The organism is Streptosporangium sp. NPDC050855, from assembly GCF_044456585.1.
Lineage (GTDB): Bacteria > Actinomycetota > Actinomycetes > Streptosporangiales > Streptosporangiaceae > Streptosporangium > Streptosporangium longisporum.
Map to the genome: position 1 here is coordinate 170968 of NZ_JBITFY010000006.1, position 55872 is coordinate 226839.

Below are 55872 nucleotides of genomic sequence, written 5' to 3' on the forward strand. Positions count from 1 at the left end.
TCGGCGACTCGGGGGAGGGCGGGACGGTCTCCTGGCACAAGATGGGCGAGGGCTGGTCCTGGATCCAGCGGCCCGGCAGCGAGGAGGACCACGCCGCCGACGCCCGCGAGGGCTGGGAGCAGATCAAGCGGGACCTCGCCGCCGAGACGTTCCGGCTGTACGTGCTCGACGAGTTCACCTACCCGATGAAGTGGGGCTGGATCGACGTCGACGAGGTCGTCGCCACCCTGCGCGGGCGGCCCGGGGGCCAGCACGTCGTGGTCACCGGCCGCGACGCCGACCCCCGCCTGCTGGAGGCCGCCGACCTGGTGACCGAGATGGGCAAGGTCAAGCACCCGATGGACGCCGGCCAGAAGGGTCAGAAGGGCATCGAATGGTAGCCCGCCTGGTCATCGCGGCCCCCTCCTCCGGGGCGGGCAAGACGACCGTGGCCACCGGGCTGATGGCCGCCTTCGCCCGGCGCGGCACGACGGTCTCCCCGCACAAGGTGGGGCCCGACTACATCGACCCCGGCTACCACTCCCTGGCCACCGGCCGTCCGGGCCGCAACCTCGACCCGTGGCTGGTGGGGGAGGAACTCGTCGCCCCGCTGTTCCTGCACGGCGCCGCCGGGGCCGACCTGGCGATCGTCGAGGGCGTCATGGGCCTGTACGACGGCGCGGGCTCGGGCGAGTTCGCCTCCACCGCGCACGTGGCCCGGCTGCTGGAGGCCCCGGTGGTCCTGGTGGTGGACGCGGCCAGGCAGAGCCGGTCGGTGGCGGCGCTGGTGCACGGGTTCGCCTCCTACGACACCCGGATCAGGCTCGGCGGGGTGATCCTCAACCGGATCGGCTCCGAGCGGCACGAACGCATCTGCCGGGAGGCGCTCGCCGAGAGCGGGGTACCGGTGCTCGGCGCGATCCGCCGCAGCGACGCGGTGGAGACCCCCTCCCGGCACCTGGGCCTGGTGCCCGCGGCCGAGCGCCGTACCCAGGCCGTCCGGGCCATGGACGCCGTCGCGGACCTCGTCGGGGCCTCCTGCGACCTGGAGGGGCTGCTGCGGCTGGCCCGTACCGCGCCGCCGGTGACGGCCGTGCCCTGGAGCCCGGGGCCGCCCGTCCCGGCCGTCACCAGGATCGCGGTCGCCGGTGGCCAGGCCTTCACGTTCGGGTACACCGAGCAGGCCGAGCTGCTGGCGGCGGCCGGGGCCGAGATCGTCCCCCTCGACCCGCTGGCCGACGAGACCCTTCCCGAGGGGACCCGCGGGATCGTCATCGGGGGCGGGTTCCCCGAGGTCTACGCGGCCGAGCTGTCGGCCAACGAACCGCTGCGCAGGGAGGTCGGCGCGTTCGACGGGCCGATCTCGGCCGAGTGCGCCGGCCTGCTCTACCTGGCCAGGCGGCTGGACGACCGGCCGATGTGCGGGGTCCTCGACGTCGAGGCCAGGATGACCGGCACCCTGACGCTCGGGTACCGGGACGCGGTGGCCGTGCGGGACTCGGCGCTCACCCGGGACGGTGAACGCTACCGGGGCCACGAGTTCCACCGCACCGCGGTCGCACCGGCCCCCGACCGGCCGCTGTTCCGCTGGAGGGGAGGGGCGGACGGCTTCGCCGACGACCGGGTCACCGCCTCGTACCTGCACCTGCACTGGGCCGGCAGCCCGGCCCTGGCCTCCCGGTTCGTCGCGGCCTGCCGCCGCGTCCCGGTCGGCTGACCGCACCGGACGCCCTCGACCGGCCGGGGCGCGGCCGGGCGGGCGTCAGGCTGCGGTGAAGCAGCGCACGTCCTCCAGCATCTTGGCCGCCCGCGCGGAGCTCAGCCGGGCCCGGGGGTCCTTGCGCAGCAGCCCGCGCAGCACCGGCTCCAGGGCCCCCGCCCGCTTGGGCGCGCGCGGAGGCTCCCGCAGCGCCGCCACCAGCGCGGCCATCGAGTTCACCGTACGGAACGGGGTCCTGCCCTCGACCGCCATGTACAGGGTGGCGCCGAACGACCACATGTCCGCCTCGCGGGTGCCGCCCCTGCCCTGGAGCGCCTCCGGCGCGATGAACGCCGGGGTGCCGCGCATCGAGCTCGTCGCGGCCCCCTCGGGCGCGGCGAAGCCGAAGTCGGCCAGCACCACCCGGTCGCCGGTCAGCATGATGTTGGCGGGCTTGATGTCGCGGTGGATCACCCCGCCGTCGTGCGCGTGCCGCAGCGCCTCCAGCAGGCGGCAGCCCATCGCCGCCACCAGGTCCACCGGGAGCGGGCCCGCCTGCACGAGCGTGTCGTGCAGCGTCAGCGCCTCCAGGAACTCCATGACGATCCAGAGACGGTCGGCCTCCTCGGTGAGGTTGTGCACCGTCACGATGCCCCGATGGCTCAGCCGGGCCGCCATCCGCGCCTCCCGGACCACGCGCCGCCGCTGTTCCGCGGCGGCGGGCCCTGGAGGCAGGGGTATCTCCTTGAGTGCCACCTCTCGCTCCAGAAGCAGGTCGTATGCGCGCCAGACGACGCCGGTCGCCCCCTGGCCGACGCGGGAGACGAGCTTGTACCTGCGCGCGATGATGGTGCTCACCCGTCAATGATCGCAGTTTTCCACCCCCCAGGCCTACCTGGAACGTTCCCAACACGCCCTCCGGCGGCCGTTCCCTGCTGATTCGGGGGGTGAGGGTGGTCACACCAGGCCGATGCCCAGCAGCAACGTACCCGCGCCCAGCGCGACCCCGCCCGCCGGGACCAGCCAGATCAGCCGGTTCGGCCTGGTGTCCGAAGGGCGGACCACCGACAGGAAGAAGCCGATCGGCATCAGGATCGGCGCGGCCACGATCAGGACCCGGGCCAGGTCCTTCAGGCCGCCGGACAGGTCCGCCCGGTCGATGTAGAGGAGCGCGACGAGCGCGAAGAGCACCAGGACGCCCGCGTGCGCGTGCCCCGCCCGCCACAGCCCGCGGCGGACGGGGTTGTCCATGTAGCCGGGGACCCCGCGCATGATGTGCGCGAGCAGGGAGACCCCGCCGAAGGCCACGGCGGGAACGGTGATCAGGAGCACTCCGGCGGTGCTCAGCGAAGACGGTGACACGGGGGTCCTCTCATTGGATAGCGGCGCTGACCAATTATTGGATAGGACGGCTATCCGGTCAAGGGGGCCGCGGATTTGCCATGAGGTCGGGTGAGAGGGTTCCCTGACGGGCAGGACCTCGGCACGGCCCGTGCGGGCCCCCGCAAAGATCGCGGGACCATCCGCGCGCAATGTCGCCCGGTTCGGGGAAGATATGAATCAGATGCGTCCCCCAGGTGGAGGTGCCACAGATGGCGAGCAATGACACGGGCGGCCAGAAGCAGACCGGCCGCACCGACAGGGAGGTCGAGGAGACCGCCCCGGCCGAGACCTCCGACGTCCAGGAGCGTCACGAGAAGCTCTCGGACGACGTCGACGCGATCCTCGACGAGATCGACGAGGTGCTCGAGGAGAACGCCGAGGAATTCGTCAGGTCGTATGTCCAGAAGGGCGGCCAGTAGGTCCCACATCGAGATCCGTCCCACCGAGGCCGGGTGAGGGCGGACCCGTCGTGATCCGCAGGCTCGCCCCGGCCGTGGGCCGAGTTCGGCGAGCGCCGGGCCCGGCGGGCGGGTGACGCGCGGCCGTCCCCGCCGGGAGCGTTCTTCACGGCGCTCCACCGCGGTGGCCACCGGTGCCTAGGCCGAGCGGTGAGCCGAGCGGTGAGGGGTCCCTCCGGGAACGGTTCCCGGAGGGAACGAGACCCCGTCCCGCCGCCCCGCCTTTCGCCTCCCGGTTCCCGCGCGGGGCACCCGCGGCCCCGGTTCCCGTACTCCCGCGTCCCGCGCCGCCGTCGCGCCGGACGGAGATATCCGCCCCGCGCCCCTGATCACCGCTCCCGCGCTCTCGCGTCGCCGTCGTACCGGACGGCCACCCCCGCCCCGGGCCCCGTTCGGGACCCCGCCGGCACCCCTGACCACCGCCGGTGCCGGATTCGTCGCGTCCGTCCGCACCCGTCCGCACCCGTCCGCGCCCGTCCGGCGGGCCGGTGGATCCCGCCGTGGCGAGGCCGGTCACCCGTGAGGATTCAAAAGCCGGGCACCGGTAGGTGGTTCGCGCTGAGCTGATCCAGGGAAGTGCAAGCAGCACGGCAAGATGAGTAAGGTCGGGCCTTAAAGGACTGCACCTTTGGAGGGAGTCGCGTGGGATCGCACAGGGACCTGCCCGCCGGCATGGTGAATCATATCTTTACCGACACCGGGAGCTCCTCGTTCACCGAGTTCGTCAGGTCCCACTCGCCGGACTTGTTGCCTGGCCGTAACGAGACCCTGGCGACCCCGGTCGGTGACCAGATTCCGCATGCCACCACGATCGTCGCGGCGATGTGCGCCGGCGGCGTGGTGATCGCCGGAGACCGCCGGGCGACCTCCGGCAACATCATCTCCCAGCGCGACATGGAGAAGGTGTTCCGTACCGACGACCACTCGGCCATGGGCATCGCCGGGGCGGCGAGCACCGGGATCGAGCTGGCCCGCCTCTACCGGGTGGAGCTGGAGCACTACGAGAAGCGCGAGGGCCGCACGCTCTCGGTGACGGGCAAGGCCAACCGCCTCGCCACGATGATCCGCGGCAACCTGCCGATGGCCATGCAGGGACTCGTCGTGGTGCCGCTGTTCGCCGCGTACGACCCCGACATCGACGGTGGCCGGATCTTCGGCTACGACGTGGGCGGCGGGCCGTACGAGCAGCACCACCACCACGCGATCGGATCCGGCTCGATCTTCGCGCGCGGGGCGCTGAAGAAGCTCTACCGGGAGGGCGCCTCGCCCGAGGACACCGTCCTGACCCTGGTCCACGCCCTCTACGACGCCGCCGACGACGACTCGGCCACCGGCGGCCCCGACGTGATCCGCAGGATCTGGCCCGTCATGGCGGTGATCACGGCCGACGGCTACCGCCGGCTCCCCGACGAGGAGGTCGCCGAGTACGTCCGGATCGTGGTGGACTCCCGGACGAACTCCCCCGACGGCCCCACCGCCCCGCTGCGCTAACACGAGAGGATCACCCCAGGTGTCCATGCCTTTTGGATATGTCTCGCCCGAGCAGCAGATGCGGGACAAGGCGGACTACGCGCGTAAGGGGATCGCGCGGGGCCGCAGCGTCGTCGTCCTGCAGTACGAGGACGGCATCCTGTTCGTCGCGCCCAACCCGTCCCGCGCCCTGCACAAGATCAGCGAGATCTACGACAAGATCGGTTTCGCCGCGGTCGGCCGCTACAACGAGTTCGAGGCGCTGCGCCTCGGCGGCATCCGCTACGCCGACATCAACGGCTACACCTACGCCCGCGACGACGTCACCGCCCGCGGCCTGGCCAACCTCTACGCGCAGAACCTCGGCCAGATCTTCACCGAGTCGCCGAAGCCGTTCGAGGTGGAGATCGTGGTCGCCGAGGTCGGCGACTCCGCCGACGAGGACCACATCTACCGGCTGACCTTCGACGGCTCGGTCTTCGACGAGGCGGGCCTGGTCGCCATGGGCGGTCAGGCCGAGGCGGTGGCGGGGCGGCTCAAGGAGCAGTACCGCGACGGCCTGTCGCTGGGCGAGGCGCTGGAGGCCGCGCTGTTCGCGCTGACCGAGCCGGGCGGCGAGCGTTTCCCGGCCGCCCAGCTCGAGGTGGCGGTGCTCGACCGCAACCGGCCGCACCGCAAGTTCCTGAGGCTCAACGGCCCGAGGCTGGAGCGCCTGCTGGCCGCCGGTGCCCCCGCCGCCGAGTCGGCCGCCCAGGCGGTCAGGGACGAGCAGGCACGAAACCCCCTCACCGCCCCCGAGACGCCCGGTACCCCGCCGACCGCCCCGGAGGGTGACATCGACACCGGATCGAGCGGCTGACCCCGACGCGGACGCACCGGCCGCCGGCCCCGTACGGGGCCGGCGGCCGGTTCTCGTACGCCCCGACGCCGACGATCCGGACACCAGGCACGTTCGCGCTTAGCAGGTCATCAGCCTGGGCATAAGCCGTACGACCGAAAACCCCATGATCCCTCCCACGAGAGGGGTTCGGCGAATAGTGTGAGGCAATGGATCGTCGCATCTTCGGGCTTGAGAACGAGTACGGCGTCACCTGCACGTTCAGGGGACAGCGGCGGCTGTCACCCGACGAGGTAGCGCGCTATCTATTCCGCCGTGTCGTCTCCTGGGGCCGATCGAGCAACGTCTTCCTCCGCAACGGTGCCCGCCTCTACCTCGACGTGGGGAGCCACCCCGAGTACGCCACCCCCGAGTGCGACAACGTCGTGGAGCTCGTCACCCACGACAAGGCGGGCGAGCGCATCCTGGAGGGCCTGCTCGTCGACGCCGAGAAGCGTCTCCGCGAGGAGGGCATCGCCGGCGACATCTACCTGTTCAAGAACAACACCGACTCCGCGGGCAACTCCTACGGCTGCCACGAGAACTACCTGGTCGGCAGGCACGGCGAGTTCGGCCGCCTGGCCGACGTGCTGATCCCGTTCCTGGTCACCCGGCAGATCGTCTGCGGCGCCGGCAAGGTGCTGCAGACGCCCAGGGGAGCGGTCTACTGCGTCTCCCAGCGGGCCGAGCACATCTGGGAGGGCGTCTCCAGCGCCACCACCCGGTCGCGCCCGATCATCAACACCCGTGACGAGCCGCACGCCGACGCCGAGCGGTTCCGCCGCCTGCACGTCATCGTCGGCGACTCCAACATGAGCGAGACGACCACGCTGCTCAAGGTCGGCGCGACCGACCTGGTGCTGCGCATGATCGAGGCGGGCACCGTGATGCGCGACCTCTCCCTGGAGAACCCGATCCGGGCCATCCGCGAGGTCTCCCACGACATGACCGGCAGGCGGCGGGTGCGGCTGGCCAACGGCAGGGAGGCGTCCTCGCTGGAGATCCAGGAGGAGTACCTCTCCAAGGCCCGCGACTTCGTGGACCGCCGCGGCGGTGACGAGCTCAGCCACCGGGTGCTGGAGTTGTGGGAGCGCACGCTCAACGCGGTCGAGACCGGTGACCTGGACAAGGTCGCCCGCGAGATCGACTGGGTCACCAAGTACCAGTTGATCGAGCGCTACCGCAGGAAGTACGACCTGCCGCTGTCCAGCCCCAGGGTCGCCCAGCTCGACCTGGCCTACCACGACGTGCACCGCCGTCGCGGCCTGTTCTACCTGCTGCAGAAGCGCGGCGCGGTGGAGCGGGTGGCCTCCGATCTGAAGATCTTCGAGGCCAAGTCGGTGCCGCCGCAGACCACCCGCGCGCGGCTGCGCGGGGAGTTCATCCGCAGGGCCCAGGAGAAGCGCCGCGACTTCACCGTCGACTGGGTGCACCTGAAGCTCAACGACCAGGCGCAGCGCACCGTGCTCTGCAAGGACCCCTTCCGCAGCGTCGACGAGAGGGTGGACAAGCTCATCGCCGGCATGTGACGGCCGGCCGGGCCACGGCCCCTTCACGCAGGGGCCGGGCCGCCGATCGTCCGTGCGTGACGGACACCGGGCCCGCCGCCCCTCCACGGGTGGCGGGCCCGCCGGTCGTCCGCGGGTGCCGGAGCGACGGATCCCGTGATCGTCCTCATGCGGCGGGGACCGGTCGCGATGAATCTTTCACGGGCGAGGGGCGGCATTGCGTCGATCGTCGGCATGTCATGGTCACGCTTCGGCAAGCTCGCCCCGGTCTTACCCTCTCCGTACACCGGGACGGGTAGTGTGGCGCAAACCTGACGTCTGCTTGAGGGATACCTATGCGCCGCCGCAGTATGGCCGTACTGGCCGCAGTGCCTCTGATGTTCGCCGCAGCATGCGGGTCCGGAGGGGACGCCGCCACCAGCACCACCGGTGCCTCCAGCTCCGCGAGCTCCGCGAGCAGCGGTGGGGTCGCCGAGCTGCAGGTCACCGGAGCGGCCGGGGCGAAGCCGACCGTCGCCTTCCCGTCCAAGGTCGTGGAGAGCTCCTCCTTCAAGGTGCTCACCCCCGGCACGGCCGGTGAGCCGGTGAAGCCCGGCGGCAGCGTCGTGGCCAACTTCACCGTCTTCACCTGGGACGGCAAGGAGAACAAGCTCGCGGGCTCGACCTACGACGAGGGTGGCCCGCAGGTCATCACGCTCAACGAGCAGGTCCCCGAGATCCTCCGCAAGGGCTTCGCCGAGACCAAGGGCGGCGGCAGGTTCCTGTCCGTCGTCGGCAAGGACGCCCTGCCCAAGGAGCAGCAGGCGCAGGCCCCGCCGGGACAGTCGCAGGTCTTCGTGGTCGACGTGGTCGGCGTTCCCGCCGAGAAGACCGCCAAGGGCACCGCGAGCGACCCCGGTCTCAAGGGCGTCAAGGTGGAGAACCCGGGCGGCGACGCCGCGCCGAAGCTCACCACCAAGACCAAGGAGAAGGCTCCCAAGGATCTCGTCGTCAAGACGGTGATCAAGGGCACCGGTCCCGAGGTCAAGTCCGGCCAGTCGATCCTGGTCCAGTACGCGGGCAAGATCTGGGGCTCGGACGTCGAGTTCGACAGCAGCTGGTCCCGCGGCGCCCAGCCGATCATGTTCCAGATCGGCACCGGCAAGGTCATCAAGGGCTGGGACCAGGGCCTGGTCGGCGTCCCGGTCGGCAGCCGGGTGCTGCTGAGCATCCCGCCGGACCTCGGCTACGGCAAGGCCGGCTCCGGCGAGAAGATCAAGGGCACCGACACCCTGGTCTTCCTGGTCGACGTGGTGGCCGCCTACTAGAGCCACAAGAGCCACAAGAGCCAAGAAGAGCCCCGGAGGGCCCGCAGGGGTCCTCCGCCCCTTCTCCGGCGTATCCCGCCGGATCCCTCCGCGACGTGTCCACCGTGACCGGGTCCCGATCGGGCCCGGTCACGCGGCCGTTGCCGCGCCTTTCACCCCGCGCCTTTCGCCCCGCGCCTTTCACCCCGCGCCGTTACCCCGGGCCCGTCGTCCCGCGCGGTCCCCGCGCGGTCTCGCGCCGCGGTACCTCCCGCCCGCCGGTCTCCCCGTCTCCCGGGCACGCCCTCGCGCGGAAGCGCGAACCGACGCGAACCGACGCGAACGGACGCGGACGGACGCGGACGTCCCGGCCGCCGTCCGGCCCCGCGGGCCTAGAATCCGGCTGTGAGCGGCGACGACCTCGACACGGTGGCGGTACTCCACGACCCGGTGCGCCGGGCCGTCTACGACTACGTGGCCTCCATGGGCCGGGACGTGGGACGGAACGAGGCGGCCGAGGCGGTGGGGGTGCAGCGGACCCTGGCCGCGTTCCACCTCGACAGGCTCGTCGAGGCGGGCCTGCTGGAGGCGGGGTTCCGGCGGCTGACCGAGCGGACCGGTCCTGGCAGCGGCCGGCCCGCGAAGGTCTACCGCAGGGCGCCGGGGGAGTGGCAGGTCAGCGTGCCGGCCCGGGACTACCGCGCGCTCGCCCTGGTGCTGGCCGAGGCGATCGAGGAGTTCGGCGAGGACGAGCGGGCCGAACGCGCCGCCCGCCGGGCCGGGGCCGGGCTCGCCCTGGAGGGGGAGGACCTGCCCGGGGTGCTGCGCCGGCGCGGTTACCAGCCCTACGAGGAGGACGGGCAGGTCCGGCTGCGCAACTGCCCGTTCCACCTGCTCGCCGAGGAGCACCCGCTGCTGGTCTGCTCGGTCAACCTGGAGCTCTGCCGGGGCCTGCTGGAGTCGCTCGGCCGGGACGTCTCCTCGGCCCGGCTGGACCCGCGCCCGGGGGAGTGCTGCGTCGCCTTTTCTAAAAATAATGAAGATTGACATAGAGGGATGGCGGGTGGTGTGCTGTGTCCATGCACCTTGCACAGCTCAACGTCGCCCACATGCGCGCGCCCAAGGACTCCCCGGAACTGGCCTCCTTCATGGCGGGCCTCGACCCGCTCAACCGGCTGGCCGAGGCCTCGCCCGGCTTCGTCTGGCGGCTCAAGGGCGGCGAAGGCCCCGAGGACACGGTCGAGCACCTCTACGGCGACCACCTGCTGATCAACTTCTCGGTCTGGGAGTCGCGCGACACGCTCTGGAACTACATCTACCGCACCGTCCACCTGGAGTTCCTGCAGCGGCGCAGGGAGTGGTTCCTGCACATGGCCCAGCCGTACTCGGTGATGTGGTGGGTCCCGGCCGGATACGAGCCGACCCTGGACGAGGGCATGGAGCGCCTGGCGCTCCTGAAGGCCGAGGGCCCCACGCCCTCGGCCTTCACGTTCAAGAACTTCTACGACCCCGAGGACAGCAGCGAGGCGGCCAGCCTCCCGGCCGCGGCCGAGGCCAGGAAGTAGGCCAGGTCCTCGTCCAGGCCACGGCCCATCGTCGACAGCCGGACCGGGGAGCCGCGCAGCGCCTCCGCCAGCCCGTCCACCGGCACCTCCACCAGCTCGTGCCGGGCGCCGAGCGGGCGTGACTGCTCGGCCACCCGCCTGCCGAAGTCGCCCGGCAGCACCGGGACGGCCACCTTGGCCGGTGCCAGCGCCACCCGGCCGTAGGCGGTCAGCGAGTGGTGCGAGACCCCGATGTGGCGCTCGCGCAGGTCGCCCTCGCTGACCCGCAGCGCCGCCACCGGCCGGCCGCCCAGCACGGCGGCGGCGTTGACCGCCTCACCGGCCGAGACGCCCGAGAAGCCCCAGCGGGTGCCGCCGCCCAGGTTGCCCGGCCCCTGGGTGACGATCGCGACCTCGGCCCCCAGCACGTGCCGGGCCGCCAGCAGGCCGGTGTGCGGCGTCACCGCCTCCACGTCGCCGCCGAAGGACTGGCCCGCCGTCACCACCCCGCACAGCCAGCCCGTCTGCCGCAGCCGCGCGGACGACATGGAGAACCAGGCGGGCAGCGCGCCCCCGTCCAGCATCACGTAGGCCACCCTGGGCGGCCGGTGGGACGGCCGCCGCCCGACCTCCCCTTCTTCTCCGCCCTCTCCGCCCTCTCCGCCGTCCCCGGCCTCGGCCGGCCGGTCCGGCGCGCCCGGAGGAGTGGTGCCGTACAGGCCGCAGAGGATCGCCGGCAGGGCCGAGTGCAGGTCGGCGACGATCACCGGCATGCCGTCCACGGAGTCGGCCTCGCGCAACACGTCGTGAAACGGCGAGTCCTGCTCGTCGGCGCCGAGCACGGTGGCCTGCAACGGGGTGTAACGTGCCTTTACCAGGTGTCCGGGACCGCGCGGATCTTGTGGCAAACGGTCGGGAACCGCCACCACCATGGCGTAGCCTCCCGTACCGAGCCCCATGGCGAGCGCGGTCGTGTTGAGCAGCACCGCGTCACCGGGTTCCGGACGTCCCACCAGGGCCGGATAGGCGAGAGCGCGCGCCTGGCCGTCCTCGGTGGTCACGTCGAGTTCCATCGCCCCCGGCCACTCGCGCCGGACCCGCACGACCTCGCCCCTGCGCCATCTGATCACGGGGGAAGGGTAGCGTCACCCCGAACAGGAAGGAGGCCGGATGTCGCGCCGGAAGACCGAGCGGCTGCTCAATCTCGTGATCTGCCTGCTGGCCACGCGGCGGCCGCTCAGCGCCGAGCACATCCGCCAGGCGGTGCCGGGCTACGACGCCGACAACGACGAGGCCTTCCAGCGGATGTTCGAGCGGGACAAGAACGAGCTGCGCGAGATCGGCATCCCCATCGAGGTCCACAAGGACCCCTGGGAGGAGGATCCGGGCTACCGGATCGTCCGGCAGGCCTACGAGCTGCCCGAGATCACCCTGGAGCCGGACGAGGCGGCCGTGGTCGGCCTGGCGGCCCAGGTCTGGCAGCGCGCCAGCCTGGCCGAGGCGGCCGGCGGGGCGCTGCTGAAGCTGCGCGCCGGGGGTGTGCAGACTGACGAGGCCCACGGCGTGCTGGGCGGGGCGCTGGAGCTGCGCGTCGACACCCGGGACCCGTCCTTCCCGGCCCTGTGGGAGGCCGTACGCGACCGGCGCGTGGTCCGCTTCGCCTACCGGGCGGCGGCCAGCCAGAACGTGCTGACCCGCACGGTCGAGCCGTGGGGCGTGGTCAGCCGCCGGGGCCGCTGGTACATGGTCGGCCACGACCGCGACCGCGACGCGCCCCGCGTCTTCCGGCTCAGCAGGATCAGCGGCACGGTCACCCCCGTCGGTCGCCCCGGCGCCGTGACGGTGCCCGAGGGCGTCGACATCACGTCCATGGTCGGCTACCGCGACGCCGCCGTGCAGGAGCGCACCGCCGTCGTCCGGGTCAGGCGCGACACCTGCCAGGGGCTGCGCCAGGTGGCCAAGAGCGTGCGGCCCGCCGGCGACGAGTGGGACGAGCTGGAGGTCGACTTCACCGACCCCGAGCGGCTGGCCGGCTGGATCGTGGGCTTCGCCGACGACGCCGAGGTGCTCGGCCCGCCGGACGCCCGCGACGCGGTGATCTGCCGCCTGAAGGGAGCACTCGCGTGAGCACCGCCGACCGCCTGCCCAGGCTGCTGGCCCTGGTGCCCTACCTGATGTCGCACCCCGGGGCCCAGGTGCCCGAGGTGGCGAAGATCTTCGGGCTGACCGAGAAGCAGCTCATCGACGACCTGCAGCTGGTCTGGATGTGCGGGCTGCCCGGCCACACCCCCGGCGACCTGATCGACGTGTCGTGGGACGGCGGGGAGATCGTCATCGACAACGCCGAGACCATCGCCCGGCCGCTCCGGCTGGGCGTGGACGAGGCCAGCGCCCTGCTGGTGGCGCTGCGGCTGCTCGCCGAGATGCCGGAGTTCGGGCAGCGGGACGCGCTGGCCCGGGTCATCGCCAAGTTCGAGCAGGCCTCGGGCGAGGGCGCGGCCGCGGTCAGCAGCCAGGTCGCGGTGGAGGTGGACGCCGCCCCGGACGCGCTGCCCGTCGTCAACGAGGCGCTGCGCCGCGGCAGGCGCCTGTCGCTGCGCTACTACGTGCCCGGACGCGACGAGATCACCCCGCGCGACGTCGACCCGATGCGCCTGGTCGTGGTGGACGGGCGGACCTACCTGTCGGGCTGGTGCTACCGGGTCGAGGCGGTCCGGCTGTTCCGGCTGGACCGGATGCTCTCGGTCGACCTCCTCGACGTGCCCGCCGACCCCCCCGAGGGGGTCGTGCCCGACGAGGTGACGCCGGGGGTGTTCCGGCCCTCGCCGACCGACGAGCTGGTGGAGCTGGAGCTGACCGCCGTCGGCCGCTGGGTGGCCGAGTACTACCCCTGCGAGAGCGTCGAGGAGCTCGGCGAGGGCCGCGTCCGGGTGACCCTGCGCGCCAGGGACCACGGCTGGCTGGTACGCCTCGCGCTGCGCCTGGGCGACAGCGGGAGGGTGGTCTCACCCGCCTCCCTGGACGAGAGCGTGCGCGCCGCCGCCAGGGCCGCGCTGAATCGTTATGAGTCGGTCTCCTGACATGCGGCGCCGGGATCTCCTGTCATGAGCTGGATCATCGTCTCCGTTCTCGTGGGGCTCGCCGGGTCGGCGGTGCTCGGCGTGCTCGCCCTGCGCGTGCTGCGTGCGGGCGCCGCGCTGAGACGGGAGGTCGACCGGACCCGGGGCAGGCTGGAACCGGTCAGGATCCTGTCCGGCGACCGCACCGGGGAGATCCGCCCGCCCCGCGGATGAGCCGGCGGGGGTGAGACCGCGCGCCGGGGAGCGTACGATCGGGGCAGAGACCGCACGTCGCTCGGCGTAAGGATGTTGCAATGCCCAACCTCGGACCCACTGAGCTGATCATCATCGGCCTGATCCTGGTGCTGCTCTTCGGTGCCAAGAAGCTGCCGGAGGCCGCCCGCGGGCTCGGCCGGTCGCTGCGCATCTTCAAGTCGGAGACCGCCAAGCTCCGCGACGAGGACGAGGCCGAGAACACGACCACGGTCGTCCAGGCCCAGCCCGTCGTCCCGGCCCCCCAGCCGATCCCCCCGGCCGCCTCGGTCCCCACGCCCCAGCCGGTCCCGGCCCCCCAGCCGGTCTCCGTGCCGGGCGCCGAGGAGGAGGCCCGCCGCCTGGAGGAGGAGGCGGCCAGGCTGCGCGCCCGGTCCGCCGCGCCCAAGGCGCAGTGATCGGCGGTAGCCTGAGGATCTCCCCGATCAACCGACTCGTCACCCCAGGATTCGCGAATGGCGCTGCTGAAGTGGCCCAAGCCGGGCCGGAACGGGGCGTCCCCGCCCGCTGAGGAGTCCGGCGACGGCCGGATGCCGCTCATGGAGCACCTGCGCGAGCTGCGCAACCGGCTGGTCATCGCCCTGCTCGGGCTCGTCGCGGGCATCGTGGTCGGGTTCATCTTCTTCGACCCGATCTGGAAGTTCGTCTCGGCCCCGTACTGCGGGCTGCCGCAGGCCCAGGAACTGCGGCCCGGGCAGTGCACGATGCTGATCCTCGGCGTCTTCGACTCCTTCTTCGTGAACCTCAAGGTCGCGGCGATGTTCGGCCTGGTCGTCTCCTCGCCGGTCTGGCTGTGGCAGATCTGGGGTTTCGTCACCCCGGGCCTGTACCGCAACGAGAAGCGCTACTCGATCCTGTTCATGCTGCTGGCCGTCCCGCTCTTCCTGGCGGGCGCGGCGCTGGCCTACTTCGTGATGGACACCGGGCTGTCGATCCTGCTCGGGTTCGCCCCGCCAGGGACGCTCACCGGCATCACGATCGACGAGTACCTCGGCTATGCCCTGATCATGCTCATCGTCTTCGGCATCTCCTTCGAGCTGCCGCTGCTGATGGTCTTCCTCAACCTCATCGGGGTGCTGCCGCACGCGCTGGTGGCCAAGCACCGGCGCATGGTCATCTTCGTCATGTTCGTCTTCGGCGCCGTGGCCACCCCCGGCGGCGACCCGTTCACGATGATCGCGCTGGCCCTGCCCATGGTGCTGCTGTTCGCCCTGGCCGAGGGCTTCATGTACCTGAGGGAGAGGCGCCGGCCCAAGGACGAGGACTTCTCCCACCTCTCCGACGACGAGGCCTCTCCCCTCGGCGACCCCTCCTCGGGCACCGCCCTGGACGACCCCTCGCCGCTGGACGAGGTGCAGCCCGTCCCCGCGCCCGCTCCTATCGATTCGAGAACGGCCGATGCCGACCGCACCCCCTAGCGGATAGATTCCGGTCCGTGCCCGCAGAGATCGCAGTCCTGGTCAACCCCGCCGCCCGGGGCGGCCGCTCGCGGGGCCTGCTCTCCCCGGTGCTCGACCGGCTGCGGCAGGGCGGGCGCGAGGTGTCGGTGATCCTCGGGGACTCCGCCTCCGACGCGCTGGAACGCGCCTGCACGGCCGTCGCCGAGCAGCCCGAGGCGCTGGTGGCCTTCGGCGGCGACGGCCTGGTCCACCTGGCCGTCCAGGCCGTCGCGGGCAGCGGCGTGCCGCTGGGCGTCATCCCGGTGGGCACCGGCAACGACATCGCCGCGGCGCTCGGCGTTCCGCTGAAGGCCCCGCTGGCCGCGGCCGACGTCGTGCTGCGCGGCCGGGCCCGCGCCGTCGACGCCGCCCGCGTGGGCCCCGACGAGTGGTTCGCCGGGGTGCTGGCCTGTGGCTTCGACTCCCGCGTCAACGAGCGGGCCAACACGATGACCTGGCCGCCCGGCATGGCCAGGTACCTGGTCGCGCTCGCCGAGGAGCTGCGCTCCTTCCGGCCCATCCCGTTCCGGATCGGCCTGGACGGGGAGATCGTCGAGCGCGAGGCCATGCTGGTCGCGGTCGGCAACACCCGCTCCTACGGCGCCGGCATGCGGGTCTGCCCCGGCGCCGTGCCCGACGACGGCCTGCTGGACGTGACCGTCCTCGGCGCCATCCCCAAGGGGGAGTTCCTGCGCACCTTCCCCCGCGTCTACCGGGGATCGCACGCCGCCCACCCGGCCGTCACCATGTACCGCGCCCGTACGGTCACCCTGGAGGCCTCCGGGGTGATCGCCTACGCCGACGGCGAGCGGATCGGGCCGACCCCCCTCACCTGCGAGATCGTCCCCGGCGCGCTGCAGGTCCTCCTCTAGGGACCCGCCCCCGCCCCCCGGGGGCCCGGACGCCCCGCGGGGCCGGGCCGCGAGCCCGACGGAGGACGGACCGGAATCCCGATATCGGTAGGCTGGGGGTATGACGACCCCAGCGGAACGATACGCTGCCTTCCGTCAGAGCCAGGCCGAGAGCGGGCCCGCGCTGACCTCGTTCCGCGGACTGTACGACTTCGAGCTGGACGATTTCCAGCTCGACGCCTGCCGGGCCCTGGAGGCCGGTGACGGGGTCCTGGTGGCGGCGCCCACCGGCTCCGGCAAGACCGTGGTGGGCGAGTTCGCGGTGCACCTGGCCCTGGCCGAGGGCCGCAAGTGCTTCTACACCACCCCCATCAAGGCGCTCTCCAACCAGAAGTACAACGACCTGGTCCGCCGGTACGGCGCGGCCAAGGTGGGCCTGCTGACCGGCGACAACAGCGTCAACGGCGACGCGCCGATCGTCATCATGACGACCGAGGTGCTGCGCAACATGCTCTACGCCGGGTCCGGCACCCTGGCCGGGCTCGGGTTCGTCGTGATGGACGAGGTGCACTACCTCGCCGACCGGTTCCGCGGCGCGGTCTGGGAGGAAGTGATCATCCACCTGCCCGAGTCGGTGCGGCTGGTCGCGCTCTCGGCCACGGTCAGCAACGCCGAGGAGTTCGGCGAGTGGATGGGCGAGGTCCGCGGCGACACCAGCGTGATCGTCGACGAGCACCGGCCGGTCCCGCTCTGGCAGCACATGCTCGTCGGCAACCGCATCTACGACCTGTTCGTCACCGGCGAGGACGACCGCCGCCCCCAGATCAACCCCAACCTGCTGCGCATCGCCAGGGACGAGGAGCGCCAGGCGTTCGGCAGGGGACGCCGCGGCTACTCGCGCCCCCGCAGGAGCGGCCCGCCCGACCGGGCGGCGGCCATCGAGCGCCTGGACGCCGACGCCCTGCTGCCCGCGATCACGTTCATCTTCTCCCGGGCCGGCTGCGACGCCGCCGTCATGCAGTGCCTGCACGACGGCATCCGGCTCACCACCGAGGCCGAACGCCACGAGATCCGGCAGATCGTCGACGAGCGCACCGCGCACCTGCCCGACGAGGACCTGGGCGTGCTCGGCTACCTGGAGTGGCGCGACGCCCTGGAGCGCGGGCTGGCCGCCCACCACGCGGGCATGCTCCCGGCCTTCAAGGAGGTCGTCGAGGAACTGTTCACCCGCGGCCTGGTCAAGGCCGTGTTCGCCACCGAGACCCTCGCGCTCGGCATCAACATGCCGGCCCGGTCCGTGGTGATCGAGAAGCTCGACAAGTGGAACGGCGAGACCCACGCCGACCTCACCCCCGGCGAGTACACCCAGCTCACCGGGCGGGCCGGGCGGCGCGGCATCGACGTGGAGGGCCACGCGGTCGTCCACTGGCAGCCCGGCACCGACCCGGTCCAGGTGGCCGGTCTGGCCAGCACCCGCACCTACCCGCTGCGCTCCAGCTTCCGCCCCTCGTACAACATGGCGGTCAACCTGGTCGGGCAGGTGGGCCGGGAACGCGCCAGGACGCTGCTGGAGTCCTCGTTCGCCCAGTTCCAGGCCGACCGGGCCGTGGTGGGCATCGCCAAGCAGGTGCGCCGCGCCGAGGAGGCGCTGGAGGGCTACCGCCAGGCGATGACCTGCCACCTGGGCGACTTCGAGGAGTACGCCGCCATGCGCAGGGCCCTGTCGGACCGGGAGGCCGAGCTGTCGCGCCGGCGGGGCGCGGCCCGGCGCACCCAGGCGCTGCGCTCCCTGGAGGCGCTCAAGCCGGGCGACATCATCCGCGTCCCGGGCGGGCGCCGCGCCGGGCTGGCCGTCGTGCTGGACCCCGGCCTCAACTCCCGGGGCGAGGGGCCCTCCCCGCTGGTGCTGACCATCGGCAAGCAGGTCAAGAAGCTCTCCCCGGCCGACTTCCCCGTCCCGGTCGAGCCGGTCGAGCACCTGCGCATTCCCAAGAACTTCAACGCCCGTTCCCCCAAGGAGCGGGCCAACCTGGTCTCCTCGGTGCACGCCAAGATCGGGGACCGGGACTTCGGCAAGCCGGTGCGGGCACGCGACCACGCCGCCGAGGACGACGAGATCATCCGGCTGCGCCAGGAGATCCGCCGACATCCCTGCCACGGGTGCGACGAGCGCGAGGACCACGCCCGCTGGGCCGAGCGCTACCACAAGCTGCTCCGCGAGACCGAGGGCCTGCGCCGCAGGGTCGAGGGCCGCTCCCACGTCATCGCCCGTACCTTCGACAAGGTCTGCGGGGTGCTCGACCAGCTCGGCTACCTCGACGGGGAGAGCGTCACCGCCGAGGGCCGCAGGCTGGCCCAGCTCTACACCGAGCTGGACCTGCTGACCGCCGAGTGCCTGCGCTCGGGGCTCTGGGACGACCTGGACCCGGCCGAGCTGGCCGCGTGCGTGTCGTCGCTGGTGTTCGAGTCGCGCCAGGCCGACGACGCCCGCCAGCCCAGGATCCCCGCGGGCGCCGCGCAGAGGACGCTGGCCGACATGGTCCGCCTCTGGGGCGAGCTGGAGGCCATCGAGAGCGACCACGGCCTGTCGTTCATCAGGGAGCCCGACTTCGGGTTCGCCTGGTCGGCGTTCCGCTGGGCCAAGGGCCACACCCTGGACGCGGTCCTGCGCGACGGCGTCGCCGGCGGCGAGCTGGCCGCCGGTGACTTCGTGCGCTGGACCAAGCAGCTGCTCGACCTGCTCGGCCAGATCTCGGACGCGGCCCCGGCCGGGAGCAAGGTCAAGCAGACCGCGGGGAAGGCGATGGACGCCCTGCGCCGGGGCGTGGTGGCGTACTCGTCCCTGTCCTGAGGTCCTCGCGGCGGGGCAGCAGCAGCGGGGTGGCCAGGAGCAGGACGCCGGCGGCCACGATCGCCGCGCGGGGGCCGACGGCGGCGGCCAGCAGCCCCCACGCGGCGGTCAGGGCCGCGATGCCGAGGGTGCCGCCGACCGACCACGCCGACAGCGTGCGGGCGACCCGGTCGGGGGCGGTGTGGTCGAGCCGGTAGGTGGCCAGCACCGGGTTGAACACGCCGCAGCAGGTCACCAGGCCGAGCTGGACGACGATGACCAGCACGATCCCGGGGACGCCTGGCTGGACGAGCGCCAGCCCGACGGGCCAGCACGCGCGCAGCGCCCCGGCGGTCAGCATCACCCCGTGCCGCCCGAACCGCGCCACGAGCCGGCGCGCCAGCCGCGCCCCGACGAGGCCGCCGACGCACGGCACCGCGAACATGAGGCCGTACTGCCAGGGGGCGAACCCCAGGTGGCCGAGCAGGAGCACGGCGAGCAGCGGCTCGGTCGCCATGATCAGGCCGTTGACCAGGACCGTGTTGAGGAACAGCCGGCGCAGCGTCCGGTGGGACAGGATGGCGCGCCATCCCCCGAGCAGGTCGCCGGTGCGCGAACCCGATGCGCCCGGCCGCGCGGGGCGCGGCTCGTCCCCGCCGATCGCGCGGATGCCCAGTGCCGACAGCAGGTGGCCGGCCGCGTCGGCCGCCACCGTCACCACCGGGCCGAGCACCCCGATCGCCGCCCCGCCGAGCGGCGGCCCGACCATGATCGCGGTCCAGGTCGTGGACTCGAACCGGCTGTTGGCGACGAGCAGGTCCTGTGGCGGCACGAGCTCCTTCAGGTACGCACCGCTCGCCGCGTTGAAGGTGATCCTGGCCGCGGCGACGACGACGGAGACCACGAGGAGCTGGGCGAAGCCGAGCAGGCCGAGCGCGTACGCCACCGGGACGCTCACCAGCGCCGCAAACCGGACCAGAGCCATCGCGATCATCACCGGCCGCTTGCGGCGGAACTCCACCCACGGCCCGAGCGGCACCGCGACCACGGCCCCCACCGTGAGCCCCACGGCGGACAGCGCCGACACCTGGGCCGGCCCGGCGTGCAGCACCAGGACCGCGACCAGGGGGAACGCCCCGAAGGCCAGGCTCGTGCCGTACGAGCTGACCGCGTACGACGCCCACAACCATCCGAACCGCCGCCCGAGCGCCCGCCCGTCCCTCATCCCGCCCCGCCTCCCGCCGGCCCGTACAACCATGTGGTGACCACTGGCATCCAAGCGGCCGGGGAAGGCGGAGATCAAACAACCGTCCGCCCCGTCGGCACAACCTCTCGTTGTGTCGCTACCCTCGCGACGTGGATCTCGAGGCCGTGCGCACCTTCGTGGCCTCCGTGGACGCGGGACGGTTCCAGGACGCGGCCGACGAGCTGTCGATCACCCAGCAGGCCGTCTCCGAGCGCATCGCCTCGCCGGAGAGGAACCTCGGGGTGCGGCTGTTCACGCGCACCACGCGCGGGGCACGCCTCACCATCGACGGGCAGGCGTTCCTGCCCCACGCCCGCGAGCTGCTGCGGGCCGAGGAGCGGGCGCTCGGGAAAGGCCCTAGAGCAGCGCGAAGCGGACCTCGCGGGTGGCCGGGTCGGCGCGGGTCAGCCGCACCCGGACGCTCTCGCCCAGCGGAAGGTTCTCGCCGTCGCAGCGCGCCACCACCGGCGGGTCGGTGACCTGCACCTGACCTCCGGGCCGGTCCTCGGCCACGTCGATCACCACGGCCTCGAACGTCTGGCCCACCCGGTCGCGGAGCACGAACGCCTCCACCAGGTCCACGCACGCCCGCTCGACGCTCCCGGCCCGCCGCCCGGTGGCGTGCATGATCTCCGGCAGCTCGTCCATGACCTGCTGGACCTCCTGCGGCACCGGCTCGCCCGCCGCGACGGCCAGGCAGATCTCGGTGGCGTAGCGGTCGATGAGACGCCGCAGCGGCGCGGTCACGTGCGCGTACGGCGCGGCCACCGCGGCGTGCTCGGCCTGCGCGGGCGGCTCCCCGTTGAAGGCCACGTACCCGGCGCCGCGCAGCAGCACCGTCGACTCCTGCAGGAACGCGGCCTGCTCGGGGACCTTCGGGTCGAGGGCGTGCACGACGTCGCCGTACCCGGCGCCCTCGGGCCAGGACACGCCGAGCGCCGCGGCCATCCGCCGGACCTGGGCCACCCGCTCGGCCGGGGCGGGCGGCAGCACCCGCAGCAGGCCGATCTCGGCGTCCAGCATCATCGAGGCCGCTGCCATGCCCGTCAGCAGCGAGATCTGCGCGTTCCACGCCTCGGCGTCCAGCGGCGCGCGCAGCTCCACCCGGTAGCCGTCCCCGTCCGGGACGACCTCCTGGTCGGGGGTGGGCAGCGTGACGCCGCCCCTGGCCCGCTCCAGGTCGAGCCTGAGCCGGCCTATCTCGGCCAGCAGCCGCAGCGTGCCGTCGGCGGTGCCGGTGTCGATCGCCGCCTGCGCGTAGTCGTAGTCGAGCCGCTCGCGGCTGCGCACCAGGGCCCTGGTCACGTCCGCGCCCACGATCCGTCCCTCGGCGTCCAGGTCCACGCACCACAGCGCGGCCGGACGGTCCACCCCGGGCAGCAGGCTGGCCGCGCCCTCCGACAGCACGGGCGGGTGCAGCGGCACCCGGCCGTCGGGCATGTAGACGGTCTCGCCGCGCAGGCGGGCCTCGGCGTCGATCGCGCCGCCGGGCCTGACGAACGCCCCGACGTCGGCGATGGCGTACCAGACGCGGTAGCCGCCGGGCCGCTCCTCCAGGTGCAGGGCCTGGTCGAGGTCCATCGCCCCTGGCGGGTCGATGGTGATCATCGGCAGGTCGGTACGGTCCAGCCGGGGCAGGGCGGGCGACTCGGCGACCCACTCGGCCTCGTCGACCACCGCCCGGGGGAACTCCTCGGGCAGCTTCATCTCACGACGGATCCGCTCGAAACCATCGTCGAGCCGCGGATGGGACTCTCCGGGCACCCGGATGCTCTTGTGAGGCACAGGCAGCAACCTACCGGCTCCCGGGGGACCGGCTCCACGGCCGGGTCCCCGGGGACCCGGCCCCCGAGGATTCAGGGGCCCGGGAGCGGGCCGTCACGACCGGGTCGTTCGGAGGGCGGTCAGAGCGCGGAGATCAGCCGCTCCACGGGGCTGCCCAGGCCGTAGCGTTCGCTCAGCCCGGCCAGGGCCTCGGCGTCGCGGGGCGCGGCCGGGAGCGCGAAACCGGTCTCGGGCACGGGGGCGTCACGGGCGACCCGGACCACCCCCGGCGCGACCCGCAGGTACTCGCGCGCCGCCGAGAGCCTGGCGCGCTGCCCCGCGGTCAGGACGGCCCCTGGACGCTCCGGGCCGCCCTGACCGGAGCCGTCCTCGTCGACGGCCCGCAGCAGCGCCTCCAGCGAGCCGAAGGCGGTGATCAACGCCGCCGCGGTCTTGTCGCCCACCCCGGGCACGCCCGGCAGGCCGTCGCTGGGGTCGCCGCGCAGGGTGGCGAAGTCGGCGTAGGCGCGGCCCGGGACGCCGTACTTCTCGGTCACCGCCGCCTCGTCGACGAGCTGGAGGTTCTTGACCCCCCTGGCGGTGTAGAGGACGCGGACCGGCCGGCTGTCGTCGACCAGCTGGAACAGGTCACGGTCGCCGGTGACCACGTCCACCTGGCCGCTCGCCCGCGCGGTGAGCGTCCCCATCACGTCGTCGGCCTCGTAGCCGGGCACGCCGACGCGGGCGATGCCGACCGCGTCGAGCACCCGCTCCAGCACCGGCACCTGCGGGGCGAGCGTGTCGGGGGTCTCCTCGGCGCCGTCGCCGGCGACCCGGTGGGTCTTGTACGTCGGGATCGCCGCCACCCGGAAGGCCGGGCGCCAGTCGGCGTCCATGCAGGCGACCATCTCCTCGGGGGAGTAGCGCCGGATCAGCATGGCGATCATGTCGATGACGCCGCGCACCGCGTTGACGGGCATGCCGTCGGGGGCGGTCATCGACTCGGGGATTCCGTAGAAGGCGCGGTAGTACAGCGACGGGGTGTCGAGGAGCATCAGACCGGGCATGCCGATCATTTAACCAATCAACCGAGGACGCCGACGGCCAGCACGCAGGTGTCGTCCTCGGGGTCGGGGCCGCCGACCACCTCGATGAGCCGGTCGAGCCCGTCCTCCAGGTCCCCGACCGGCAGGGTCGCCGCCGCGGCCATCGTCAGCGCCACGCCCTCGTCGATGTCGCGGGTGCGCCGCTCCACCAGCCCGTCGGTGAACAGGAGCAGCAGGTCGCCCGGATGCGACCGGAACGAGGCCAGGCCGTACGGCTCGTCCGAGGTGGCGCCCAGCAGCACCCCGGCGGGCGGCTCCAGCTGGGCGGCCGTCCCGTCGCGGACCAGGATCGGGGCGGGATGGCCGGCCTGCGCCCAGGTGAACGTCCCGGTGACCGGGTCGAGACGGCCCACGACCGCGGTCGCCGTGGTCTCCGGCATCCGCCGCAGCACCAGGTCGTTGAGCCAGGTCAGCAGCCGGTCGGGGGAGTGGCCGGTCATCGCCAGGCCGGCCAGGGCGTGCCGGAGCTGGGCCATCTGCGCCAGCGCGGGCATCCCGTGCCCGGCCACGTCGCCGATGGCGAGCTGCACCCCGCCGTCGGACAGGCGGACGGCGTCGTACCAGTCGCCGCCGAGGCCGCTCCCGACGCCCGCCGCCGCGTAGCGCACGGTGACGCGCGCGTACGGCAGGTCGATCGTGCCGTCCAGGCCCGGCATGATCGCCTCGCGCAGTGCCACGCTCATGTGGTGCTCCTCGGCGGCCTGTTCGCGCACCCGCAGCAGCATGTCCCGCGAGTCCGACATGATGCGCTCGGCGCGGCGGCGGACGGTGACGTCCTGCACGACGCCGTACACGGCGGCGCGCTCGCCGCTCACGACCGGGTCCAGCACGACCCGCAGGTGGCGGAGCTCGCCGTGACGGCGGACGCGGAACTCGGCCTCCCCGGGCACGGCCCGCCGCATGACGCACCTGAGCAGCCGGTCCACCCCGGGCCGGTCGACCGCCTCGGCGTGACCGGTGAGGTCGCACAGCGGGATCGGGCCGTCGCCGGGATCGCGGCCGAACATGGCGTACACCCCGTCGGACCAGGTGGACTCCCCGGTCCGGAGATCCCACTCGGCCCAGCCCATGTCGCCCAGCCGTTCCGCGTGCGCCAGGCGTGCGGTGAGGAGGTGTCGCTCCACGGCCATGTGCCCGTCCGGCGTGTCGTGCCGCCACCGCGTCTTCTCGGCGACGGCGGTCGGGGCCGGAAGGGTCACCTGGTCGTTTCGTGGGTGGAGGGGTGGCTGGTGGCCGCCCACTACGCCGACCATGTAGCTCGCTCTCGGAATGCGTGGCTTTACGGATATCGTGTCAACGAAATGTGATCGTACTTCAACAGATTGTAGTGGTGGGATCGCTCCCTCGCCTTCCTTTCCGTGACTTTCGGGCCCCCTGACCCTCCTGATGCGCCGTCGTCCCGGCCGGATTAGATTGGTCGGCGTGACAACGGAGTCCTCTGATCTCTATCCCGTGACCCGCCTGGCCGCCGCCCGCGAGGCCACGGCCGCCGCCGGGCTCGACGCGCTGCTGCTCACCCCGGGTCCCGACCTGCGCTACGTGACCGGCTACGAGGCGCTGCCGCTGGAGCGGCTGACCGGCCTGGTGCTCCCGGCCGAGGGCGAGGCGTTCATGATGGTGCCCCGCCTGGAGCTGCCCGCGGCCGAGCGCTCCCCGGCCTCGCGCCTGGGCCTGGAGTTCGTCCCCTGGGACGAGACCGACGACCCCTACGCGACCGTCGCCGCCAGGCTGGGCCGCCCCCGCAGGGTCGGCCTGGCCGACCGGATGTGGGCGATGCAGTCGCTGCGCCTGCGCGAGGCGATGCCCGGGGCCGAGCAGGTGCTCGCCGGGACGGTGCTGCGCGGGCTGCGCATGCGCAAGAGCCCGGCCGAGGTGGCCGCGCTGCGCGAGGCGGGCGCCGCGATCGACGCCGTCCACGCGCAGGTGCCCGGCTTCCTGAGGGCCGGCCGGACCGAGCGCGAGATCGGCAGGGACATCGCCGAGGCGATCATCGCGGCCGGGCACTCCACGGTCGACTTCGTCATCGTCGGCTCCGGACCCAACGGCGCCAGCCCGCACCACGAGCTGTCGGACCGGGTGGTCGCCGAGCGCGAGCCGATCGTGGTCGACATCGGCGGCCAGATGCCGGGCGGCTACTGCTCGGACTCCACCCGGGTCTACGCGATCGGCGAGCCCCCCGCGGGCTTCCTGGCCTACTACGAGGTGCTCCGGCGCGCCCAGCAGGCCGCCTGCGACGCGGTGCGTCCCGGCGTGCCGTGCGAGGCGATCGACGCGGCCGCGCGCGAGGTGATCGCCGCCGAGGGCTACGGCGAGTACTTCATCCACCGGACCGGCCACGGCATCGGCCTGGAGACCCACGAGGAGCCCTACATCGTCGCGGGCAACGCCGAGCCGCTGGCGCCCGGCTTCGCCTTCTCCGTCGAGCCGGGCATCTACCTGCCCGGCGCCCACGGCGCCCGCATCGAGGACATCCTCGTCTGCACCGAGGACGGCGGCGAGCGGGTCAACCACCGTACCCGCGAGCTCGTGGTCGTCTGAGACGGCGGCCCGCCCCCTCCGGCCGCGAGGGGGGTGCCAGAATCGGGGTGGCCGGTGATCCCGGCCGTCCCGCCGTCCGCGCCAGGACCTGGAGCACGCGGAAACCACCCCCTCCCGTCGGATCACGGGGCGGGGTCCTCACGCTGGAGGATTCAGATGACCGTTGAGCGCGTCCTGCCGACCGGCGACGCCCATGACCTGCTGGACCTGGTCCGCGACCTGATCGCCAAGGAGGTCGCGCCCCGGGCCGCGGCCGACGAGGCCACCGGCACCTTCCCCCGGGAGGTGTTCGGCACGCTCGGCCGCGCGGGCCTGCTCGGCCTGCCCTACCCCGAGGAGCACGGCGGGGCGGCGCAGCCGTACGAGGTCTACCTGCAGGTGATCGAGGAGCTCGCGGCCGGCTGGCTGGCCGTCGGCCTGGGGGTGTCGGTGCACACCCTGTCGTGCTTCCCGGTGGCCGCCTACGGCACCGACGAGCAGCGTGCCGCGCTGCTGCCGGACATGCTGGGCGGGGAGTGGCTGGGCGCCTACTGCCTGTCGGAGCCGCAGTCGGGCTCCGACGCCGCCGCGCTGACCACCAGGGCGGTCCCCGGCGCCGACGGCCACGACGGCTACACCGTCGACGGCGTCAAGGCCTGGATCACCCACGGCGGCGCCGCCGACTTCTACACGCTGATGGCCCGCACCTCGGCCGACGGCGCCCGCGGCATCTCCTGCCTCCACGTGCCCGCGGGCACCGAGGGGCTGTCGTTCGGCGCGCCCGAGCGGAAGATGGGCATGAGGTCCTCGCCCACCGCCCAGGTCCGCTTCGACGGGGTGCGCCTGCCGGCCGAGGCGCTGCTCGGAGCCGAGGGGGAGGGCTTCCGGATCGCCATGGCCGCCCTGGACGGCGGCAGGCTCGGCATCGCGGCCTGCGCCGTGGGCGTGGCCCAGGCCGCCTACGACGTCGCCGCCGCCTACGCGGCCGAGCGCCGCCAGTTCGGCTCGCGGATCATCGACTTCCAGGGCGTCGGCTTCATGCTCGCCGACATGGCCACCCAGATCGCCGCGGCCCGCGCCCTCTACCTGGACGCCGCCCGGCTGCGCGACGCCGGCCGGCCGTACGGCACGCGGGCGGCGATGGCCAAGCTGTTCGCCACCGACATGTGCATGAAGGTCACCACCGACGCCGTCCAGGTCCTCGGCGGGTACGGTTACGTGGAGGACTTCCCGGCCGAGCGCCACATGCGGGAGGCCAAGGTCCTGCAGATCGTCGAGGGCACCAACCAGGTCCAGCGCCTGGTGATCGGCCGCGCCCTGGCCAGGCAGGTCACGGACGCCGGACGCTGACCCCCGCGCCCCGCCCGTTCCCGCGTCCCGCCCGTCCCCGTGTCCTGCCCGTCCCCGTGTCCCGCCCGTCCGCGTCCGCCGGGGCCGGGCGGGGCGTGACGCCGGTGCCCGCGCGCCCGGGACGGTCCTCAGAGCCCGTAGCCCTCCAGCAGCCGCAGCCAGACCTCGCTGACCGTGGGGAAGGACGGCACGGCGTGCCAGAGCCGCTCCAGCGGCACCTCGGCGGTGACCGCGATCGTGGCGGCGTGCAGCAGCTCGCCCACGGCCGGTCCGGCGAACGTCACCCCCAGCAGCACGCGGCGCCGCTCGTCCACGACGGCCTTGGCCCTGCCCCGGTAGCCCTCGCCCTGCAGGTAGGCGCCCGTCACCTTGCCCATGTCGTACTCGACCACGCGCACCTCGAACCCGGCGTCGCGGGCCTCGGCCTCGGTCCGGCCGACCGCGCACACCTGCGGGTCGGTGAAGACCACCTGCGGGGCTCCGTACGCGTCCGCGGTGTCGCGCAGCGCCGGGAGGTCGTCGGGGCCGCCCTTGGCGCGCGCGGCGATGACGTCGCCGCACACCCGCGCCTGGTACTTGCCCATGTGGGTGAGCAGGGCCCGGCCGTTGACGTCGCCCACCGCGTACAGCCAGCCGTCGCCGACGGCGGTGGCGCGCATGCTGTCGTCGACCTCCACGATCCTCCCGGCCTCCAGGCCGACCGTCTCCAGGCCGAGGTCACCGGTGGCCGGGCGCCTGCCGGTGGCCACCAGCAGCTCGTCGGCCTCCACCGGCGCCCCCTCGGACAGGTGGACCGTCACCGGGCCGCCCGGCCGGGGCCGCTCCACCCCGGTCACCCGGACGCCGGTGCGGACCGTGATGCCCGCCTCGGCGAACGAGGCCGCGACCAGCTCCCCGGCGAACGGCTCCATCCTGCCCAGCAGCCCGCCGCGCGCCAGCACGGTCGTCTCGGAGGTGCCGAGGCCGTGCATGGCCTGGGCCATCTCGCAGGCCACCACGCCGCCGCCCAGCACGGCCAGCCGCGCCGGGACGCTCCCGGTCACCGTCACCTCGTGGCTCGTCCACGGGGACGCCTCGGCGAGGCCGGGGACCGGCGGGACGGCGGCCGCGCTCCCGGTGGCCAGCACGACCGCGTGACGGGCGGTCAGGGTGCGGACCGAGCCGTCCTGCGCGGTCACCGCGACCCGCTTCGGGCCGTCCAGCCGCCCGTGCCCCCGGACGAACTCCGCGGGCACCCCCTTGATCCACTCCACCTGGCCCGCGTCGTCAAGGTGGGACACGGCCTCGTCGCGCCGGGCGAGCACGGCGGCGGTGTCGATCGGCCCCATCGTCAGGCCCGGTACCCGGGAGACCTCGGCGACCAGGTCCACCGGGCGCAGCAGCGCCTTGCTGGGGACGCACGCCCAGTACGAGCACTCCCCGCCCGCCAGGCGGCCCTCGACGATCGCCACGGTCAGCCCGCCCTTGACCGCGCGGTCGGCGACGTTCTCGCCCGCCGGGCCCGCGCCCACCACCACCACGTCGAACTCGTCCGACACGACGTACCTCCATAGGAAACCAGGTCACCGGTCCCGCGGCGCGTCGGCGGCGCGGGGTCGTACCAGCTTCGCATCCCGGCGCAGGGCGGGGCCGCGGGCGGGGCCCGGCGCGCCCGGCAGGTCGTTCCCGGTCCTCCGCTCCCGGGTCCGGTCAGCGGCTCCGGGTCTGCGGGTCCGGCCCCGGGTGAGGGCCCCGGGCGGAGGGCGGGGTCAGCGGCGGCGGCCGCGGGCCTTGAGCGGGGTCAGCGGCAGCTCGGGCGCGGGCAGCGGGGCCGCGCCCGCGCCGGGCACCGTGCCGAACGCCTCGCCCTCCGCCCACTCGCGCCGGAACCGGACGATCTCCTCGTGGCTGCGGCCGACGAAGTTCCACCACATGACGATGCGCTCCTCGAACGGCTCGCCGCCGAGCAGCAGCAGCCGCCCGCCCCCCTCGGAGCGCAGCTCCAGCTCACCGCGGCCGCAGCCCAGGTGCAGCAGCGGCCCGGGGGAGAGATCGGTGCCGGCGGCCCGCACCGTGCCGGACAGGGCCAGCACGGCGTACTCGAAACCGGGACGCAGCCTCAGGCGCGTCCCGGCGCCCGCCTCCAGGGCCACCTCGGCGCCGACCAGCGGGGTGTGGACCGTCGCCGGGGACGCGACGCCGTCCAGCTCGCCCATGATCACGGTCGTGGTGACGCCCGGCGAGACCGGCCGGGGCAGGTCCGCGTGGTGCTCGAAGGCCGGGGCGGTGCCGCGGGCGTGCGAGGGGAGCGCCACCCAGAGCTGGACCCCGTGCAGCCGGTCGCCGGGGACCGACTCCTCGGAGTGGGAGATGCCGCGCCCGGCGGTCATCAGGTTGAGCCCCCCGGGGGTGATCGTCTGCTCGCTGCCGAGGCTGTCGCGGTGCAGGATCTCCCCCTCCAGGAGCCAGCTCACGGTCTGCAGGCCGGTGTGCGGGTGCGGGGGGACGCGCATCGTCGCCCGCTCGGGACCGTAGTGGTCGACGAAGCACCAGGCGCCGACCATCCGCACGTCCCGGTTCGGCAGGGTCCGGGTGACCCTCATCGCCCGGGGGCCGCCCAGCACCACGTCCCGGCCGTCCAGCAGCTCCTCGACCGGCCCGGCCGCCACGTCCGCAGGGCCGCCGCACGCCGACTCCCGCGGATCCGTCTCCAGATTGCTCACCCGGAGACCCTACGTCCCGATCCGCCCCCGCCGGGCGCCCGGGCCCGTGACCTTCTCAGGGACGGACCGCCTGCGTGTTCGCGGGCCGGTTCCGGTATCTTTCGTCCACCCCTCGGGCCTTCGGACGCCGAGGGCCGGAACACCGTGTGAAGTGAGAGGGCGATGACCACCGAGACAGCTGCTCCCCCCCGGTCTCGGCAGAGCCGCTGGAGCGCGCAGACATGGTTCAACGTCGTGCTGCTCGCCATGGCCGTTCTGCTGGCGATCTCCGCGGTCGTCGGCGCCACGGTCCTGAAGAACGCGGCGTCGGCCTCCAACCGCCTGATCGACCACATCTCCATCGGCCGGATCCAGGCCGAGCGCCTGCAGGCGACCCTGCTGGACCAGGAGACCGGCATGCGGGGCTTCGTCATCACCGGCAACGAGGAGTTCCTGCAGCCCTACGTCGACGGGCGCCGGGAGCAGACCACGGTGTCGGCCCAGATCAGGAGACTGCTTCCGGGGGCCGCGCCGCTGCGGGAGCTCGACACCGTGGAGAGGCTGGCCGCCGACTGGCGGGCCCGGTACGCCGAGCCGATGATCGCCACCGCCAGGGAGAAGGGTCCCGAGAGCGTGAGCGGGACGCTGATCGCGGAGAGCAAGCGCTCCTTCGACCTGGTCAGGAAGGCCCTCGACGTCCAGAACGCCGCCTGGACCCAGGCCAGGAACGAGGCCCGCGCCGAGCTGGACGCCGCCCGCACGCTCAGGGACATGACCTTCTTCGGCATCCTGGTCGCCTTCCTGATCACCATCATCACGGTGGCGGTGCTGCTGAGGATGGCGGTGTTCAACCCCCTGACCCGGCTGCGGGAGGCGTCCCGCAGGGTCACCATGGGCGACTTCGACCACCACGTCGACACCGGAGGCCCGGCCGACCTCGCCGAGCTGGCCGGGGACATGGAGGCCATGCGCCGGCGCATCGTCACCGAGCTGGAGGAGGCCAGGGCCTCGCGGGTCCAGGTCGCGGCCCAGGCCGAGGAGCTCAAGCGCTCCAACGCCGAGCTGGAGCAGTTCGCCTACGTGGCCAGCCACGACCTGCAGGAACCGCTGAGGAAGATCGCGTCCTTCTGCCAGATGCTGCAGCAGCGGTACGCCTCCCAGCTCGACGAGCGGGCCAACACCTACATCGACTTCGCCGTCGACGGGGCCAAGCGCATGCAGGTGCTCATCAACGAGCTGCTCACCTTCTCCCGGGTGGGCCGCATCACCAGGGAACCCGTCGAGATGGACCTGAACGACGTGGTCGACAGGGCCCTGGCCAACCTGTCGGCCGTGGTGGAGGAGTCCGGGGCCGAGGTGGAGGTCGGCGACCTGCCGGTGATCGTCGGCGACCGGACGCAGTTCGTGATGCTCTGGCAGAACCTCATCGGCAACTCCCTGAAGTTCCGCGTCCCCGACCGCGCGCCACGGGTGAGGATCGAGGCCGAACGCGTGGAGCGGGAGCCCGGCGGGGAGGGGGAGTGGCGGATGACCGTGACCGACAACGGCATCGGCATCTCCGCCAACTTCGCCGACAAGATCTTCGTGATCTTCCAGCGGCTGCACCAGCGGGACGCCTACGAGGGCACCGGCATCGGCCTGGCGCTCTGCAGGAAGATCGTGGAACAGCACGGCGGCACGATCCGGCTCGACACCGAGCACACCGGCGGGGCCCGCTTCATCATCACGCTGCCGGCCCCGCCGCTGCCGCCCGCCACCGAGGAGGAGCCCGCCGAGGAGAAGTCCGCCACCGAGGAGAGGTCCGCGGTCGAGGAGAAGCCCACGGCGAGCGGGGAGCCCGGGGCGGGCGAGGAGCCCGGGGCGGGCGGGCAGGACGCGGCGGGCCGGGAGGTGCCCGCCGGGACCGGGCCGTGAGGCCGTGACGGTGCGCGCGCTCCCCGGGGCCGTTACCGTGTAGCGGATGGAGGAGATCGACCGCCGTATCATCACGCTGCTGGCCCGAGACGGCCGGATGAGCTTCACCGATCTCGCCAGGGAGACCGGGCTGTCGGTGTCGGCGGTGCACCAGCGGGTGCGCCGCCTGGAGAAGCGCGGCGTGCTCCGCGGCTACGCCGCGCTCGTCGACTACGACGCCATCGGCCTGTCGCTCACCGCCTTCGTCTCCATCAAGCCGACCGACCCCGCCGCCGCCGACGACGCCCCGGAGCGGCTGGCCCACCTGAGCGCCATCGAGGCGTGTCACAGCGTGGCCGGGGACGAGAGCTACATCCTCAAGGTCCGGGTGGCCTCGCCGATCGCGCTGGAGGAGCTGCTGAACCAGATCCGCTCCGCCGCCAACGTGTCCACCCGCACGACGGTCGTGCTCAGCACGCCGTACGAGCACCGGGTCCCGGAGCCGGCCGGGCCCGAGGACGGCAGGCCCGACGAGCGCCCCTGACCCCCGCCACCCCGGCCGGAGATTTCCGACTTGCCGGACAGGGGGTAGGTGATTCAAGCTCGACGGGTGGCCGCCCAAAAGATCATCATTGACTGCGATCCCGGGATCGACGACGCGCTGGCTCTCGTCCTCGCCCACGGGAGCCCCGACCTGGAGATCCTGGCGATCACCACGGTCGGCGGCAACGTCGACCTGGCCAGGACCACCGACAACGCGCTGCGGCTCCGCGAGTTCCTGGGGTTCCGCGGCGTGCCGGTGACCCCGGGCAGCGCGGGCGCCCTGATGCGCCCCCGGGTGAACGCCGCCGAGGTGCACGGCGGCTCGGGCCTGGGAGGCGCGCTGCTGCCCGCGCCGACGCTGCCGCCCGCGGACGGGCACGCCGCCGACGTCATCGTCGAGACGCTCCGGGCCGACCCGGGCGAGGTGACGCTGGTCGCCATCGGCCCGCTGACGAACGTGGCGCTCGCCGTGCTCAGGGAGCCCCGCGTCGCCGAGTGGGCGCGGGGGATCACCATCCTCGGCGGGTCGTACACCCGGGGCAACTTCTCCCCGGCGGCCGAGTTCAACATCGCCGCCGACCCCGAGGCGGCCGCGATCGTCTTCGGGGCCGGCTGGACGGTGACCATGATCGGGCTCGACGTGAGCCGCGGCGCGATGGTCACCCGGGCCGTGGCGGAGCGGATGGAGACCATGGGCAGGCTCGGCGGCGGGCTGCTCGTCCCGTGCGTGCGCTTCCACGGCACGATCACCGACGACGGCGGCCCCGCGATGCACGACGCCTGCGCGATCGCCCACCTGATCGACCCGTCACTGATCACCCTCGTCCCCGCCGTCGTCGACGTCGAGACGGCCGGCCGCTTCACCTCGGGGATGACCGTGACCGACTTCGCCCCGCGGGGCCGCACCCCCAACGCCCTGGTCGGCACGTCCCTCGACGCCGGCCGCTTCTGGGACCTCCTGCTGGGCGTCTACGCCGGGGTGGCGGCCTCGATCGAGGCCGGGGACCCACCGGGCCCCGCGGGGTGACCGCCCGCGCCCGGCCGCCGCGCGGGCGCGGAACGGTGTCGCGGGTCAGCCGGCGGCCGGAGGGGCGTGGTACTCCTCGTCGGTGACGTGCTCGCCCCATTCGGTCTCTGGGACGCCGCTCTCGCCGGTGCCCTCCCACATGGCCAGGTGGGTCATGAAGTGGTCGGGGGCGGCGCCGTGCCAGTGCCACTCGCCGGGCGGGGTGTGGACGGTGTCGCCGGGCCGCATCACGACGACCTCGCCGCCGCGGGAGCACACCAGACCGATGCCCTCGGTGACGTGCAGGGTCTGCCCGGCGGCGTGCCGGTGCCAGGCGGTACGCGCGTAGGGCGCGAAGCGCACGATGTTGACCCGCATCCGGGACGGTTCGGTGCCGGCGTGGATGACGTCGAACCAGACGTCACCGGTGAACCATTCGGCAGGTCCCCTGCCGGTCGGGCGTTTCCGCAGGACCTCCATGCGTGCTCTCCTTCGTCAGGTCCCCGGGGCGGGGCGCGTCGGGTCGGGTCGGGATCCGGCCCGCTCGGGCCGGGCCCGGTGGGACAGGATCCGTTCGACGTCCCGAGCGTGGTGGGTCCCACCGCGCCGGCAACCCCTCCACCTGGCGTATCGCCTCACGCGGTGTCACGGACCGGTCGTAGCCGCACTCGCGGCAGGGGTCTCCGTACGACCCCGCGCCCCAGGACTCCATCGGAGGCCAGCCTATCGGCCTCCCGGACGGCCGTCACCGGACAGGAAAGGAGAGGCCCGGCACTCGGTTCCGGGTCAGTGGTAGAAGCCCTCGACCGGGACGCGTGCCTCCTCGAACAGGGCGGGGCCCTCCTGGGGGACGCGGGGCCACCCGACGCCCGGCTTGAGCGCGGCGAGCTGCTCGTTGGACAGCGCGTACACCACGCGTCCGAGCCCGGACCGTTCGATGGCGCCCTCGCACATGGGGCAGGGCTGGCAGCTGGTGTACATGGTGGTGGCCGCGGCGGTGGCCGGATCCAGCTCGCGGGCGGCCCACCGGGCGAGCTTCAGCTCGGGATGGGCGGAGATGTCGCCGTCGCTGGTGACCGTGTTGTGGTCCTCGGCCAGCACGTCGCCGTCCGGTCCCACCAGCAGCGATCCGAAGGGGGCGTCCCCGGTCGCGCGGGCTCGCGCGGCCAGGGCGACGGCCCTGCGCAGGAAGGTCTCGTCCTCAGGTGTCATGGTCGCTCCGTTCACGGGTGGCGGGTGTGCGGGGCCACAGGTCGGCCACGGTCGCGAGCGCGCGCCAGGCCGTCTGCGGGTGGAAGGTCTCGGCGGGGTCGGAGCCGAACGGGTCGAGCACGACGGTCTCGGACCCGAGCAGGCGCAGCTCCTCGAGATCGTCGAGGATCTGCTCGGCGGTGCCCTCGCCGGCGAGCCGCTCGGGACCGGTGACCGGCGCGTCGGTCAGGCGCAGCACGATGCGGGGGGTCAGGGCGGGCACCGGCCGTTCCAGCTCGTCCGCGACGGCCTTCAGCCGGTCCACCGCGCCGCGCAGCCACGGCAGGGTCATCCGCAGCGGGTGCCACGCCTCGCCGAGGCGCACCGCGCGGCGCAGGCCGGCGTCGCCGTTCCCGCCGACCCAGAGCGGTATGGTCCCGGCGCGGTAGTCCTCCTCGTCCGCCCAGGCGGCGCGCATCGCCCGCAGGTGGTCGTCGGTCAGCCGCCCGCGCCGCTCGAACGGCACCCCGAGCGCGGCGAACTCCTGGCGCGCCCAGCCGACGCCCACGCCGAGGATCAGCCGGCCGCCGCTGATGCGGTTGAGGTTCGCCGCCATCCGGGCCGTCAGCAGGGGGTGGCGGTAGGGCACGATGAGCACCGAGGTGCCGAGCATGACCCGCTCGGTGACGCCGGCCAGCCAGGAGAGCGTGGTGAACGGCTCGTAGAACGGAGCCGGGTACTGCTCGGCGACGTCGGGCGTCACCACGACGTGGTCGGAGATCATCAGCAGGTCGTAGCCGAGGGCCTCCACGGTCCGCGCCCAGCGCCGCAGCACGTCCGGATCCGTCCCCGGCCCGAAGTTCGGTACGTTCACCCCGATTCGCATGCCAGGAACCCTACCCAGGCGGCCTCCCCGTCCTGAAGGCATGATCCATGGCATCCGAGGCCTCTCACCGGTGATCTGCCGGTATGTTGCAGGGATGACCGAGGATCTCGACGAGACCGACTGGTCGATCCTGAGGGAGCTCCAGCGGGACGGCCGCGTCCCCCTCACCGAGCTGGGACGGCGGGTGAACCTCGGCGCCTCGGCGACCACCGAGCGGGTCAGGCGGCTGGAGACGCTGGGCGTGATCACCGGCTACCGGGCCGAGGTCGACCTGGTGAAGGTCGGTTTCGCCGTGCTGGCCGTCGTGCGCCTGAAGTATCCCGGCAGCCGCCACGAGCCGCTGCGCCGCCTGCTCGGCGAGCGCCCGGAGATCCTCGAGTGCCTGCGCACCACCGGTGAGGACTGCTACACGCTGAAGGTGGCGGCGGGCTCCATGGCCCACCTGGAACGGATCATGGACGAGCTCGCCGGGTTCGGCACCACCACCACCAGCGTCGTCTACAGCCGGACCCTGCCCTACCGCGGGCCCGTGGCCCCGCCCGACGGCACCCGAGGACCGCTCAGGGGATGATCCGGCGCCGCCGCAGGTCGCCGAGGATGCCCAGGAACATCGCCTCGGTGTCGACGTACTCGTGGAAGCCGAGGCGCCGGGCCTTGGAGCCGTCGGCGAAGAAGTCGTAGTCCCAGGAGAACACGGCGTCGCCGAAGGCCCAGGACGACACCTCCTCGTACGAGTGCCGCTCCAGCCCGTACTTCTCCACCATGGAGTCCCACAGCGGCCCCTTGTCCGCCATGACGACGTCGAGCGACATCGGCAGCGGGGGAGCCGTCTCCAGGTCGAAGAAGCGCGCGATCCTCGGCCACATGTCGTTCCAGCGGAAGAGGTCGCCGTTGTTGACGTTGAACGCCTGGTTGGCGCAGCGCTCCTCGGTCGCCGCCCAGACGGTCGCCCTGGCCAGCAGCCCCGCGTCGGTCATCTCCAGCAGCGTGTCGTAGGCCCCCGGCCTGCCGGGGAAGCGCAGCGGCAGGCCCAGCTCCTTGGAGATCGCGCCGTACACGGCGATCACCATGGCCAGGTTCATCGGGTTGCCGAGGGCGAAGCCGCACACCACGGACGGGCGGATCGCGCTCCACGTCCACCCCGAGCCCCGCTGCCGCTCCCGCAGGAAGTCCTCCTGGTCGACGTTGAACTCCGGCGGCATGTGGCGCGGGTCGCTCTCGCGCGCCGGGGTCTTGAACGGGCCCAGGTGCGCGCCGTAGACCTTGTACCCCTGCATCAGGCTGACGTGCCGCAGGCCGGGCGCCACCGGCTCGATCGCGTCGACGACGTTGACCAGCATCGCGAGGTTGGGAGCCACGAGCTCGGCCCACGTCGGGCGGTCCTGGTAGGCGGCGTAGAAGACGTGGGTCACCTCGGTGAGCCCGCCGAGCGCCCCGGCGCAGTCGTCCCGGTCGAGCAGGTCGACCCGGACGTGCCTGACCCGCCCCGCGTTCTCCCCGCCGCGGCGCGACAGGCCGATCACCTCCCAGTCGCCCAGCGCCGCGAGGTGCTCGACCAGGTTGCGGCCGATCACTCCCTGGGCGCCGACGACGAGAGCGACCTTGCTCTGGGTGCTCATGGGATCCTCTCCTGATCTGTACGAGTGATCCGTACGGGACGTCCGGCGCGGGCCGCGTCCCCCTGACAGGCCCGTCACCGGTGGTACGGGCTCGATCCTGCGCCATCCGGGTGCCATGAGTCCAAGTGATGTTCCTTGTGCCGTCCATGAAAATCTTCTATGGGAGGCGCCGCGGCCGGGACGCCGTGCGCGCCGGGTGCCGTCCGGCCTCACATATGACGACAGTTCATGATTTTTGCGGTCGTGATAACTTCTGTGCATGCTGAGCCTGCGGCAACTGGAGTACCTGGTGGCGGTCGTCGACCACGGCTCCTTCACGCGGGCCGCGGAGATCCTCCACGTCACCCAGCCGGCCCTGTCGCACCAGATCCAGGCGCTGGAGCGGGCGGCCGGTGCGCGCCTGCTCGAACGGCTGCCCAGGGCCGTCCACCTCACGCCGGCCGGGCGCGCGATGCTGCCCCACGCGCGGGCCGCCCTGGCCGACGTGACCGGAGCCCTCTGCGCCGTGCGCCAGGCGACCGGGCTGGCCGGGGGAGAGCTGCGGCTGGCCACGGTCTGCTCGGTCGGCCTGGGCGTGCTGCCCGGAGCGCTGCGCGCCTGGAACCGGCTCCACCCCGAGGTCGACGTCAGGCTCTTCGAGCACCACCACACGGAGGAACTGGCCGAGGCGATGGCGAGCGGGCAGGCCGACCTCGCCGTCGGCCCCAGGCCCGCCCCCTGGCCGGGACCCGTGCACGAGCTCGGATGCGAGGAGTTCGTCGTGACCGTCCCGCCCGGCGACCCCCTCGCGGCGGGCGGGGCCCGCGAGGTGGACCTGGAGGACCTCCGCGACCGCCGCTGGGTCCACTACGCCCCCGGCAACGGCCTGTCCGAGGTGCTGGACCACGCCTGCGCGCGGGCCGGGTTCCGGCCCAGGATCGCGGTGCGCACCGAGCAGACGGCCTCGGCCCCGGCCCTGGCCGCCGCCGGCCTGGGACCCGCCCTGGTCCCCTCGAACATCCTGCCGAGGGGGTACGAGGGCCACGTCCTGTGGCCCCGGCCCGCCGTCACCCGGGCCCTCACCGCCTACGCGCGCACCGGCCTCGACACCCTCGCCGCGGCCTTTTTGGCCGTGCTCACCGAGAGCGTGGCCGGCACGCTCCTTCCCGCGCCCGGCCCCGGCCCCGGCCCCTGCGCGCCCGGGCCCGACCCCTACCGCGAGCCGCCCGCCCCGCCCGTCCCGCCCGGACGGGCCTGAGCCAGGTCCGCGACCGCGGCGACGACCAGGTCCACCTCCTCCTCGGTGTTGTAGTAGTGCGGTGACAGCCGCAGGCACCAGTCGACGTCCTTGTCACCGAAGTCGAACTGCGCGAACTCGCGGAAGCTGAGCGCCGAGTTGACGCGCCGCGCGTCCATCGCCGCCTTGAACGGCCGCGGCTCCCACCCCTCGGCGGAGAAGGTGACGATGGCGCCCAGCCGCGGGCCGCGGTCCAGCGTCCGTACCCCGGGGACGGCGTCCAGGCCGGTGCGCAACCGGGCGGCGAGCGCGGGGGAGCGGTCCGCGATGGCGTCGACACCGACCCGGAGGGCGTAGCGCGCGGCGGCGGCGCAGCCGAGCACGGTCGCGTAGGGGAACTCCCACTCCTCGAACCGGGCCGCGGACTCGACGGGCCGGTAGCGGCCGGGCTCGACCCAGCGGGCGCCGTGCATGTCGATGAACAGCGGCTCGTACCCGGCGCGCAGGACGCGGTCGGACACGTACAGGAAGCCCGAGCCGCGCGGGCCGCGCAGGAACTTGCGGCAGGTGGCGGTCAGCAGGTCGCAGCCGATCTCGGCCACGTCGACCGGGTACTGCCCCACCGACTGGCAGGCGTCGACCATGTACAGCAGGTCCAGCTCGCGGCAGTGCCGGCCGATCTCGGCGACGGGCTGCACCAGGCCGGAGTTGGTGGGGATGTGGGTGGCGGTCACCAGCCGGGGACGGCGGGCCCGCATCAGCGCGGCCATCGCCGCCACGTCGACCCCGCCCTCGGGCGCGTCGGGCGCGTGCACGATCTCCACGCCGAACCGCTTGCGCAGCGACAGGAAGGCGATCTGGTTGGAGATGAAGTCGTTGCGGGTGGTGAGGATGACGTCGCCGGCCCGGAACGGGATCGCGGACAGGGCGGTGGCGAAGGCGTGGGTGGCGCTGCCGGCGAAGGCGACGTTGCCGGGCTCGCAGTTGATCAGGGCGGCGATCTCCGTGTAGAACCCGCGCACCTCCTCCTCGCGGGCGGCCGAGGCCTCGTAGCCGCCGATCCGCGCCTCCAGGTTCAGGTGGTCGACCATCGTGGCCAGCACCGGCGCGGCCAGCAGGCCGCAGCCGGCGTTGTTGAAGTGGACGACCTGCTCGCAGCCGGGGGTGTCGGCCCGCAGTGCCGCGACGTCCGGTAGCGATTCCCGGCTCATTCCAGAAGTGCTACTGTGATCTCTCATGAAAGACGGTAGCACTTCCGAAGCGTTGGAGACCAGCCTCCGGGAGCTGCTGGCCGGGATGTCGCCCGGGGACCGCCTGCCGAGCAGCCGGGAGCTGACCCGGCGCCACCACGTCGGCCCGGGGACGGTCTCCCGCGCGATCGCCACGCTGGCCGCCGAGGGCGTCGTGGTGACCCGTCCGGGCAGCGGCACCTTCGTGGCGCCGCGCAGCCGCAGGCAGGCCGGGGCCGCCGACACGGTCTGGCAGACGGTCGCGCTCGCCGACCGCGCCGTCGACACCGCCCCGCTCACCGACGCGCTCGGGCCGCCCGGCGAGGGGACGATGATGCTGGACGGGGGTTACCTGCACCGGTCGCTGCAGTCCACCCGGCCGCTGAGCGCGGCGCTGGCGCGCGCGGGGCGCCGTCCCGACGCCTGGGACCGCGCCCCGGCGAACGGCCTGGCCTCACTGAGGGCCGTGTTCGCCGGCATGGCCGGCGGCGGCATGACGCCGGACGACGTGCTGGTCACCGCGGGAGGGCAGAGCGGCCTGTCCATGGCGTTCCGGGCCATCGCCGGTCCGGGCAGCCCGATCCTGGTGGAGTCGCCCACCTACCCGGGCGCGCTGGCCGCCGCCAGGGCCGCCGGTCTGCGCCCCGTCCCCGTTCCCATGGACGACGAGGGGGTGCGGCCCGACCTGCTGGCCGAGGCGTTCGCCATGACCGGCGCGCGGGTGTTCTACTGCCAGCCCACCCATCACAACCCGACCGGCATCGTGCTGGCCCCCGAGCGCCGCGGCCAGGTCGTCGAGGTGGCCAGGGCCGCCGGCGCCTTCGTCGTCGAGGACGACTTCGCCCGCCACCTCGGCCACGGCGGCCAGGCGCCCCGGCCGCTGGTGGCCGACGACCGCGACGGCACGGTCGTCCACCTGACCTCCCTCACCAAGCCCGCGGCGCCCAGCCTGCGCATCGGGGCGCTGGCGGCCCGCGGGCCGGTGATGGAGCGGATGAGGGCGATCCGGATGGTCGACGACTTCTTCGTCACCCGCCCGCTGCAGGAGACCGCCCTGGAGCTGCTCAGCTCACCGGCCTGGGAGCGGCACCTCCGCGCGCTGGCCGGGGCGCTGCGGGAACGCTGCGCGGAGCTGGCCGCCGCCGTCGCGCGCGAGCGGTCGGACTGGACCGTCACCCGGCTCCCCGCGGGCGGGCTGCACCTGTGGGTCCGCCTGCCGGCCGGCGCCGACGACACCGTGGTCGCCGGTGCCGCCCGCAGGCACGGGGTCGCCGTCAGCGCCGGCCGCCGGTACTTCGCCGCCGAACCGCCCGGGGCCTTCCTGCGGCTGGGGTTCGCGGCCGCGGGCGACCTCACCGAGCTGGCGGAGGCCGCGCACCGGCTGCGGCACGTCTGACCCGGCCTTCCCGCGCGGGCCCGCTTCCCGCGCGGGCCGATCCCGGGACGGGGCCGCTTCCCGCAGGGGCCCTTTTCCCGGACGGACCCGCTCCCCGGACGGACCCGCTTCCCGCACGGGCCCGCTTCCCGGACGGGGCCGTCCCCGTGAGCAGGTCCGCCGCCCGTCAGGTCGGGGTGCGGAAGTGCGCCCGCAGCCGGGCCCTGGCCTCCTCGCCGGCGCCCAGGGCGTCCAGGCCCAGCAGCGCGGCGCCCATGACGGGCGGGACGTCGGCGACGATCAGCTTGGCCTGCGGGGCCCGCTCGGCGAAGCCCCGTTCCAGCAGCTCGCTCATGAGCGGGTCGCGGGCGGTGAGCACGCCGCCGCCCAGGACCACCTCCGTCGGGACGCCCAGCAGGTCCAGGCGGCGCAGCGCGACCTCCGCGAGCACCACCACCTCCTCGGCCATCCGGGACACCAGGGAGCGGGCCACCTCGTCGCCCGTGGCGGCGACCGCCATCAGCACCGGCGCCAGCTCGTTCAGCCTGCCGTAGGCCAGCTCGCCGAAGTGGACGGCCAGGGACACCTCCTCGACCGTGCGGGTGCCGAAGTGCTCGCGGACCGCGGGGGCCAGCGCGGTGGCCGGGCCCCGGCCGTCCTCGGCGCGCACGGCGTGCCAGAGCGTCTCCTCGCCGAGCCCGAGCCCGCCTCCCCAGTCGCCGGTGAGCCGTCCCAGCGCCGGATACCGCGCCACCCCTCCCGAGGGGGAGACCGCCACCGCGTTGATGCCCGCCCCGCACACCACGGCCACGCCCGCGGGCCCGGAGGCCCCGGCGCGCAGCAGCGCGAAGGTGTCGTTGCCGACGGTCACCCGCCGGCCGTACCCGCGCGAGAGGATCTCCGCGCGCAGCGCCTCCTCCTCGACCGGCAGGTCCGCGCCCGCCACGTAGGCGGCCACGTGGTCGGCGTAGGGAGGGGCCGCCCGCGGGCCCAGCGCCGAGCGCACCGCGTCGCCGATCACGTCGATCGCGCGCGCCACCCCGACGGTCTGCGGCTGGAACGCGGCGCCGCGCCCGGTGGCCAGCACCGAGCCGTCCTCGCCGACCAGCACGACGTCGGTCTTGCTGTTGCCCCCGTCGACGGCCAGTGTCGTCCTCACGCGGCCGCCCAGGGCAGGTGGGCGAGGTTGGCCTCGATCAGGCGCCGCGCCAGGTCGCCGGAGAGCGAGGCCTGCCCGACCAGCGGGTGCGCCAGCAGCGCGTCGGCGACCCGCTCCTCGCCGCCGTGCAGCGCCGCCTCCAGCGCCAGCGTCTCGTACGCGGTGACGTGCGCGATCAGCCCGGCGAAGAGCGGTTCCACCGGCTCCACCGGCAGCGCGGCCGCGCCCGCCGCGGTGACCGTGGCGGGGACCTCGATGACCGCCTCGTCGGGCAGGAACGGCAGCGTGCCGTCGTTGCGCAGGTTGACGACCTGAGTGTCGCCGCGGTCGCCCACCAGCGAGGCGATCAGCGCCACCGCCGCCTCCGAGTAGAACGCGCCGCCGCGCCTGTCCAGCAGCTCGGGCTTGGTGTCGACGGCCGGGTCGGCGTACAGCCTCAGCAGCTCGGTCTCCATCGCCGCGACCTCGGCCGCGCGCGAGGGCTTGACGCGCTGCTCGGCCACCACCCGGTCGTGCTCGTAGAAGTAGCGCAGGTAGTAGGAGGGGACCACGCCCAGCCTGCGGATCAGCGCGGCGGGCAGGCCGACGTCCGCGGCGATCTTCTCGCCGTGGCTCTCCAGCAGTTCCGGCAGCACGTCCCGCCCGTCCAGGCGGACGGCCCGCTCCCAGGTGAGGTGGTTCAGGCCGACGTGGTCGAGGGAGATCCGCCCGGGGTCGACGCCCAGGTTCGCGGCGAAGCGGCGCTGGAAGCCGATGGCCACGTTGCACAGCCCGATGGCCCGGTGCCCGACCTCCAGCAGCGCCCTGGTGACGATGCCGACCGGGTTGGTGAAGTCGACGATCCAGGCGTCCGGCGCGTGCCGCGCGACCTTCTCGGCGATGTCCAGCACCACCGGTACCGTGCGCAGCGCCTTGGCCAGCCCGCCCGCGCCGGTCGTCTCCTGCCCGACGCAGCCGCACTCCAGCGGCAGCGTCTCGTCCACGTCGCGCGCGGCCTGGCCGCCGACGCGCAACTGCAGCAGCACGGCACCCGCCCCGGCGACGCCCTCCTCGACCGACGTGGTCGCGACGACCGCGGCCGGGTGCCCGGCCCGCGCCAGCATCCGCCGGGCCATCCCGGCGACCAGGTCCAGCCGGCGCACGTCCGGGTCGACCAGCGCGATCTCGGTCAGCGGCAGCTCGTCGCGCAGCCGCGCGAAACCGTCGACCAGCTCCGGCGTGTACGTCGAGCCGCCCCCGACAACGGCGAGTTTCACCTGTTCACTCCTTCGGCGTGACGCCCTCGATGAGGACCCTGCGGACGATGGCGGTGCACGACGGCTGCCTCCTGTGAAGATGGGGGTCAGGACGGGACGGTGGAGCCGAAGACCTCTTCGCGGGCGGTGGCCAGGGCGAGGTCGAGCGCGCCGGCGAGGACGGGGTTGCCCTCGACGGTCGACAGCACCAGCGGTGGCCGGGGGATGGTCAGCGCATGCAGCTCGTGCTCGACGAGCCCGCGCAGGGTGTCGCCGCCGGCCAGCAGGGTCCCGCCGGTCAGCACGATGATCTCGGGGTCGACGACGGAGGTGATCGCGGCCAGCCCGACGGCCAGCCGGGAGGCGACGTCGCGCAGCCCGGCGCGGGCGTCGTCGGCGCGGGAGCCGGTGGAGGCTGCGGTCCGCACCGCGTTCCGAACGGCCTGCGCCGGGCCGGTCCCGCGCACCCCGTACGACCTGAGGATCTTCAGGACCGCGGGGCCGCCGGTGAGGGCCTGGTAGCCGTGGTTGGCGTAGCGGCCGGTCTCCCTGGCGGTCGGCGCGCCCGGGGTGGGCATGTAGCCGACCTCGCCGGCGCCGCCGGTGGCGCCCCGGTGCAGCCGGCCGCCGAGCACCAGGGCCGAGCCGAGCCCCTCGTCGGCCCAGAGCAGCACGAAGTCCCGGTGGCCCCGGCCCGCGCCGTGCGCCTGCTCGGCCTGAGCGACGAGGTTGACGTTGTTCTCGACGGCGACCGGCACGCCCAGGCCGTCGCCCAGCGTGCGGACCAGGTCGGGGATCTGCCAGCCGGGCATGTCCTTGCGGGTGGCGTAGGCCAGCCGGCCGGTGCCGGGGTCGATCGCCCCCTCCACGCCGATGACCGCGCACCTGATCGTCGCGGCCGTCACCGTCGAGGCCGCGGTCGTCGCGGGCGCCGCCGCGGTCGCCGCCGACGCCGGCGCGGTCGCGAGCCTGGCGCCGGCGCCCTGCAGCGCGGCGCGGACGCGCTCGACGGCGTCGCCACCGGAACGGCCCGGGGTGGGCAGGTGGTGCTCGCCGACCACGGTGCCGGTGATGTCGGCGATCCTGACGTCGATGCCCGCGCGCTTGACGTCCAGCGCGGCGACGTGCGCGGCGTCGGGGTTGAGCCGGTAGACCTCGGCGGTACGGCCCGGCAGCCCCTCGCGGATGCCGTCGAGCACGACCAGGCCGGCCTCCTGCAGGCGGATCAGCAGCTGGGAGGCGGTGGGCTTGGACAGGCCGGTCAGGGCGCCGATCTCCGGGCGGGTCAGCGGGCCGCGCTCCAGCAGCGCCCGCAGCGCGGCGCGGTCGTTGATGGCGCGCAGCAGGCTGGGGGTGCCCGGCGTCGGCTGGTTCACTGATCCTCCGCGTTCCGGGATCCACGAGGGAGCTCCCGCGTCCGGCGGCCCGGGCACACGGCGCGTCCCGGCGCCGGCCGGTGCGCCCGAGTGCCGATGCGCTCAAGTTAGGAAAGTTTCCTAACTTGAGGAGAATCTAAGGAACCCTGCGGATTCCCGTCAAGCGGGCAGGGGGCGCCGCAATCAAGCTGTGACGGCGGAGGGGTGGGTAAACTTCTCGACGGACCTGCTAGGGTAGTGGTTTGTCATAACAACCAGCAGAATGGCCCGGAGTGTCCCATTACTAGCAACGATAACGGAGCGACGGCAACCCGTCAAATCGAGCTGGCCAGGGAGCAGGAGTACGTCTCCGGGCTCTACCGGCGGCTCGACCTGCTGCGTGAACGCACCCAGCGGCAGCTGGACGGCGTCCTGGCCCAGGGCGGCAGCGGTGGCACCCACCAGAACCGCTCCGAGCGCGACAGCTTCGCCGGGATGTACGCCGAACGCCTGGGCCGCCTGTGGGCGGTCGAGAACGGCCTGTGCTTCGGCAGGCTCGACAACGCCGACGCCACCTCCCTCTACATCGGCCGGATCGGCATGGCCGACGACGATCAGCGGCGCCTGCTGATCGACTGGCGGGCCCCGGTGGCGCAGCCCTTCTACGGCGCCACCCCCGCGGCCTCGATGGGCGTCACCCGCCGCCGTCACCTGCAGACCAAGGGCCGCAAGGTGATCGGGATCGACGACGACCTGCTGGACCTCGACGGCCTCACCGACGAGGCCGCGGCCACCCTCAACGGCGAGGCCGCGCTGCTGGCGTCGCTGGCCGCCCGGCGCACCGGGCGGATGCGCGACATCGTGGCCACCATCCAGTCCGAGCAGGACCGCATCATCCGCTCCGACCTGAACGGCGTGCTGGTCGTCCAGGGCGGCCCCGGCACCGGCAAGACCGTGGTCGCGCTGCACCGGGCCGCCTACCTGCTCTACACCCACCGGGAGAAGCTGGCCCGCAGGGGCGTGCTCATCCTGGGGCCCAACCTGACCTTCCTGCGCTACATCGAGCAGGTGCTGCCTTCCCTGGGCGAGACCGACGTGCTGCTGTCGACCGTCTCCGAGCTCTACCCGGGGGTCGTCCCCGGCCGCAGGGAGCGTCCCGAGACGACCGCGCTCAAGGGCGACGCCCGGATGGCCCAGGTCGTCGCGCGGGCCGTGCGCGAGCGGCAGCGGGTGCCGCGCAAGCCGCTGGAGATCAAGCTCGACCGCTACACGCTCCGGCTGGAGGGCAGCGTCCTGGAGGCGGCCCGCAACCGGGCCGCCCGCTCCAAGCGGGCGCACAACGAGGCCCGCGCGGTCTTCGTCCGGCACCTGCTCAACGCGCTCGCCCGCCAGGCGGCCCGGCTGCTCGGCAAGGGCATGATCGACGACGACGAGCTGGCCGACATCCGCGAGGACCTGCGTACCGAAAGGCCCGTCAAGGCCGCGCTGAACCGGCTGTGGCCCTACGTCACCCCGCAGCAGCTGCTGATCGGGCTGTTCACCTCCCCCGAGCGCCTGGAGCACGCCGCCGCCGAGTTCGACGAGGCCGAGCGGGCGCTGCTGCTGCGCGAGCCGCCCCGCCAGGGGGAGAACTGGTGGGCAGAGTCCGACGTGCCGCTGCTGGACGAGGCGGCCGAGCTGCTCGGCGACATCGACCCCGCGGTGCTGCGGGCCGGTGCCTGGATGGCCGAGGAGGAGCAGGCCGCCCGGCGCGCCGCCGCGCTCGACGAGCGGCAGCACCAGCTCGCCTACGCCAAGGAGGTGCTGGAGCTGACCGGGCTGTCCGACATCATGGACGCCGAACGCTTCGCCGCCCGCCACCTCGGCGACGACGTCTTCCTGACCACGGCCGAGCGCGCCGCGGCCGACCGCACCTGGGCCTTCGGCCACGTGATCGTGGACGAGGCGCAGGAGCTGTCGGCGATGGACTGGCGGATGCTCATGCGGCGCTGCCCGACCCGGTCCATGACGATCGTCGGCGACCTGGCCCAGACCGGCGCGTCGGCCGGGGCCCGCTCCTGGGGGGCGGTCCTGGACCCGTACGTGGCCGGGCGCTGGCGCGAGGAGACCCTCACCGTCAACTACCGCACCCCGGCCGAGCTGATGGCCGTGGCCGCCGACGTGCTCACCCTGGTCGGCCCGGAGCTGACCGCCCCGACCTCGGTCAGGGAGACCGGGACGCACCCCTGGGCGGCCTCCCCGACGTCCTCGCTGGGCGAGCGGGTCAAGGCCGAGATCGTCGAGGGCGGCCGTCTCGTCGTGATCGTCCCGGAGTCGCGGGCCGCCGAGTTCGGCGAGGTCGTGACGGCCTCGGTCGAGGGCGCGGTCGCCGGGCCGGGGTCCGCCGCGCTGGACGCGCAGGTGGCGGTGCTGACCGTCGCCGAGGCCAAGGGCCTGGAGTTCGACGCGGTCATCGTGGTCGAACCGGAGCTCATCCTGGGCGAGTCGCCGCGCGGGGCCAGCGACCTTTACGTGGCGCTGACCCGTGCGACCCGGCGCCTTGGCGTGGTGCACGACGGCCCGCTTCCCGCCGCCCTCGCTCGACTTGAGGGACATCGGATCACATGAGACCATTGACGGCTCTCGTCGATCATGTCCCAGCTGCGAAAACTTGATGTTTCCGCTGTTAGTGACACGGTTGACATCTGCGCTGGGCTCGGTAGTTTGCTGCCCAGTCCAGCACGGGACTGGCCGGTCGGCCGCCTTTCGACATCGCCGTCTCCTGCGCCCGTGACGGGGTCACGCCCGTCCGTACAGCCAGGCGCAGGACCGGCAGTCCGTCGAGGCGGGGCACTCCTTCCGGGCGGGGGGTTGGACCCAGGAGGAGTCCGGGCACCCAGTAGACAACGGCAATCCGCGCCCGCCGCCGACGGGACGGAACCGGTCCGAAGGGTCGCCCGGGCTCTCTTCCCGCTCCCGTGCGAGCGCCGCAAGCGTCGGGGCGGCCGGGGTGTCCTTCGACACCCCGGCCGCCCCGTTGCCGTCCCCGTACCGTCCACGGGCCGCGACCGCGTCGGCACCGGATCACCGCCGACTCACCACCGGGCCGCCGTCCGGCCACGACCGGGCCGCGACCGCGCCACCCACCGGACCGTCGCCGGACCAGGACCGGATCACCGCCGGACCGTCGCCGGCCCATGAGAGGGCCACGGCCGATCACGGCCGGACCGCGAGGGCGGCCGTCCGATCAACGACCGGACCACCCCCGGACCACCCCCGGGCCGCCGCCGGGCCGCCCTCCTCGCCCGTGATCCGGTGCCGGACGTCGAGGCCGCGCCCGCCGGAAGGTAGCGTTCAGGCTGCAGGACGGGGCAGCGCCCGCCCGTGACATCGCAAGGAGCCCTTCCCGTGGTGCAGGACAAGACGGCCGGCCCGGTGCCGGGGACGTCCGCGCAGGACGCCCCCCCGACCGGCCCCCCGCCCGGATTTCCGGGCCGTGGGGCCGCCGGTGCCGGTCCCCGGGCCTCCCGGTCGGCGCTGTCGGCGCTGCCGGCCAGGATCGCCTCGGCGGTGGCCGGTGGCCTGCTGGTGTTCTGGGCCTTCCCGCCCTCCGGTCTGTGGTTCCTGGCGCCGCCCGGCATGGCCGCGATCGTCCTGGCCGTGCACGGCGTCCGCCCGCGCCGCGGCGCCTGGCTGGGCCTGCTCGCGGGCCTCGCCCTGCTGCTGCCCGCCCTGGCATGGGTGAGCCCGATCGGTGCGGACGCCTGGCTGGGCCTGGTGGCCATCGAGAGCGCCTTCTACGCCGCCTGGGGGGCGACGGCCGCCCTGGTGTCCCGGTTGCGCCTGTGGCCGTTGTGGAGCGCCGCGCTCTGGGTGGCGGCCGAGTGGGCGCGGGGACAGGTCCCCTTCGGCGGCTTCCCCTGGGCCCGGGTCGCCTTCGGCCAGGGCCACTCGCCCTTCACCCCGTACGCGGCGCTCGGCGGGGCGCCGCTGGTGAGCTTCGCGGTGGCCCTGTGCGGCGGCCTGATCGCCCTGGCGGTTCTGCGGGCCCTCGCCGCCCGGCGCGGCGTCCCGTCCGCGTCGTCCGTGCCGCCCTCGGACCGGTCGCCGGTCTCGTCCTCGGCGCCGGCCCCGGCCGCGCGGTCGGTGCTCCCGCTGGTGCTTCCGCTGGTGGGGGCGCTGGCCGTGCCGGTGGTGGCCCTGGCCGTACCCCGGTACGGCGACGAGGGGCGCAGCGTGACCGTCGGCGTCATCCAGGGCAACGTCCCCGGCCGGGGCATGCACCCGCTGGGCGACGAGCCCGCCGTGGTGCTCCGCAACCACACCCGGCTGCTGCACCGGATGGCCGACGACGTGCGCCGGGGCCGGGTGCCCCGCCCCGACCTGGTGGTGCTCCCGGAGAACTCCACCGACATCGACCCGCTGCGCAACGCGTTCGCCCGCGACGAGATCGATGCGGCGGTCCGGGACGTCGGGGTGCCCGTCCTGGTCGGCGCCGTGGTCGGCGTGGGAGTGAACGAGCGCGCCACCCGCAGCCTGGTCTGGGACCCGGTGACCGGGCCCGGCGCCCACTACGACAAGCAGCGCCTGGTGCCCTTCGGGGAGTTCACCCCGCTCAAGGAGCTGGTGCTGGCCCTGTTCGAGCGGGCCTCCCTGGTCGGCAAGCAGTCGGTGGCGGGCACCCGGGACGGGGACCTGAGGATGGGCCCGGTGACGGTCGGCGCGATCAACTGCTACGAGGTGGCCTACGACGACGTGGTGAACCGCACCGTCAGGACGGGTGCCACGCCGCTGGTGGTGCAGACCAACAACGCCACCTACGCGCTCACGAACCTGCCGCCGCAGCAGCTGGCCATGTCCCAGTTGCGCGCAGTGGAGCACAATCGGGCGGTGATCACTTCCGCAATTACGGGTATATCGGCATATGTGACCCCCGATGGCTCGATAGCCTGGCGCACCGAGGAACTGGTGCCCGCGACGAACGTGTTGACGGTCCCTGTCAGGACCGCGCGGACCGTCGCCACCCGCGTGGGCGCGCTGCCCGAGTGGGCCCTGATACTTGTGGGGGCTGGCGCGGTGGCCGTCGCGACGACCACCGGGCGGCGCCGGACGGGCACCGCGGCACGGGCCGTGGGGCGGCAGGACGATCGTCAGGTGGGAGACGCGTGATGGAGCGGATGCTTGGCCGGGTGCTCGTCGTCGTCCCGACGTACAACGAGCGGGAGAACCTGCCGCTGATCGTCCGGCGCCTGCGCGAGGCCGTGCCCGAGGCCCACCTCCTGATCGCCGACGACGACAGCCCCGACGGCACCGGGGCGATCGCCGACAAGCTGGCCGCCGACGACGAGCTGGTCCACGTGATGCACCGTCCCGGCGGCAAGCAGGGGCTGGGCTCGGCCTACATCGCGGGCTTCCGCTGGGGCCTGGCGGAGGGGTTCGGCGTCCTGGTGGAGATGGACGCCGACGGCTCCCATCCTCCCGAGTCGCTCCCCGCCCTGCTGAAGGCGCTGGACCGCGGGGCCGACCTGGCGATCGGGTCCCGGTGGGTGCCCGGCGGGAAGGTGGTCAACTGGCCCGCCTCACGCCAGTTCCTCTCGCGCGGCGCCAACATGTACAGCCGCCTCGCCCTCGGCCTGCCGGTCCGCGACGCCACCGCGGGCTTCCGCGCCTACCGGGCCTCCACCCTGGAGAAGATCGGCCTGGACGACGTGCAGTCGCAGGGCTACTGCTTCCAGGTGGACCTGACCCTGCGCACCGCCCGCCACGGGCTGCGGATCAAGGAGGTCCCGATCACGTTCGTGGAGCGCGCCGTCGGGGCCAGCAAGATGAGCCGCGCCATCATCCTGGAGGCGCTGTGGCGGGTCACCGTGTGGGGGGTCGCGGGCCTGCCCGCCCGCGTCCGGCGCCGCCTCGGCCGTGGACGCTGATCGTCGTGCCGCCGGCGGGGACGTCCACGCTGAGCGAACGCGGAACGCGCCGCCCTCCCCGGGCGTTGTCATGTCGTACGGCTGTCGCGTGAGTTGAGGCGAAGATGCGCTTAGTGCTGTTCCTGACCTTCCTCGTGGTGCCACTCCTCGAGATATTCGTCCTCATCCAGGTGGGGCAGGTCATCGGGGGTTGGCCGACGGTGGCCATCCTGCTCGCCGACAGCCTGCTGGGCGCCTGGGTCGTGCGCCGCGAGGGCCGCCGCGCCTGGCGCAACCTCCAGGGCGCGCTGCAGAGCGGGCGGATGCCCGACCGCGAGCTCGCCGACGGCGCGCTGATCCTGGTGGGCGGCACGCTGCTGCTGACCCCGGGGTTCCTCACCGACGTCCTCGGGTTCCTGTGCCTGCTGCCGTTCACCCGGCCGACGGTGCGCCGGGCCGCGAACTGGTTCTTCACCCGCAGGGTCCGCACCATGGTCGCCAGGAGCGCGGCCGGGGTGGGCGGGCCGCTCGGCGGGCCGCTGGGCGACCCGTTCACCGGTCAGGGCTCGCCCTTCGACGGGCTGCGGGCCGGGCACGGGCGGGTCCCCGGGGCTCCCGGCCGGGCCCAGGGAGCGGGGCCGGTCGTCCACGGCGAGGTCATCCGCGACGAGCCCGACGGAGGCGTCAGCGGTCGCTGAGCGCGGCCAGCCTGCGCAGCGAGAGCCGGAACAGCGCCGCGTTGAGCGGTCCGATCACCCGCCAGCCGAGCCGCCCGGCCGCGCCGAACGGCACGTCGAGCTCCTCCTCCCAGACGATCGTGCTGCCGCCGCCCTCGCGGGGCAGCACCCGGAAGACCCCGGTGCCGCGTATCAGCCGTCCGGTGTGCCGGACCCCCACGCTCCTCGGCGGGTCCCATCGGGTGATCTCCATGGTGTCGAGGAAGCCGACCGGCCCCACCCCGGTGAAGGCGGCGAGCCTGCTCCCCGGGCTGCGGCCGTCCCCGGCCTCGACGCGCGCCCGGGTCAGCACCATCCACTCGTGGTGCCGGGGCCAGTCGGTCAGCACGGAGAACACCTGCTCGGGCCTGGCGTGGGCGTCGACGGAGACGCTGATTCGGGAACGGGTCACCCCCGGGTCCTTCCCCGTGATCGCCGGACGACTCCTCGTCGGCCGTGACGCGGGGCACGGTCCGGTATTTTGTACCGGCCCTGGACGGTCCGGGGGAGCGGAGGTGCCAGGTCCGGTGGGAACGTTCGCGGCGAGGAGCGGCCTGATCACGGTCACGGCCGTCGACTGGGACGACGACGCGGCCGTCGCGCTGCGGCAGGCCATGACCGAGGAGATGGACGCCCGCTACGCCGACCTGCTCGCCGTCCCCGGCCTGGTCCCCGAAGGGATGCACGTCACGCCCGACACGGTCGTCTACACCGGCGTCGCCCGCTCGGCCCGGGGCGTCCCGGTCGGGCACGTGGCGCTGCGCGCGCTCGGCGGGGAGCTGGAGCTCAAGCGGATGTTCGTGGTCCCCGCCGAGCGGGGCGGCGGGGTGGCACAGGCCCTGCTGGCCGCGGCCGAGGACGCGGCCCGCGCGCTGGGAGCGTCGCGGATCGTGCTGCAGACCGGCCCCCGCCAGCCGGACGCGGTGCGGATGTACCTGCGCGAGGGTTACACGCCCGTCCCGGTCTTTCCCCCCTACGAGGGGCTCCCGGGCTCGCACTGCTTCGAGAAGCCCCTGTGACCACCCGCCCGGAGCGTACGCGGAGGGAGGCCGTCCGGTCGCGCCCGCCGGGTGCGGGACGGTGAGCACGGCTGCGGACGGGAGAGGGCGGATAGGGCGGATAGGGCGGGAAACGGGCTCGCCGGCCCGGCCGAGTGACTCGGCCGGACCGGCGAGGTGTTCCGCGGACGTCTAGGACGCCGCGTGCTGCGGAACGTCGACGTAGAGCTCGCCGAAGGTGATCGAGGGGGTGGACCCCGCGAAGTTCCTTTCGACCGCCGCTCTCTCCGCCGCGCTCGGGTTGGCGTTGGTGCAGGAGACGGGTGCGCTGGAACCGGACATCAGGTCCGAGCACAGACCGGTGCGCCGGTCCGGCAGGCCCAGGATGTGGCCGATCTCGTGCGTGGCGATCCGCAGCGGGAAGTACCCCTGCGAGGTCGCCTGCCGTCCCATCCAGATGGTCCCGCGACCCAGGCTGGTCGGCTGGGCGCGAGGCCAGCCGTTGTCGGCGAGCACCACGAAGTCCGCGGGGCTGCCGGCCACCAGTCGTACGTTGGAGACGCGGGAGTTCCAGACCTGTGCCGCCTGGTCCACGACCGACCGGAACTCCGCGGCCCTGCTGGCGTCGTACCTGAGCACACGGACCGCCGCCGTGCCGGCCTCCGCCTGGGCGGTGGCCGCCTGGGACGGGGTCGCCGTCAGCAGGAAGGCCAGGCCCAGGATGAAGGCGATACCGGAGCGAATGATCCTTGACATTTCTGGCGAGCCTCCTCGGTCATCGGGGGGTTGCTCACGGGGAGCAGCTGGTGAGGAGGGCGGATCAGCCGGTGACGAGCGTCAGCCCGTACGCCGAGAGGATCTCGTTGACCGGCTGGTGGTACGTGGTGCCGCCGGAGGTGCAGTTGCCCGAACCGCCGGAGGTCACGCCCTGGGCCTGGCTGCCGGAGATGAACGAGCCACCGGAGTCGCCCGGCTGGGCGCACGCGCTGGTGCGGGTCAGGCCGCTGACCGTGCCCTGCGGGTAGGTGACGCTGGCGTTGTGCTGCTGGATGACGCCGCAGCGCCAGCCGGTGGTGGAGCCGGAGCGGCAGATCGAGGCGCCGACCGAGGCCTGGGTGGAGCCACGGACGGTGACGTTGGCGCCGCCGGAGCCGCGGACGTAGGGCGTCACGGTGTGGCCGGGGGTGGCCACCCACGCGTAGTCGTTACCGGGGAACGACGAGCCCTGGAAGGTGCCGGAGGGGTTGCTGGTGGTCGCGCCCGTCCTGCCGCAGTGACCGGCGGTCACGAAGCCGGGGGTGGTGCCCCGGCGCACCGAGAAGCCGATGCTGCAGCGGCTGCCGCCGATGTAGTAGGCGTTGCCGCCGATGATGTTGATGTAGGCCTGGGGCTGCTCGGTGGTGTGCGCCACCTTGACGACGTTCTTGTCCACGCCCGCGGCGGCGACGAGGGCCTCGCCGGCCGCCTGGTCGCTCGCGAGGACCGAGACGCTGTTGGTGGCGACGTCCACGTACCACAGGGCGGCGCCGGCCTTGGCCTCCGCGGGCGCCTGGTCGAGCTTGTCCTTGACGGCGTTGAGGTCGGCGATGGACCGGCTGACGATCACGGGCTGGGCGCCCTTGGCCCTGATGGCGGCGGCCTCGGTCGCGTCGGTGGTGGCCACCGAGAGCTGGGAGGCGTCACCGTTGAGCCAGGCGCCGGCGTAGCTGGCACCGAGCTGCTGGGTCAGCGCGGCCTCGGAGGCCGCCGCACGCTGCTCGTTGGCCAGGCGCTGGACGGCCTGCTCGGCGGTGAGGCCGAGGTCGCGCTGGAGCGCCTCGAGCATCGCGTTCGGGGGCTTGGGGGCGGAGACGGCGGGTGCTGCGAAGGCGGGGGCCACGGTGGCGGCCAGGTACAGGGCCACGGTGGTGGCGCCGGCCAGGAAGGTACCTCGACGTAACATGCACACTCCTTGTGAGGGGTGCTGTCAAAGTATTGGCCGGAGGCCCCCGGAGGGATCTCCCAAAGAATCCCTATCGCGATGTTATGGGGGGCATTGATCGGTTTATCGGTCTCGCGGGAGGGCCGGTGGCAGGCCGGACAGGGCTCGGCGGGACCCGTTGACAGGCCGGGCAGGGGTCGGCGGGGCTCGTGAGCAGGGCCTGCGGCCGGGCGCGGGTGACGGGGGTCAGCGGCCGGGGTCGTGGTCGTCGAAGAGGGAGGGGCCGCGGCCGTGCGCGGGGCGGGTGCGGTGCTCGGCCGGACCGGCGGGGGAGGGGTCCGCGCCGGCGCGGTTGCGACGCAGCTGGGCCTGGAGCTCCGCGTCCTCGCGCATCTCCTGCTCCGAGGGGGACAGGAAGATCGTCAGCAGCATGCCGAGGGTGAGCAGGCTGATCCCCACGAGCAGCGGCAGCATGAAGTCCATCCCCTCGGCGCCGCTCGTCGGCGCGGAGGTGCCGTGCACGCTGACGTCCAGGGCGAACATGCCGGTGTAGTGCATCCCGTTCACCGCGACGCCCATCAGCAGGGCGGCGCCCGTCGTGGCGGCGGCCCCGCGTACCCGCAGGCTGAACCACAGGGCCGTCGTCGCCGCGGCCACCGCGATGACCAGGGACAACGCGACCAGCAGGGGGTCGTAGGTCACGTGGGCGGACATGTTCATGGCCGCCATGCCCAGGTAGTGCATGCCCGCCACGCCGAGGCCGGTCAGCGTCCCGCCGGCGAGGAGCGCGCCGGTGCCGCTGTCGGGCCGGGAGACCAGGAAGAGGCCGGCGCCGACGACGACGACGGCGAGGAGCGCGGAGGCGACGGTCAGCGGGACGTCGTAGCGGATCGACGTCCCCTGGACGTCGAAGCCCATCATCGCTATGAAGTGCATCACCCAGATACCGGTGCCGCCGATGGACAGGGCCGCGCCGATGAGCCAGAGTGCGCGTGAGCCGCCCTGCGTCCCGCGGGCCCGTGCGGCGAGCAGCAGTCCCAGCAGCGAGCCGATGCTCGACATGATGTAGGAGGCGACCGGAGTGACGAGCCCGTAGGCGAAATGGTCGATGGGGGACATGACGGGCTCCTGGCGGAAGCGGAGGAATGGAACGTGCCAATACGGATCGGAGCCGACCGGCGCGTGTGGCGTCGATGGAGGTCTCCACATGTGATCGGCCGACCGGCCGGGGCAGTACGAGGAGTGCTCACCTTACAGTTGTCGCGTTCCGAAAGGCCATAATGGACTTATTAACAATGTCTTAACCGATCACTGTACGTATGTTCCGTTCACCCCATGTGAGACTCAGGAAGGAGGCGGGTCGATGGCCCCGCCCGCCGATCGAGGCCTGGAGGCACTGCCTCCGATATGGCCGGAAGATCGATATGAGGTCGTCTGCGAACGCGACGACCCGCCCGGCGCCACCCGTGACCGCTACCGCTTCCCGCAGTACGCGGTGCGTTCGGCCCGCGAGCTGGAGACGGCGGGACTCGCCAGGCGGGTGCGCGTGGTGAGGCTGACGGACGGGGTGGTGATCTACGACCGGGTCGAGGGCGTCGAGCTGTCCGCCGACCGCTGGTGACCCCCCGGTGCCCATCCGGTGATCACTCGGTGTGCGCGCGGTGCCCGGCCGCGCGTCGCGGCCGGGGAAGGGGCTGCCCGGCGGCGAGCGGCGGCGAGTACTGTCGGACGGTGATGAGTCGCGACACGCGACGGGTGAGCGCTGGGAGTTGCCGTGGGCGGATCCGTGCCGCGACCGAAGTCTGAGGGGTCCGGCGGACCGTTCGAGGGGCGGGCGAGGATGCTCGCGGGGCTGGCCGAGGCCAGCCACCTGAGCGCGCTGGAGCAGCTCCCCGGCCTCATCGCGGAACACGCCGCCTACGCCGGCCTGCGGGACGTGCTGATCTACCTGGCCGACCTCCAGCAGGAGGTGCTCCGGCTGGTGACCGGCAAGGGACTCGCCGCCGACGCCGACGCGGAGCCGGAGGCGGCCGAGCTGCGGATCGACGGGACGCTGGCCGGGCGCGCCTTCCAGGAGGTGCGCATGCTGGCCGGGCCGGGCTCCGGGAGCGAGGAGAACCGGTGGTGGGTGCCGCTGCTGGACGGCACCGAACGCCTCGGGGTGCTGCGGATCAGCGCCCCCCTGGGTGACGAGTGCGCCCAGGAGGACATGCGGCACCTGGCGTCGATGGCCGCGCTGCTGCTGGCCAGCAAACGCCAGCAGAGCGACTCCTACGCCCGGATGGTACGGACCCGGCCGATGAACGTCGCGGCCGAGATGCAGTG

The 55872-nt window shown here is 73.5% G+C and carries 52 protein-coding genes and 1 pseudogene (2 of these 53 cut by a window edge); 32 read left to right on the forward strand and 21 right to left on the reverse strand.

What is annotated here, in order from left to right; all coding sequences use genetic code 11:
• On the forward strand, positions 1 to 380 hold the 3' portion of the coding sequence (gene cobO / locus ACIBCT_RS15015; protein WP_344903022.1) for a cob(I)yrinic acid a,c-diamide adenosyltransferase. The gene continues 223 nt to the left of window position 1, outside the view; 380 of the gene's 603 nt are visible here — the last part of the coding sequence; its start codon lies off the left edge, out of view; the stop codon is at positions 378 to 380.
• Positions 374 to 1696: a cobyrinate a,c-diamide synthase gene (locus tag ACIBCT_RS15020; protein ID WP_399188649.1), complete on the forward strand. Its 1323-nt coding sequence runs from the start codon at positions 374 to 376 to the stop codon at positions 1694 to 1696. Before cobO ends, ACIBCT_RS15020 begins: the two co-directional genes overlap by 7 nt.
• A 45-nt stretch (positions 1697 to 1741) precedes the next feature.
• On the opposite strand, the gene ACIBCT_RS15025 is transcribed toward ACIBCT_RS15020, so the two are convergent.
• A complete protein-coding gene (locus tag ACIBCT_RS15025; protein WP_344903016.1) occupies positions 1742 to 2536 on the reverse strand; it encodes a serine/threonine-protein kinase in 795 nt (264 codons plus the stop codon).
• A 99-nt stretch (positions 2537 to 2635) separates the two neighbouring features.
• Positions 2636 to 3040, reverse strand: a complete 405-nt coding sequence (locus ACIBCT_RS15030; protein WP_399188652.1) for a hypothetical protein — start codon at positions 3038 to 3040, stop codon at positions 2636 to 2638.
• A 230-nt stretch (positions 3041 to 3270) separates the two neighbouring features.
• Here ACIBCT_RS15030 and ACIBCT_RS15035 point away from each other — a divergent pair, with 230 nt between their 5' ends.
• The 7 genes from ACIBCT_RS15035 (at position 3271) to ACIBCT_RS15065 (ending at position 10225) form a co-directional block, all read left to right on the forward strand.
• Entirely contained in the window at positions 3271 to 3480 is a 210-nt protein-coding gene (locus ACIBCT_RS15035) for a ubiquitin-like protein Pup (protein WP_344903011.1), read from the forward strand.
• A gap of 711 nt (positions 3481 to 4191) precedes the next feature.
• Positions 4192 to 5010: a proteasome subunit beta gene (gene prcB, locus ACIBCT_RS15040; RefSeq protein WP_344903008.1), complete on the forward strand. Its 819-nt coding sequence runs from the start codon at positions 4192 to 4194 to the stop codon at positions 5008 to 5010.
• Between the two features lie 25 nt (positions 5011 to 5035).
• Positions 5036 to 5848: a proteasome subunit alpha gene (gene prcA / locus ACIBCT_RS15045; protein ID WP_344903006.1), complete on the forward strand. Its 813-nt coding sequence runs from the start codon at positions 5036 to 5038 to the stop codon at positions 5846 to 5848.
• 188 nt (positions 5849 to 6036) lie between these two features.
• Entirely contained in the window at positions 6037 to 7395 is a 1359-nt protein-coding gene (pafA, locus tag ACIBCT_RS15050; RefSeq protein WP_344903003.1) for a Pup--protein ligase, read from the forward strand.
• Positions 7396 to 7751: 356 nt separating this feature from the next.
• A complete protein-coding gene (locus ACIBCT_RS15055; protein ID WP_399188655.1) occupies positions 7752 to 8681 on the forward strand; it encodes an FKBP-type peptidyl-prolyl cis-trans isomerase in 930 nt (309 codons plus the stop codon).
• Between the two features lie 384 nt (positions 8682 to 9065).
• The gene (locus ACIBCT_RS15060) at positions 9066 to 9707 is read left to right on the forward strand and encodes a helix-turn-helix transcriptional regulator (protein ID WP_399188657.1); all 642 of its coding nucleotides are present in this window, start codon (positions 9066 to 9068) and stop codon (positions 9705 to 9707) included.
• Positions 9708 to 9739: 32 nt separating this feature from the next.
• On the forward strand, positions 9740 to 10225 hold the full coding sequence (locus ACIBCT_RS15065; RefSeq protein WP_399188659.1) for a DUF3291 domain-containing protein: 486 nt from the start codon (positions 9740 to 9742) through the stop codon (positions 10223 to 10225).
• On the opposite strand, the gene ACIBCT_RS15070 is transcribed toward ACIBCT_RS15065, so the two are convergent.
• Entirely contained in the window at positions 10162 to 11277 is a 1116-nt protein-coding gene (locus tag ACIBCT_RS15070; protein ID WP_399188931.1) for a DUF3866 family protein, read from the reverse strand. The two genes, ACIBCT_RS15065 and ACIBCT_RS15070, sit on opposite strands and share 64 nt — an antisense overlap.
• 97 nt (positions 11278 to 11374) lie before the next feature.
• Here ACIBCT_RS15070 and ACIBCT_RS15075 point away from each other — a divergent pair, with 97 nt between their 5' ends.
• The 7 genes from ACIBCT_RS15075 to ACIBCT_RS15105 all read left to right on the forward strand — a co-directional run bounded on the left by ACIBCT_RS15075 (position 11375) and on the right by ACIBCT_RS15105 (position 18677).
• Positions 11375 to 12331 (forward strand): helix-turn-helix transcriptional regulator, encoded by a 957-nt coding sequence (locus tag ACIBCT_RS15075; protein WP_399188661.1) that lies wholly within the window; start codon positions 11375 to 11377, stop codon positions 12329 to 12331.
• Complete coding sequence (locus ACIBCT_RS15080) at positions 12328 to 13284, forward strand: helix-turn-helix transcriptional regulator (RefSeq protein WP_399188663.1); 957 nt, start codon at positions 12328 to 12330, stop codon at positions 13282 to 13284. The genes ACIBCT_RS15075 and ACIBCT_RS15080 overlap by 4 nt, the downstream gene beginning before the upstream one ends.
• 24 nt (positions 13285 to 13308) lie before the next feature.
• Positions 13309 to 13497, forward strand: coding sequence for a hypothetical protein (locus ACIBCT_RS15085; protein WP_399188665.1), 189 nt, complete (start codon positions 13309 to 13311; stop codon positions 13495 to 13497).
• 80 nt (positions 13498 to 13577) lie between these two features.
• Positions 13578 to 13934: a Sec-independent protein translocase subunit TatA gene (tatA, locus tag ACIBCT_RS15090; protein ID WP_399188667.1), complete on the forward strand. Its 357-nt coding sequence runs from the start codon at positions 13578 to 13580 to the stop codon at positions 13932 to 13934.
• A gap of 57 nt (positions 13935 to 13991) precedes the next feature.
• Positions 13992 to 14954: a twin-arginine translocase subunit TatC gene (gene tatC / locus ACIBCT_RS15095; RefSeq protein WP_399188669.1), complete on the forward strand. Its 963-nt coding sequence runs from the start codon at positions 13992 to 13994 to the stop codon at positions 14952 to 14954.
• A 17-nt stretch (positions 14955 to 14971) separates the two neighbouring features.
• On the forward strand, positions 14972 to 15847 hold the full coding sequence (locus tag ACIBCT_RS15100) for a YegS/Rv2252/BmrU family lipid kinase (RefSeq protein WP_399188671.1): 876 nt from the start codon (positions 14972 to 14974) through the stop codon (positions 15845 to 15847).
• Positions 15848 to 15947: 100 nt separating this feature from the next.
• Complete coding sequence (locus tag ACIBCT_RS15105) at positions 15948 to 18677, forward strand: DEAD/DEAH box helicase (protein WP_399188673.1); 2730 nt, start codon at positions 15948 to 15950, stop codon at positions 18675 to 18677.
• Here ACIBCT_RS15105 and ACIBCT_RS15110 read toward each other — a convergent pair.
• A complete protein-coding gene (locus ACIBCT_RS15110; RefSeq protein WP_399188675.1) occupies positions 18607 to 19881 on the reverse strand; it encodes an MFS transporter in 1275 nt (424 codons plus the stop codon). The two genes, ACIBCT_RS15105 and ACIBCT_RS15110, sit on opposite strands and share 71 nt — an antisense overlap.
• A 146-nt stretch (positions 19882 to 20027) precedes the next feature.
• On the opposite strand from ACIBCT_RS15110, the pseudogene ACIBCT_RS15115 reads away from it, so the two are divergent.
• A pseudogene (locus ACIBCT_RS15115) lies at positions 20028 to 20186 on the forward strand (LysR family transcriptional regulator); the annotation flags it as partial.
• A 73-nt stretch (positions 20187 to 20259) separates the two neighbouring features.
• On the opposite strand, the gene ACIBCT_RS15120 reads toward ACIBCT_RS15115, so the two are convergent.
• The 3 genes from ACIBCT_RS15120 to ACIBCT_RS15130 form a co-directional block, all read right to left on the reverse strand.
• A complete protein-coding gene (locus ACIBCT_RS15120; protein ID WP_399188677.1) occupies positions 20260 to 21687 on the reverse strand; it encodes an RNB domain-containing ribonuclease in 1428 nt (475 codons plus the stop codon).
• Between the two features lie 119 nt (positions 21688 to 21806).
• On the reverse strand, positions 21807 to 22733 hold the full coding sequence (locus ACIBCT_RS15125) for a 5'-3' exonuclease H3TH domain-containing protein (RefSeq protein WP_399188679.1): 927 nt from the start codon (positions 22731 to 22733) through the stop codon (positions 21807 to 21809).
• A 17-nt stretch (positions 22734 to 22750) separates the two neighbouring features.
• Positions 22751 to 23971 carry a PP2C family protein-serine/threonine phosphatase gene (locus ACIBCT_RS15130; RefSeq protein WP_399188681.1) on the reverse strand — a complete coding sequence of 407 codons (1221 nt, stop codon included), beginning with the start codon at positions 23969 to 23971 and terminating at the stop codon, positions 22751 to 22753.
• Positions 23972 to 24194: 223 nt separating this feature from the next.
• Here ACIBCT_RS15130 and ACIBCT_RS15135 point away from each other — a divergent pair, with 223 nt between their 5' ends.
• Positions 24195 to 25310: a M24 family metallopeptidase gene (locus ACIBCT_RS15135; protein ID WP_399188683.1), complete on the forward strand. Its 1116-nt coding sequence runs from the start codon at positions 24195 to 24197 to the stop codon at positions 25308 to 25310.
• A 156-nt stretch (positions 25311 to 25466) separates the two neighbouring features.
• Positions 25467 to 26639 (forward strand): acyl-CoA dehydrogenase family protein, encoded by a 1173-nt coding sequence (locus ACIBCT_RS15140; protein ID WP_399188685.1) that lies wholly within the window; start codon positions 25467 to 25469, stop codon positions 26637 to 26639.
• A gap of 128 nt (positions 26640 to 26767) precedes the next feature.
• Here ACIBCT_RS15140 and ACIBCT_RS15145 read toward each other — a convergent pair whose 3' ends face one another.
• Both ACIBCT_RS15145 and ACIBCT_RS15150 read right to left on the reverse strand, forming a co-directional pair.
• The gene (locus ACIBCT_RS15145) at positions 26768 to 28177 is read right to left on the reverse strand and encodes a dihydrolipoyl dehydrogenase family protein (RefSeq protein ID WP_399188687.1); all 1410 of its coding nucleotides are present in this window, start codon (positions 28175 to 28177) and stop codon (positions 26768 to 26770) included.
• Between the two features lie 210 nt (positions 28178 to 28387).
• Positions 28388 to 29341, reverse strand: a complete 954-nt coding sequence (locus ACIBCT_RS15150) for a pirin family protein (RefSeq protein WP_399188689.1) — start codon at positions 29339 to 29341, stop codon at positions 28388 to 28390.
• A 162-nt stretch (positions 29342 to 29503) separates the two neighbouring features.
• On the opposite strand from ACIBCT_RS15150, the gene ACIBCT_RS15155 reads away from it, so the two are divergent.
• The 3 genes from ACIBCT_RS15155 (at position 29504) to ACIBCT_RS15165 (ending at position 32783) form a co-directional block, all read left to right on the forward strand.
• Positions 29504 to 31234 carry a CHASE3 domain-containing protein gene (locus ACIBCT_RS15155; protein WP_399188691.1) on the forward strand — a complete coding sequence of 577 codons (1731 nt, stop codon included), beginning with the start codon at positions 29504 to 29506 and terminating at the stop codon, positions 31232 to 31234.
• A 46-nt stretch (positions 31235 to 31280) separates the two neighbouring features.
• Entirely contained in the window at positions 31281 to 31757 is a 477-nt protein-coding gene (locus tag ACIBCT_RS15160) for an Lrp/AsnC family transcriptional regulator (protein WP_399188693.1), read from the forward strand.
• 66 nt (positions 31758 to 31823) lie between these two features.
• Entirely contained in the window at positions 31824 to 32783 is a 960-nt protein-coding gene (locus tag ACIBCT_RS15165) for a nucleoside hydrolase (protein WP_399188695.1), read from the forward strand.
• Positions 32784 to 32828: 45 nt separating this feature from the next.
• Here the strand turns inward: ACIBCT_RS15165 and ACIBCT_RS15170 are convergent, their stop codons facing one another.
• The 3 genes from ACIBCT_RS15170 to ACIBCT_RS15180 all read right to left on the reverse strand — a co-directional run bounded on the left by ACIBCT_RS15170 (position 32829) and on the right by ACIBCT_RS15180 (position 34839).
• Positions 32829 to 33242 (reverse strand): cupin domain-containing protein, encoded by a 414-nt coding sequence (locus tag ACIBCT_RS15170; protein ID WP_399188697.1) that lies wholly within the window; start codon positions 33240 to 33242, stop codon positions 32829 to 32831.
• 306 nt (positions 33243 to 33548) lie between these two features.
• Complete coding sequence (locus ACIBCT_RS15175) at positions 33549 to 33974, reverse strand: nucleoside deaminase (RefSeq protein WP_399188699.1); 426 nt, start codon at positions 33972 to 33974, stop codon at positions 33549 to 33551.
• Positions 33964 to 34839, reverse strand: coding sequence for an LLM class flavin-dependent oxidoreductase (locus ACIBCT_RS15180; protein WP_399188701.1), 876 nt, complete (start codon positions 34837 to 34839; stop codon positions 33964 to 33966). Before ACIBCT_RS15180 ends, ACIBCT_RS15175 begins: the two co-directional genes overlap by 11 nt.
• Before the next feature lie 94 nt (positions 34840 to 34933).
• On the opposite strand from ACIBCT_RS15180, the gene ACIBCT_RS15185 reads away from it, so the two are divergent.
• The gene (locus ACIBCT_RS15185; protein WP_399188703.1) at positions 34934 to 35410 is read left to right on the forward strand and encodes an Lrp/AsnC family transcriptional regulator; all 477 of its coding nucleotides are present in this window, start codon (positions 34934 to 34936) and stop codon (positions 35408 to 35410) included.
• Here the strand turns inward: ACIBCT_RS15185 and ACIBCT_RS15190 are convergent.
• Positions 35400 to 36458 carry an SDR family oxidoreductase gene (locus ACIBCT_RS15190; RefSeq protein ID WP_399188705.1) on the reverse strand — a complete coding sequence of 353 codons (1059 nt, stop codon included), beginning with the start codon at positions 36456 to 36458 and terminating at the stop codon, positions 35400 to 35402. The genes ACIBCT_RS15185 and ACIBCT_RS15190 overlap by 11 nt on opposite strands.
• Positions 36459 to 36717: 259 nt before the next feature.
• Here ACIBCT_RS15190 and ACIBCT_RS15195 point away from each other — a divergent pair, with 259 nt between their 5' ends.
• On the forward strand, positions 36718 to 37695 hold the full coding sequence (locus ACIBCT_RS15195) for a LysR substrate-binding domain-containing protein (protein ID WP_399188707.1): 978 nt from the start codon (positions 36718 to 36720) through the stop codon (positions 37693 to 37695).
• Here ACIBCT_RS15195 and ACIBCT_RS15200 read toward each other — a convergent pair.
• Complete coding sequence (locus ACIBCT_RS15200) at positions 37650 to 38885, reverse strand: aminotransferase class V-fold PLP-dependent enzyme (protein WP_399188709.1); 1236 nt, start codon at positions 38883 to 38885, stop codon at positions 37650 to 37652. The two genes, ACIBCT_RS15195 and ACIBCT_RS15200, sit on opposite strands and share 46 nt — an antisense overlap.
• Positions 38886 to 38910: 25 nt before the next feature.
• On the opposite strand from ACIBCT_RS15200, the gene ACIBCT_RS15205 reads away from it, so the two are divergent.
• Positions 38911 to 40299: a PLP-dependent aminotransferase family protein gene (locus ACIBCT_RS15205; protein WP_399188711.1), complete on the forward strand. Its 1389-nt coding sequence runs from the start codon at positions 38911 to 38913 to the stop codon at positions 40297 to 40299.
• Between the two features lie 166 nt (positions 40300 to 40465).
• Here ACIBCT_RS15205 and ACIBCT_RS15210 read toward each other — a convergent pair whose 3' ends face one another.
• The 3 genes from ACIBCT_RS15210 to ACIBCT_RS15220 form a co-directional block, all read right to left on the reverse strand.
• Positions 40466 to 41437, reverse strand: a complete 972-nt coding sequence (locus ACIBCT_RS15210; RefSeq protein ID WP_399188713.1) for an N-acetylglucosamine kinase — start codon at positions 41435 to 41437, stop codon at positions 40466 to 40468.
• The gene (locus ACIBCT_RS15215; protein WP_399188715.1) at positions 41434 to 42693 is read right to left on the reverse strand and encodes a 6-phospho-beta-glucosidase; all 1260 of its coding nucleotides are present in this window, start codon (positions 42691 to 42693) and stop codon (positions 41434 to 41436) included. The genes ACIBCT_RS15210 and ACIBCT_RS15215 overlap by 4 nt, the downstream gene beginning before the upstream one ends.
• An 86-nt stretch (positions 42694 to 42779) precedes the next feature.
• Positions 42780 to 44048 (reverse strand): ROK family protein, encoded by a 1269-nt coding sequence (locus ACIBCT_RS15220; RefSeq protein WP_399188717.1) that lies wholly within the window; start codon positions 44046 to 44048, stop codon positions 42780 to 42782.
• Between the two features lie 237 nt (positions 44049 to 44285).
• On the opposite strand from ACIBCT_RS15220, the gene ACIBCT_RS15225 reads away from it, so the two are divergent.
• The 4 genes from ACIBCT_RS15225 to ACIBCT_RS15240 all read left to right on the forward strand — a co-directional run bounded on the left by ACIBCT_RS15225 (position 44286) and on the right by ACIBCT_RS15240 (position 50610).
• Positions 44286 to 46634, forward strand: a complete 2349-nt coding sequence (locus ACIBCT_RS15225) for a HelD family protein (RefSeq protein ID WP_399188719.1) — start codon at positions 44286 to 44288, stop codon at positions 46632 to 46634.
• A 780-nt stretch (positions 46635 to 47414) separates the two neighbouring features.
• Entirely contained in the window at positions 47415 to 49175 is a 1761-nt protein-coding gene (lnt, locus tag ACIBCT_RS15230) for an apolipoprotein N-acyltransferase (protein ID WP_399188721.1), read from the forward strand.
• Entirely contained in the window at positions 49175 to 49933 is a 759-nt protein-coding gene (locus ACIBCT_RS15235) for a polyprenol monophosphomannose synthase (protein ID WP_399188723.1), read from the forward strand. The genes lnt and ACIBCT_RS15235 overlap by 1 nt, the downstream gene beginning before the upstream one ends.
• Before the next feature lie 104 nt (positions 49934 to 50037).
• The gene (locus tag ACIBCT_RS15240) at positions 50038 to 50610 is read left to right on the forward strand and encodes an FxsA family protein (RefSeq protein ID WP_399188725.1); all 573 of its coding nucleotides are present in this window, start codon (positions 50038 to 50040) and stop codon (positions 50608 to 50610) included.
• On the opposite strand, the gene ACIBCT_RS15245 is transcribed toward ACIBCT_RS15240, so the two are convergent.
• The gene (locus ACIBCT_RS15245; RefSeq protein ID WP_399188727.1) at positions 50597 to 51040 is read right to left on the reverse strand and encodes an SRPBCC family protein; all 444 of its coding nucleotides are present in this window, start codon (positions 51038 to 51040) and stop codon (positions 50597 to 50599) included. The genes ACIBCT_RS15240 and ACIBCT_RS15245 overlap by 14 nt on opposite strands.
• A gap of 115 nt (positions 51041 to 51155) precedes the next feature.
• Between ACIBCT_RS15245 and ACIBCT_RS15250 the strand changes: the two genes are divergently transcribed.
• Positions 51156 to 51647, forward strand: a complete 492-nt coding sequence (locus ACIBCT_RS15250; RefSeq protein WP_399188729.1) for a GNAT family N-acetyltransferase — start codon at positions 51156 to 51158, stop codon at positions 51645 to 51647.
• Between the two features lie 171 nt (positions 51648 to 51818).
• Here the strand turns inward: ACIBCT_RS15250 and ACIBCT_RS15255 are convergent, their stop codons facing one another.
• The 3 genes from ACIBCT_RS15255 to ACIBCT_RS15265 form a co-directional block, all read right to left on the reverse strand.
• A complete protein-coding gene (locus tag ACIBCT_RS15255; RefSeq protein WP_399188730.1) occupies positions 51819 to 52382 on the reverse strand; it encodes a snapalysin family zinc-dependent metalloprotease in 564 nt (187 codons plus the stop codon).
• Positions 52383 to 52446: 64 nt separating this feature from the next.
• Positions 52447 to 53568, reverse strand: coding sequence for a S1 family peptidase (locus ACIBCT_RS15260; RefSeq protein ID WP_399188732.1), 1122 nt, complete (start codon positions 53566 to 53568; stop codon positions 52447 to 52449).
• 225 nt (positions 53569 to 53793) lie between these two features.
• The gene (locus ACIBCT_RS15265; RefSeq protein WP_399188734.1) at positions 53794 to 54666 is read right to left on the reverse strand and encodes an MHYT domain-containing protein; all 873 of its coding nucleotides are present in this window, start codon (positions 54664 to 54666) and stop codon (positions 53794 to 53796) included.
• 244 nt (positions 54667 to 54910) lie between these two features.
• On the opposite strand from ACIBCT_RS15265, the gene ACIBCT_RS15270 reads away from it, so the two are divergent.
• Both ACIBCT_RS15270 and ACIBCT_RS15275 read left to right on the forward strand, forming a co-directional pair.
• Entirely contained in the window at positions 54911 to 55168 is a 258-nt protein-coding gene (locus tag ACIBCT_RS15270; protein ID WP_362806557.1) for a hypothetical protein, read from the forward strand.
• A 219-nt stretch (positions 55169 to 55387) separates the two neighbouring features.
• A protein-coding gene (locus ACIBCT_RS15275; RefSeq protein WP_399188737.1) for a PP2C family protein-serine/threonine phosphatase crosses the window boundary here: on the forward strand, positions 55388 to 55872 show its 5' end (the start). Its footprint extends 718 nt past the window's final position; 485 of the gene's 1203 nt are visible here — the first part of the coding sequence; its start codon is at positions 55388 to 55390; its stop codon lies beyond the right edge, outside the window.

What these genes read in the sequence shown, in the direction of transcription:
- ACIBCT_RS15255 (WP_399188730.1), bottom strand. Translation starts at nt 52,382, where the DNA reads ATGTCAAGGATCATTCGCTCCGGTATCGCCTTCATCCTGGGCCTGGCC.
- ACIBCT_RS15035 (WP_344903011.1), top strand. Translation starts at nt 3,271, where the DNA reads ATGGCGAGCAATGACACGGGCGGCCAGAAGCAGACCGGCCGCACCGAC.
- ACIBCT_RS15075 (WP_399188661.1), top strand. Translation starts at nt 11,375, where the DNA reads ATGTCGCGCCGGAAGACCGAGCGGCTGCTCAATCTCGTGATCTGCCTG.
- ACIBCT_RS15160 (WP_399188693.1), top strand. Translation starts at nt 31,281, where the DNA reads ATGGAGGAGATCGACCGCCGTATCATCACGCTGCTGGCCCGAGACGGC.
- ACIBCT_RS15105 (WP_399188673.1), top strand. Translation starts at nt 15,948, where the DNA reads ATGACGACCCCAGCGGAACGATACGCTGCCTTCCGTCAGAGCCAGGCC.
- ACIBCT_RS15065 (WP_399188659.1), top strand. Translation starts at nt 9,740, where the DNA reads ATGCACCTTGCACAGCTCAACGTCGCCCACATGCGCGCGCCCAAGGAC.
- ACIBCT_RS15260 (WP_399188732.1), bottom strand. Translation starts at nt 53,568, where the DNA reads ATGTTACGTCGAGGTACCTTCCTGGCCGGCGCCACCACCGTGGCCCTG.
- tatC (WP_399188669.1), top strand. Translation starts at nt 13,992, where the DNA reads ATGGCGCTGCTGAAGTGGCCCAAGCCGGGCCGGAACGGGGCGTCCCCG.
- ACIBCT_RS15020 (WP_399188649.1), top strand. Translation starts at nt 374, where the DNA reads ATGGTAGCCCGCCTGGTCATCGCGGCCCCCTCCTCCGGGGCGGGCAAG.
- ACIBCT_RS15235 (WP_399188723.1), top strand. Translation starts at nt 49,175, where the DNA reads ATGGAGCGGATGCTTGGCCGGGTGCTCGTCGTCGTCCCGACGTACAAC.
- ACIBCT_RS15200 (WP_399188709.1), bottom strand. Translation starts at nt 38,885, where the DNA reads ATGAGCCGGGAATCGCTACCGGACGTCGCGGCACTGCGGGCCGACACC.
- pafA (WP_344903003.1), top strand. Translation starts at nt 6,037, where the DNA reads ATGGATCGTCGCATCTTCGGGCTTGAGAACGAGTACGGCGTCACCTGC.
- ACIBCT_RS15085 (WP_399188665.1), top strand. Translation starts at nt 13,309, where the DNA reads ATGAGCTGGATCATCGTCTCCGTTCTCGTGGGGCTCGCCGGGTCGGCG.
- prcB (WP_344903008.1), top strand. Translation starts at nt 4,192, where the DNA reads ATGGTGAATCATATCTTTACCGACACCGGGAGCTCCTCGTTCACCGAG.
- ACIBCT_RS15270 (WP_362806557.1), top strand. Translation starts at nt 54,911, where the DNA reads ATGGCCCCGCCCGCCGATCGAGGCCTGGAGGCACTGCCTCCGATATGG.
- ACIBCT_RS15175 (WP_399188699.1), bottom strand. Translation starts at nt 33,974, where the DNA reads ATGACACCTGAGGACGAGACCTTCCTGCGCAGGGCCGTCGCCCTGGCC.
- ACIBCT_RS15180 (WP_399188701.1), bottom strand. Translation starts at nt 34,839, where the DNA reads ATGCGAATCGGGGTGAACGTACCGAACTTCGGGCCGGGGACGGATCCG.
- ACIBCT_RS15195 (WP_399188707.1), top strand. Translation starts at nt 36,718, where the DNA reads ATGCTGAGCCTGCGGCAACTGGAGTACCTGGTGGCGGTCGTCGACCAC.
- ACIBCT_RS15155 (WP_399188691.1), top strand. Translation starts at nt 29,504, where the DNA reads ATGACCACCGAGACAGCTGCTCCCCCCCGGTCTCGGCAGAGCCGCTGG.
- ACIBCT_RS15110 (WP_399188675.1), bottom strand. Translation starts at nt 19,881, where the DNA reads ATGAGGGACGGGCGGGCGCTCGGGCGGCGGTTCGGATGGTTGTGGGCG.
- tatA (WP_399188667.1), top strand. Translation starts at nt 13,578, where the DNA reads ATGCCCAACCTCGGACCCACTGAGCTGATCATCATCGGCCTGATCCTG.
- ACIBCT_RS15070 (WP_399188931.1), bottom strand. Translation starts at nt 11,277, where the DNA reads ATGGAACTCGACGTGACCACCGAGGACGGCCAGGCGCGCGCTCTCGCC.
- ACIBCT_RS15205 (WP_399188711.1), top strand. Translation starts at nt 38,911, where the DNA reads ATGAAAGACGGTAGCACTTCCGAAGCGTTGGAGACCAGCCTCCGGGAG.
- ACIBCT_RS15265 (WP_399188734.1), bottom strand. Translation starts at nt 54,666, where the DNA reads ATGTCCCCCATCGACCATTTCGCCTACGGGCTCGTCACTCCGGTCGCC.
- prcA (WP_344903006.1), top strand. Translation starts at nt 5,036, where the DNA reads ATGCCTTTTGGATATGTCTCGCCCGAGCAGCAGATGCGGGACAAGGCG.
- ACIBCT_RS15190 (WP_399188705.1), bottom strand. Translation starts at nt 36,458, where the DNA reads ATGAGCACCCAGAGCAAGGTCGCTCTCGTCGTCGGCGCCCAGGGAGTG.
- ACIBCT_RS15125 (WP_399188679.1), bottom strand. Translation starts at nt 22,733, where the DNA reads ATGCCCGGTCTGATGCTCCTCGACACCCCGTCGCTGTACTACCGCGCC.
- ACIBCT_RS15055 (WP_399188655.1), top strand. Translation starts at nt 7,752, where the DNA reads ATGTTCGCCGCAGCATGCGGGTCCGGAGGGGACGCCGCCACCAGCACC.
- ACIBCT_RS15240 (WP_399188725.1), top strand. Translation starts at nt 50,038, where the DNA reads ATGCGCTTAGTGCTGTTCCTGACCTTCCTCGTGGTGCCACTCCTCGAG.
- ACIBCT_RS15140 (WP_399188685.1), top strand. Translation starts at nt 25,467, where the DNA reads ATGACCGTTGAGCGCGTCCTGCCGACCGGCGACGCCCATGACCTGCTG.
- ACIBCT_RS15170 (WP_399188697.1), bottom strand. Translation starts at nt 33,242, where the DNA reads ATGGAGGTCCTGCGGAAACGCCCGACCGGCAGGGGACCTGCCGAATGG.
- ACIBCT_RS15185 (WP_399188703.1), top strand. Translation starts at nt 34,934, where the DNA reads ATGACCGAGGATCTCGACGAGACCGACTGGTCGATCCTGAGGGAGCTC.